This window comes from Williamsia sp., assembly GCF_036566845.1.
Taxonomy (GTDB): domain Bacteria; phylum Actinomycetota; class Actinomycetes; order Mycobacteriales; family Mycobacteriaceae; genus Williamsia.
Genome location: NZ_DATCVM010000122.1, coordinates 1 through 49,257, shown reverse-complemented (window position 1 = coordinate 49,257; position 49,257 = coordinate 1). Strand labels below are relative to the sequence as shown.

At 65.0% G+C, this 49,257-nt stretch carries 45 protein-coding genes and 1 pseudogene; 18 read left to right on the top strand and 28 right to left on the bottom strand.

The features are described 5' to 3' along the window. The 11 genes from VIQ49_RS11520 to VIQ49_RS11470 all read right to left on the bottom strand — a co-directional run. Positions 1 to 356, bottom strand: a 356-nt coding sequence (locus tag VIQ49_RS11520) for an FAD-binding protein (protein WP_331884596.1), incomplete at its 3' end; no start/stop codon positions are given. Continuing rightward, a complete protein-coding gene (locus tag VIQ49_RS11515; RefSeq protein ID WP_331884604.1) occupies positions 353 to 1,582 on the bottom strand; it encodes an alanine racemase in 1,230 nt (409 codons plus the stop codon). The genes VIQ49_RS11520 and VIQ49_RS11515, both read right to left, overlap by 4 nt. A gap of 44 nt (positions 1,583 to 1,626) precedes the next feature. Beyond that, positions 1,627 to 2,253 (bottom strand): TetR/AcrR family transcriptional regulator, encoded by a 627-nt coding sequence (locus VIQ49_RS11510; RefSeq protein WP_331884594.1) that lies wholly within the window; start codon positions 2,251 to 2,253, stop codon positions 1,627 to 1,629. Positions 2,254 to 2,446: 193 nt separating this feature from the next. After that, a complete protein-coding gene (locus VIQ49_RS11505) occupies positions 2,447 to 3,085 on the bottom strand; it encodes a transglycosylase SLT domain-containing protein (protein WP_331884592.1) in 639 nt (212 codons plus the stop codon). Positions 3,086 to 3,729: 644 nt separating this feature from the next. Continuing rightward, a complete protein-coding gene (locus VIQ49_RS11500; protein WP_331884590.1) occupies positions 3,730 to 4,731 on the bottom strand; it encodes an enoyl-CoA hydratase/isomerase family protein in 1,002 nt (333 codons plus the stop codon). Between the two features lie 15 nt (positions 4,732 to 4,746). Then, positions 4,747 to 6,561, bottom strand: a complete 1,815-nt coding sequence (locus tag VIQ49_RS11495) for an ABC-F family ATP-binding cassette domain-containing protein (RefSeq protein WP_331884588.1) — start codon at positions 6,559 to 6,561, stop codon at positions 4,747 to 4,749. After that, positions 6,558 to 7,496, bottom strand: coding sequence for a 4-(cytidine 5'-diphospho)-2-C-methyl-D-erythritol kinase (locus VIQ49_RS11490; RefSeq protein WP_331884586.1), 939 nt, complete (start codon positions 7,494 to 7,496; stop codon positions 6,558 to 6,560). The genes VIQ49_RS11495 and VIQ49_RS11490 overlap by 4 nt, the downstream gene beginning before the upstream one ends. Before the next feature lie 24 nt (positions 7,497 to 7,520). Then, entirely contained in the window at positions 7,521 to 8,375 is an 855-nt protein-coding gene (gene rsmA / locus VIQ49_RS11485) for a 16S rRNA (adenine(1518)-N(6)/adenine(1519)-N(6))-dimethyltransferase RsmA (protein ID WP_331884584.1), read from the bottom strand. A 48-nt stretch (positions 8,376 to 8,423) separates the two neighbouring features. Continuing rightward, the gene (locus tag VIQ49_RS11480) at positions 8,424 to 9,545 is read right to left on the bottom strand and encodes a transglycosylase family protein (RefSeq protein ID WP_331884582.1); all 1,122 of its coding nucleotides are present in this window, start codon (positions 9,543 to 9,545) and stop codon (positions 8,424 to 8,426) included. Between the two features lie 46 nt (positions 9,546 to 9,591). After that, complete coding sequence (locus tag VIQ49_RS11475) at positions 9,592 to 10,491, bottom strand: TatD family hydrolase (RefSeq protein WP_331884580.1); 900 nt, start codon at positions 10,489 to 10,491, stop codon at positions 9,592 to 9,594. A 1-nt stretch (position 10,492) separates the two neighbouring features. Beyond that, on the bottom strand, positions 10,493 to 11,338 hold the full coding sequence (locus tag VIQ49_RS11470) for a PhzF family phenazine biosynthesis protein (protein WP_331884578.1): 846 nt from the start codon (positions 11,336 to 11,338) through the stop codon (positions 10,493 to 10,495). Positions 11,339 to 11,423: 85 nt separating this feature from the next. On the opposite strand from VIQ49_RS11470, the gene VIQ49_RS11465 reads away from it, so the two are divergent. Beyond that, complete coding sequence (locus VIQ49_RS11465; protein ID WP_331884576.1) at positions 11,424 to 12,347, top strand: alpha/beta hydrolase; 924 nt, start codon at positions 11,424 to 11,426, stop codon at positions 12,345 to 12,347. Positions 12,348 to 12,371: 24 nt separating this feature from the next. Here the strand turns inward: VIQ49_RS11465 and VIQ49_RS11460 are convergent, their stop codons facing one another. Continuing rightward, complete coding sequence (locus tag VIQ49_RS11460) at positions 12,372 to 12,809, bottom strand: TIGR03668 family PPOX class F420-dependent oxidoreductase (protein WP_331884574.1); 438 nt, start codon at positions 12,807 to 12,809, stop codon at positions 12,372 to 12,374. 60 nt (positions 12,810 to 12,869) lie between these two features. Between VIQ49_RS11460 and VIQ49_RS11455 the strand changes: the two genes are divergently transcribed. The 4 genes from VIQ49_RS11455 to VIQ49_RS11440 are packed head-to-tail and all read left to right on the top strand — an operon-like array spanning position 12,870 to position 16,909. Further along, positions 12,870 to 13,526 carry a hypothetical protein gene (locus VIQ49_RS11455; RefSeq protein WP_331884572.1) on the top strand — a complete coding sequence of 219 codons (657 nt, stop codon included), beginning with the start codon at positions 12,870 to 12,872 and terminating at the stop codon, positions 13,524 to 13,526. 55 nt (positions 13,527 to 13,581) lie between these two features. Further along, positions 13,582 to 15,135, top strand: a complete 1,554-nt coding sequence (metG, locus tag VIQ49_RS11450) for a methionine--tRNA ligase (RefSeq protein WP_331884570.1) — start codon at positions 13,582 to 13,584, stop codon at positions 15,133 to 15,135. 6 nt (positions 15,136 to 15,141) lie between these two features. Beyond that, positions 15,142 to 15,723, top strand: coding sequence for a class I SAM-dependent methyltransferase (locus VIQ49_RS11445; RefSeq protein ID WP_331884568.1), 582 nt, complete (start codon positions 15,142 to 15,144; stop codon positions 15,721 to 15,723). Beyond that, positions 15,710 to 16,909 carry an aminodeoxychorismate synthase component I gene (locus VIQ49_RS11440; protein WP_331884566.1) on the top strand — a complete coding sequence of 400 codons (1,200 nt, stop codon included), beginning with the start codon at positions 15,710 to 15,712 and terminating at the stop codon, positions 16,907 to 16,909. Before VIQ49_RS11445 ends, VIQ49_RS11440 begins: the two co-directional genes overlap by 14 nt. Here the strand turns inward: VIQ49_RS11440 and rsmI are convergent, their stop codons facing one another. Then, the gene (gene rsmI, locus VIQ49_RS11435; protein WP_331884564.1) at positions 16,910 to 17,761 is read right to left on the bottom strand and encodes a 16S rRNA (cytidine(1402)-2'-O)-methyltransferase; all 852 of its coding nucleotides are present in this window, start codon (positions 17,759 to 17,761) and stop codon (positions 16,910 to 16,912) included. A 148-nt stretch (positions 17,762 to 17,909) separates the two neighbouring features. On the opposite strand from rsmI, the gene VIQ49_RS11430 reads away from it, so the two are divergent. After that, entirely contained in the window at positions 17,910 to 19,409 is a 1,500-nt protein-coding gene (locus VIQ49_RS11430; RefSeq protein ID WP_331884602.1) for a dolichyl-phosphate-mannose--protein mannosyltransferase, read from the top strand. Between the two features lie 269 nt (positions 19,410 to 19,678). Here VIQ49_RS11430 and VIQ49_RS11425 read toward each other — a convergent pair whose 3' ends face one another. The 4 genes from VIQ49_RS11425 to VIQ49_RS11410 all read right to left on the bottom strand — a co-directional run bounded on the left by VIQ49_RS11425 (position 19,679) and on the right by VIQ49_RS11410 (position 24,306). Next, a complete protein-coding gene (locus tag VIQ49_RS11425; protein WP_331884562.1) occupies positions 19,679 to 21,361 on the bottom strand; it encodes a BCCT family transporter in 1,683 nt (560 codons plus the stop codon). Positions 21,362 to 21,467: 106 nt separating this feature from the next. Continuing rightward, on the bottom strand, positions 21,468 to 21,842 hold the full coding sequence (locus VIQ49_RS11420; protein ID WP_331884560.1) for a GntR family transcriptional regulator: 375 nt from the start codon (positions 21,840 to 21,842) through the stop codon (positions 21,468 to 21,470). A gap of 2 nt (positions 21,843 to 21,844) precedes the next feature. Then, on the bottom strand, positions 21,845 to 23,065 hold the full coding sequence (locus VIQ49_RS11415; protein ID WP_331884600.1) for an arginine deiminase: 1,221 nt from the start codon (positions 23,063 to 23,065) through the stop codon (positions 21,845 to 21,847). Between the two features lie 44 nt (positions 23,066 to 23,109). Beyond that, a complete protein-coding gene (locus tag VIQ49_RS11410; RefSeq protein WP_331884558.1) occupies positions 23,110 to 24,306 on the bottom strand; it encodes an MFS transporter in 1,197 nt (398 codons plus the stop codon). 157 nt (positions 24,307 to 24,463) lie between these two features. Here VIQ49_RS11410 and VIQ49_RS11405 point away from each other — a divergent pair, with 157 nt between their 5' ends. Together VIQ49_RS11405 and VIQ49_RS11400 are read left to right on the top strand one after the other, a co-directional pair. Beyond that, positions 24,464 to 25,297, top strand: coding sequence for an oxygenase MpaB family protein (locus VIQ49_RS11405; protein WP_331884556.1), 834 nt, complete (start codon positions 24,464 to 24,466; stop codon positions 25,295 to 25,297). A 29-nt stretch (positions 25,298 to 25,326) separates the two neighbouring features. Next, entirely contained in the window at positions 25,327 to 27,480 is a 2,154-nt protein-coding gene (locus VIQ49_RS11400; protein WP_331884554.1) for a molybdopterin-dependent oxidoreductase, read from the top strand. 14 nt (positions 27,481 to 27,494) lie between these two features. Here the strand turns inward: VIQ49_RS11400 and VIQ49_RS11395 are convergent, their stop codons facing one another. After that, positions 27,495 to 28,499 carry a TauD/TfdA family dioxygenase gene (locus VIQ49_RS11395; protein WP_331884552.1) on the bottom strand — a complete coding sequence of 335 codons (1,005 nt, stop codon included), beginning with the start codon at positions 28,497 to 28,499 and terminating at the stop codon, positions 27,495 to 27,497. Positions 28,500 to 28,731: 232 nt separating this feature from the next. Between VIQ49_RS11395 and VIQ49_RS11390 the strand changes: the two genes are divergently transcribed. Beyond that, positions 28,732 to 29,214 (top strand): VOC family protein, encoded by a 483-nt coding sequence (locus VIQ49_RS11390; protein WP_331884550.1) that lies wholly within the window; start codon positions 28,732 to 28,734, stop codon positions 29,212 to 29,214. Positions 29,215 to 29,274: 60 nt separating this feature from the next. Here VIQ49_RS11390 and soxR read toward each other — a convergent pair. Next, positions 29,275 to 29,718 (bottom strand): annotated as a pseudogene (gene soxR, locus VIQ49_RS11385) (redox-sensitive transcriptional activator SoxR); the annotation flags it as partial. Between the two features lie 50 nt (positions 29,719 to 29,768). On the opposite strand from soxR, the gene VIQ49_RS11380 reads away from it, so the two are divergent. Continuing rightward, complete coding sequence (locus VIQ49_RS11380; protein ID WP_331884547.1) at positions 29,769 to 30,302, top strand: NAD(P)H-dependent oxidoreductase; 534 nt, start codon at positions 29,769 to 29,771, stop codon at positions 30,300 to 30,302. A 3-nt stretch (positions 30,303 to 30,305) separates the two neighbouring features. Continuing rightward, positions 30,306 to 31,826, top strand: coding sequence for a DHA2 family efflux MFS transporter permease subunit (locus VIQ49_RS11375; RefSeq protein WP_331884545.1), 1,521 nt, complete (start codon positions 30,306 to 30,308; stop codon positions 31,824 to 31,826). A gap of 4 nt (positions 31,827 to 31,830) precedes the next feature. Here the strand turns inward: VIQ49_RS11375 and VIQ49_RS11370 are convergent, their stop codons facing one another. Then, positions 31,831 to 32,703, bottom strand: coding sequence for a universal stress protein (locus VIQ49_RS11370; RefSeq protein ID WP_331884543.1), 873 nt, complete (start codon positions 32,701 to 32,703; stop codon positions 31,831 to 31,833). Positions 32,704 to 33,109: 406 nt separating this feature from the next. Between VIQ49_RS11370 and VIQ49_RS11365 the strand changes: the two genes are divergently transcribed. Next, positions 33,110 to 33,265, top strand: coding sequence for a hypothetical protein (locus tag VIQ49_RS11365; protein ID WP_331884541.1), 156 nt, complete (start codon positions 33,110 to 33,112; stop codon positions 33,263 to 33,265). Between the two features lie 64 nt (positions 33,266 to 33,329). Here the strand turns inward: VIQ49_RS11365 and VIQ49_RS11360 are convergent, their stop codons facing one another. After that, positions 33,330 to 34,958 carry an AMP-binding protein gene (locus tag VIQ49_RS11360; protein WP_331884539.1) on the bottom strand — a complete coding sequence of 543 codons (1,629 nt, stop codon included), beginning with the start codon at positions 34,956 to 34,958 and terminating at the stop codon, positions 33,330 to 33,332. Positions 34,959 to 35,101: 143 nt separating this feature from the next. On the opposite strand from VIQ49_RS11360, the gene VIQ49_RS11355 reads away from it, so the two are divergent. From VIQ49_RS11355 to VIQ49_RS11345, 3 genes are all read left to right on the top strand, one after another. Further along, the gene (locus VIQ49_RS11355; protein WP_331884537.1) at positions 35,102 to 35,965 is read left to right on the top strand and encodes a helix-turn-helix transcriptional regulator; all 864 of its coding nucleotides are present in this window, start codon (positions 35,102 to 35,104) and stop codon (positions 35,963 to 35,965) included. A gap of 138 nt (positions 35,966 to 36,103) precedes the next feature. Beyond that, complete coding sequence (locus VIQ49_RS11350) at positions 36,104 to 36,763, top strand: GAP family protein (protein WP_331884535.1); 660 nt, start codon at positions 36,104 to 36,106, stop codon at positions 36,761 to 36,763. A 58-nt stretch (positions 36,764 to 36,821) separates the two neighbouring features. Further along, positions 36,822 to 38,513, top strand: a complete 1,692-nt coding sequence (locus VIQ49_RS11345; RefSeq protein WP_331884533.1) for a SulP family inorganic anion transporter — start codon at positions 36,822 to 36,824, stop codon at positions 38,511 to 38,513. On the opposite strand, the gene VIQ49_RS11340 is transcribed toward VIQ49_RS11345, so the two are convergent. Then, on the bottom strand, positions 38,510 to 39,439 hold the full coding sequence (locus VIQ49_RS11340; protein ID WP_331884531.1) for an NAD(P)H-binding protein: 930 nt from the start codon (positions 39,437 to 39,439) through the stop codon (positions 38,510 to 38,512). The two genes, VIQ49_RS11345 and VIQ49_RS11340, sit on opposite strands and share 4 nt — an antisense overlap. 164 nt (positions 39,440 to 39,603) lie before the next feature. Here VIQ49_RS11340 and VIQ49_RS11335 point away from each other — a divergent pair, with 164 nt between their 5' ends. Then, on the top strand, positions 39,604 to 40,806 hold the full coding sequence (locus tag VIQ49_RS11335; RefSeq protein ID WP_331884529.1) for an aminotransferase class I/II-fold pyridoxal phosphate-dependent enzyme: 1,203 nt from the start codon (positions 39,604 to 39,606) through the stop codon (positions 40,804 to 40,806). A 70-nt stretch (positions 40,807 to 40,876) separates the two neighbouring features. Here the strand turns inward: VIQ49_RS11335 and VIQ49_RS11330 are convergent, their stop codons facing one another. The 5 genes from VIQ49_RS11330 to VIQ49_RS11310 form a co-directional block, all read right to left on the bottom strand. Further along, positions 40,877 to 42,121, bottom strand: a complete 1,245-nt coding sequence (locus tag VIQ49_RS11330) for a cytosine deaminase (protein ID WP_331884527.1) — start codon at positions 42,119 to 42,121, stop codon at positions 40,877 to 40,879. Between the two features lie 46 nt (positions 42,122 to 42,167). Then, complete coding sequence (locus VIQ49_RS11325; protein ID WP_331884525.1) at positions 42,168 to 42,812, bottom strand: GntR family transcriptional regulator; 645 nt, start codon at positions 42,810 to 42,812, stop codon at positions 42,168 to 42,170. 15 nt (positions 42,813 to 42,827) lie between these two features. Continuing rightward, a complete protein-coding gene (locus tag VIQ49_RS11320) occupies positions 42,828 to 43,880 on the bottom strand; it encodes an isopenicillin N synthase family dioxygenase (protein WP_331884523.1) in 1,053 nt (350 codons plus the stop codon). Positions 43,881 to 43,886: 6 nt separating this feature from the next. Beyond that, entirely contained in the window at positions 43,887 to 44,648 is a 762-nt protein-coding gene (locus VIQ49_RS11315; RefSeq protein WP_331884598.1) for an ABC transporter permease, read from the bottom strand. Between the two features lie 116 nt (positions 44,649 to 44,764). Continuing rightward, positions 44,765 to 45,547: an ABC transporter ATP-binding protein gene (locus VIQ49_RS11310; RefSeq protein ID WP_331884521.1), complete on the bottom strand. Its 783-nt coding sequence runs from the start codon at positions 45,545 to 45,547 to the stop codon at positions 44,765 to 44,767. A 349-nt stretch (positions 45,548 to 45,896) separates the two neighbouring features. On the opposite strand from VIQ49_RS11310, the gene VIQ49_RS11305 reads away from it, so the two are divergent. Together VIQ49_RS11305 and VIQ49_RS11300 are read left to right on the top strand one after the other, a co-directional pair. Then, on the top strand, positions 45,897 to 47,066 hold the full coding sequence (locus tag VIQ49_RS11305) for a nitrate ABC transporter substrate-binding protein (RefSeq protein WP_331884519.1): 1,170 nt from the start codon (positions 45,897 to 45,899) through the stop codon (positions 47,064 to 47,066). Positions 47,067 to 47,094: 28 nt separating this feature from the next. Next, the gene (locus tag VIQ49_RS11300) at positions 47,095 to 48,066 is read left to right on the top strand and encodes an isopenicillin N synthase family dioxygenase (protein ID WP_331884517.1); all 972 of its coding nucleotides are present in this window, start codon (positions 47,095 to 47,097) and stop codon (positions 48,064 to 48,066) included. A gap of 88 nt (positions 48,067 to 48,154) precedes the next feature. Here VIQ49_RS11300 and VIQ49_RS11295 read toward each other — a convergent pair. Further along, the coding region (locus VIQ49_RS11295) for a lipase family protein (RefSeq protein ID WP_331884515.1) at positions 48,155 to 49,257 on the bottom strand (1,103 nt) is incomplete at its 5' end.

Sequence of the window (49,257 nt, the reverse complement as noted above, 5' to 3'; positions counted from 1 at the left end):
GTCGCTCCGGAGATCGTCTGCGCATCGACATCTCCGAGGTTCGGCATCGCCAAACCATGCGGCGCAAGGAGGTCCGGGATCTGATGCAGTGTGGTTCCGGCTCGAAGCGTCACCTGTCCGGCGGTCGCGTCGACGCAGACCAACCCGCGCATCGCGGTCATGTCGAGCTGGACACCCGGGGCCACGGCAACCGCGCTGAAGCTGTGACCCGACCCGACCGGCTTGACCGTCACCCCGCTCGCTCGCGCCTCGGTCACCACCGCCGCCACCTCGTGCGCATCGCGCGGCCGGACCACTCGCTGCGGTGCCACCGATTCCGTACGGCCCCAATTGCGCCACACCTGCGGGCCGCTCACAGAAACTGCTTCCCTTCACCGCGGTAGCTCGGCAGTTCGCCGACGACAACTCCATGATCGACCACCAGGATCGTGTTCACGTGTTCGCTCAACTCACCGGACTTCGTGTGGCGCAACCACACCCGGTCGCCCACCGACAGCGTGTGGGCGGACTTTCCGCGCAGCGGCGTCTGGACCTCACCGGCGGCCTCGCGGCTGAGGTAGCTCAGACCCGGCGGCCAGGTCGGCAGCGGTAGCCGATCGTCACCGGGCGGACCCGACGCGATCCATCCACCGCCCAGGCACGTGACCATCCCGCGGGCCGGAATCCGAACCACCGCCAGTCCGAAGGCCATCGCCGGGGCCGGTTTGAAGTGCGCGTAACTGTCGAAGAGGTGGCCGCCGAAGAACCCACTGCCCGCCGCGATGTCGGTCACCGACGGATCGGCGGCCGTGGCCTCGATCGACCCGGTGCCCCCGGCGTTGACGAACTCGAGGTCGGCGATCTGCCCGAGCGCGGCGACGACACCTGCCCTGCGTCCGATCAGTTCGTCCATCGACCGTCGCTGGATATCGTTGATGACATTGTTCCGCAGCCGTTTTCCATCGACCTCGTTGCCGACTCCGGCCACCTGCGCCTCGTAGGACATCAAACCGACCAGTGTCATCCCGGGTCGGTTGACGATCTCGGTGGCCAGGCCGACCGCTTCGGCCACGGTCCGGATCGGAGATCTGCGAACACCGACATGCCCGAGTATCGGCGACTTGTACGAGGCATCGAGGTCGATGGCGATCCGCACCGGCCCGCACGCCCCGGCAACCGCCGCCTCGATGAGGTCGACCTGCTCCACCGAATCGACGAGGTGCGTGACCCGCTGCGCGGCAACAGGATCGGCTGCCAGGGCTGCAATCGCATGGCGGCTGGTACTGGGATAGCCGACCAGCACATCACGGACGTCGCCGGCCATGGCGAGCCAATGCGCTTCTGCCACATCGTAGGCGAGCACCCCGGCGAATCCCTCCACGGCGAGGATCTGCTCGATGACCGACCTGACCCGCAGCGACTTCGAGGCCACCCGGATCGGCACCCCGCCGGCCCTGGACCGGAGATCGGCCAGATTGTGCCGCAACGCGGTCAGCTCCAGGACCGCCACCGGGCCATCGGGGTCACCGTGGTCCCGGACCGCGTTGTCTATTGCACCCCAATATGATTCGGGATCCGCCGCCCAGGGCCAATCCGGGCGCATCGACGATGCGGCCAGGGCGAGATCGGTCACGTTGAGGTCAGAGATCATGGCTCGTCCTTCAGATGGCCGAGGAGCGCGGCGACCGTGGCATCAATGATTCGCTCGGCGATCACCCGGTCACCGGTGTTGAGGTAAGCCAGAGTCAGACCGTCGGTCGCTGCGACCACCAGCGGCGCCAGGTACTCCGGATCTGTCGACCAGGTGGCACCCATCGCGGTGGCAGCCACCTCCAGCGATGTCTGCGCGATTTCGTAGTAGCGGGTGTACAGACGGGTCGCGAAGTGTTCGAGGCCTTCGGTGCGTCGGGCGTATTGGGCAAGCGTGATCATCGCCGCCTCCCGTTTGGGGTCGGCGACCACACTCTCCAGGTATGACATCAGACCCGCCTTGATCAGCGTGGCGATGTCGTCGGGGAGCTTCCACTCGGTGTCGACGTCCGTCGGATCCGGGGGCGCCAGGGGCGCGATGATCGACGCCTGTTCGTCGGAGGTGCCCCGGGCGACGAGTTCGGCCAGCAGTTCGTCCCTGGATTCGAAGGCGTAGTGGAAGCTCGCGAGGGACATGTCGGCCTCGGCGCAGATCCTGCGTGTGGTCGCCGCTTCCACCCCGTGGTCGGCGATGACCCGGAATGCAGCGCGAACCAGCAGATCACGCCGTACGTCCACCGGCATCCGCGCCACCACAGCCCCCGACCCGCTCAGATGTGGGTCAAACGACCCACTGCTTTCCCGCGAGGCTAGGCCAATTCGACCGAACTGGCCACCTCAACGCCGAAAACGCTCCGCCTATACAAAGACGCTCCACATGTTTGTGGAGCGTCTTTGCAAAAGCGGAGCGTTTGTTGTCGTCCCGCGGCGGGCAACCTCAGTAGGCAGAGTTCACGTTGTCCATGGAGCCGTACCGATGCGCCGCATAGTTGCAGGCGGCGACGATGTTGGAGACCGGGTTCCAGATGTCGAACGCGGTGCCTTCCACGTGGTACGCGGCAAAGGTCGGGTCGATGACCTGGAGGAGACCCTTGGAGGGGATGCCGGCAGCGGCATTCGAGTCATACAGATTGATGGCCTGCGGGTTGCCGGTCGACTCCCGCATGATGTTGCGCATGATCCCGTCGTAGCTCGCCGGGATGTTCTTCGAGGCCAGGATGTCCAGCGACTGACGAATCCAGCCGTCGAGGTTGTCCGCGTACACCGGGGCCGGCGGTGGCGCCGGAGCCACGACAGGCTCTTGCGCGGCCATCTGGACCGGCGCCGGAGCGGGCTCCGCGGGTGTCGTGGGTGCCGGAGCAGGCGCTTGACTCTGAGTCGTTTCCGCCTGGGTCGACTCGACGGCAGGCGTCGAGACGGCGGCCGGCGACTCGGCGTTGGCAGGATCGACGGTGCTGATCGCCCCGGCGGTGATCGTGGCAGCAACCGCCAGCGTGGCGGCGCCCGCGACGTAGCGGACGTGCGTGCGTGATGCGCCGGTCCGGGCATCGTGGAGCAATTTCGAGAGAACGAACATATAACTGGTTCCTGATGTGATCGGTCCGCCTGTCGGCGGGCAGCAGACAACCACCGAGGTGCACGTGCATTCCCCGGCCGAATTCGGTCATCGCTGACAATGAACTTGTAAAACAAGGACGTTGCCGTCCCGGCGCATGCTCCAACCGACCCAGCTGATTCAGGTCCACGCGAGAATCGCTCAGGCGGCCACGGTGGCGATGTCAGCCCCGGTAGCCGCAGCGAAATCCGCGGATTGCGCATGCGGGTGGAATCCGCATAACCACTCCACATTTCTCGTGCCGCAAACATCACGTCTGCGTAAGCGGTTGATAACAGATTGATATACGTAGCTGAGAAAAGTCCAATGACAACGGCCCAAATCTGGCCGGCTCAGCAATTTCCGCAACCAGCTGTCAAGCCAAAAAGGCGGCGTGCGCTGCAGATTCGCCGCAACTACGCAACGTGATCCGTTTCACACGATTCGTCGGCGAAAAGTGCGCAGAAGGCCCCGAAACGGGGTGAACCGGTTCAATCGGACACCTTCCCACCCCGGAACTCCGGACGCGGGGCGACGCGGTTTCAGCCGACGACCAGCCGTCGCAATGCCTGATCAGAGTGTCGAAACTCACAGTGCGTGACGGAGTTTCGACGGTGCTGACGCTTTCAGCCGATGATGCGGGTCACGAGCTCCAGGTCGACGTCGGCGAGCTCGGCCGGGCTGAACGCGGGATTGCGGTCTTTGTCCACCAGAACGGCCCGCACCCCTTCGGCGAAGTCCGGGGTCCGGGTGATCTGCTCGGCAGCGTGGAGCTCACGCTCGAGGCATTCGTCCAGCGTGGAGCGCGCCCCGAGTTCGATCAGTGCGGCGGTCACCACGAGGCTGGTCGGCGAAGCCGCATCGAGCTGGGCCACGGTCTGCGCCGCCCAGTCGTCGCCGACAGCACCGCGCAGTCCGCCGACGATCGCCGCCACCGGGTCGTCACTGAAGTACTCGGCGATCTTCGCCAGCGGCAACGACGTCCCCGACACCGTTTCGGTCCGCCCGGACAACGCCTGCGCGAGCGGCATCCCCGACCGGATGTCATCGGCGAGGCCACCGAACTCGGCGCTGGGCACATGGTGGGTGGCCAGACCGATGGCCACCGCGTCGCTGCCGTGCACCCGGGCACCTGTCAGGCCGAGCCACAGGCCCACGCCGGCAGGCAGCCGAGGGAGGAAATATGTGGAGCCGACGTCCGGCATGAAGCCGATGGCCGTTTCCGGCATCGCGATCATCGCCTTCTCACTGACCACCCGGACCTCACCGTGCACGCTGATCCCGAGACCGCCGCCGAGTGCGGGACCGTCGATCAACGCGATGTACGGCTTCGGGAAGTCGGCGACCAGCTGATCGAGTTCGTACTCCGCACTGAAGTATCGGGTCACCGATGCGTGGTCCCCGGCGAGCGCGGCATCGCGGATGGCCCGGATGTCGCCGCCCGCACAGAAAGCACGGTCGCTCGCCGACGTGACGAGCACCGACTGCACCTGCGGATCGCCGACCCAGTCCTTGAGGACGACAAACATGTCATCGACCATCGTCTGGTCGAGCGCGTTGAGCGCCTTGGGACGATCGAGGATGATCTCACCGACACCATTGGCGACCCTGGTCCGAATGAACGACACCGCTTTACCTCCTGGTCAGCCGAGCTCTTCGGCTAGTTCCATCCACGACTCTTCAGCCGCTTCACGTTGCGCTACAACAGATTTCAGTTCCACACCCAAGGCGATGAGCTGATCGGGCGAGGTTGCCGCATCAGCGAGCTTCGTGTGGATGTCGGCCTCTTGCGCGACGAGGCGCTGCACCTGGCGTTCGACCTTCTTGAGCGCCTTCTCCATGTCCCGCAGTGCGCCTGAACCTTTGGCGGGTCCACCGGCAGATGCGGCAGGCTTGGCCGAACCTGTCGACGGGACGGCCGACGCCGCGGCCGGCCCGTTTGCCAGCTTCGTGAGGTATTGCTCGATGCCTCCGGGCAGATTGGTGAGTTTGCCGTCACCGAACAGCGCCCACGTGCTCTCACAGATCCGCTCGATCAGGAACCGGTCGTGACTGATGACCACCAGCGTGCCGGCCCAGTTGTCGAGGAGATCCTCGAGCTGTTGCAGCGTGTCGATGTCGAGGTCGTTGGTGGGCTCATCGAGCAGCAGCACGTTCGGCTGCGCCATCAGCACCCGCGTCAGCTGCAGCCGACGACGCTCACCGCCGGAGAGGTCACCCACCGGTGTGCGCTGCCGGGCCGGGCTGAAGCCGAGGCGTTCGGCCAGTTGTCCGGCCGACATGTCCTTGCCGCCCAATTCGATATGTCCGGCAACATCTTCCACGGCCTCGATCACCCGCATGCCGACCGGCAGATCGTCGAGTTCCTGACGCAGCCAACCGATCGCAACCGTCTGGCCTTCGATGCGACGACCCGAGGCCGGCGGCAATTCGCCGGCCAGGGTTCGCAGCATCGTCGACTTGCCCGAGCCGTTGACACCCACCAGACCGATACGTTCGCCCGGTGCCAGACGCCACGTCAGATCGTCGATCAGGACGCGGCCGTCGGGGGTGGTGAGCTTGGCATCCTCGAGTTCGATGACGACCTTGCCCAGGCGCCGTTTGGCAAAACTGGCCAGCGCCACCGAATCTCGTGGCGGGGGAACATCGGCGATCAGTTTTTCGGCGGCCTGGATCCGGTACTTCGGCTTGGAGGTGCGGGCCGGGGGCCCACGCCGCAGCCAGGCAAGTTCCTTGCGCGCCAGGTTCTGTCGGCGTTCTTCGGCTGCATCGGCGAGCCGGCCACGTTCGGCGCGGGCATACACCCAGTCGTTGTAGCCGCCCTCGTAGCTTTCGACCTTGCCGTTCTGCACTTCCCAGGTGGTGGTCGCGACCGTGTCGAGGAACCAGCGGTCGTGGGTGACGACCACCAGAGCGCTCCGTCGACCGACAAGATGCCGGCCGAGCCAGGCGATGCCCTCGAGATCAAGATGGTTGGTGGGCTCGTCGAGGATCAGCAGATCCAGTTCCTGCACGAGCGCCGCTGCCAAAGCGACCCGACGCCGCTGACCACCGGACAAATCCGTCACGAGAGTATCGAGACCCAATTCACCGATGCCGATACCCGCGAGCACCGAGCGGATGCGAGCGTCACCGGCCCATTCGTGTTCGGCAACACCGAGCGGGCCGAGGACGATCTGTCCGATCGTCTGGTCGGGAGGCAGGTGCCCACGCTGGGTCACCACCGCCATCCGCAGCCCGGTACCGCGCGCCACACGCCCGTCGTCGGGCGGTTCGATGCCGGCGAGGATCTCGAGCAACGTCGTCTTGCCGCCACCGTTGAGCCCGACAACACCGATGCGATCGCCCTCTTGCACACCCAGACTCACCGATTCGAGCAACGGCTTGATACCGAACGATTTGCTGATCTTCTCGACAGAGATGAGGTTGGCACCCTGACGTTTTCCGGGCGCGGTCACAGCGCGGCCTCGATCACTCGTGCGCCGCCGACCGGACCGGATGCGGTGCGGACACCGCGGCATACGCCCGCGCCCGACAACTCGGCCGCGGTGGACACCGCCGCCGCCTCGTCGGCGCACAAGAACGCAACCGTCGGCCCTGACCCGGAGACGATGCCGGAGAGGGCACCGGCATCGACGCCCGCCCGTAGTGTGCGGCGCAGTGCCGGGCGCATGGACAGCGCGGCCGGCTGCATGTCGTTGTGTAGCAAAGTTGCAACTCTCTGTGGGTCTCCCGAGGCGAGCGCCTGCAGGAGCTCGTCAGGAGATTCTGTGTAGGTACCGGTGTCGTCGGCGGACGAGTTCGTCTCGCGCAGCCGGTCGAGTTCGCGGTACACCTGCGCGGTACTCAGGCCTTCCCGGGCCACGGCCAGTACCCAGTGGTACTCGCCGCGGGACAGGACGGTGTTGAGTTTTTCCCCGCGACCGGTGCCGAGCGCGGTGCCGCCGCGCAGGGAAAACGGTACGTCGCTTCCCAATTCGGCGGCGAGGGTGAGCATGGTGTCGCGGTCCATGTCCAGACGCCAGAGCCGGGACAACGCCAGCAATGTGCCGGCGGCATCGGCCGAACCTCCGGCCATACCTCCGGCGACCGGGATCCCCTTGTTGATGGTGATCGTGACCTCTGGTGGCCGGCCGGCGACCCGCGACATCACTTCTGCCGCACGCCACGCCAGATTGCTCGAGTCGAGTGGCACCTCGTGAGCGCTGTCCCCCGTGACGACGATCGACAGCGAGTCTGCCGGGGCCACCGCGACGGTGTCGTGCAGGGACAACGCCTGGAAGACGGTGGTCAGCTCGTGAAAGCCGTCACGGCGGGGCAGGCCGACACCGAGGTGCAGATTCACCTTGGCGGGGACCCGAACCGTGACGGGGCGTGGGACAACAGACAACACGATCGCCAAGTCTATGCGGCCCGGCTAATCGAGCTGCGCGGCCAGCGCCACATAGTCCTCGATGGCCAGGCGCTCACCCCGGAGCCCGGGATCGATGCCGGCGGCGGTGAGCAGTTCCTCAGCGGCCGGGGCCGAACCGGCAAGACCCGACAGAGCGGCCCGTAACGTCTTGCGCCGCTGAGCAAATGCCGCGTCGATCACCGAGAAGACACGACGACGATGCGTGTCGTCCACCGGCCACGGCGGCTCGGCGTACCGACTGATCCGGACCAGACCGGATTCGACCTTGGGTTCGGGCCAGAACACGTGACGTCCCACCGAACCGGCCTGGGAGACCTCCCCGAAGAATCGCGCCTTGACGCTGGGCACCCCGTAGACGCGCCCACCTGGTCCGGCGGCGAGCCGCTGAGCGACCTCGAGCTGCACCATCACCAACGCCGTGCGAATGCTCGGGAACTCGGACATCAGGTGCAGCAACACCGGCACCGCGACGTTGTACGGCAGGTTCGCGACCAGCGCCGTCGGTGCGGTCGGCAGATCGTGCGCACCCACGCGCAACGCGTCCTTGGTGACCACGGTGAGCGAGTCGGCCTGGTCCGGGGCACGGTCGGCGACCGTGGTGGGCAACCGCCCGGCGAGCCGGGGATCGATCTCGACGGCGATCACCTCTTTGGCCACCGCGAGCAAACCCAGGGTCAACGACCCGAGCCCGGGCCCGACCTCGACCACAACATCGTCGCCGCCGATTCCCGAGGCGGTGACGATGCGCCGGACGGTGTTGGCGTCGTGAACGAAGTTCTGGCCGAGGGTCTTGGTGGGACGGATGTCGAGTTCGGCCGCGAGTTCGCGGATCTCCGCCGGGCCGAGCAGGGCGGGCACGTTACTCAGAACCGCGTCCCGCCCGAGAGGCAGTCGCGCTGCGGTCGATCAACGAAGTCCGAGTTTGGACGAGCAAGAGGGCCATGCGCCCCATCCTTGCGCGGCCTGGGTCTTGGTTGCAATCGCGATCTGTTCCTCGCGGGTCGCGAGGTCGGCGCGGGGTGCATATTCCTGGCCGCCCCAGCGGTCCCAGGTGTTCTGGTCGAATTGCACGCCACCGTAGAAACCGTTGCCGGTGTTGATGGCCCAGTTTCCGGTGGCCTCACACTGCGCGAGCTGGTCCCAGACCGAGCCCGGCGGGACATACGGCGCGCCCGGTTTGGTGCCCACAGACACCGTCGCGGGCTTCGGCTCGACCTGGACCGACGAGTCGAGCTTCTTCTTCTCGGTCTCTTGGCCGTTGACGGTGGTCACCTCGTAAGTGACCTCGGCGGAACCGGGCTGACCGGGATCCTTGACGATCGTGCGACCGGAGATCAGCTCCGGGTCGTCGACCTTGTTCTCCGGCGGTGCCACCGGTTCGGTGACGGTCACGGTCTCGGTGCGGATCCGCGTCACGGTGATGTCCATGTCGGCGGTCACCGGTGTGTCTGCGGCCGGTGTGACCTCGTCGGTCGGAGCCAGCGGTTTGCCGGTGTCGTCGAGCAGTTCGGCGACGGTCTTCGCCGCGATCTGCGGGGTGGACGTCTCTGATCCGTCGGTCAGTTTCACCTTCTTGGGGAGCACGACGTTCACGGTGCCGCCGGAGACCGGGAGTTGGTCGGTGGCGGGGCCCTCGATGTCGTTGGCCTCGGACGCCAGATCGACCTGTGCCAGCGCCTGCTCAACGGTGACCGCGGTGGTCTGGATCTGGCGGGGCGCTCCGTCGACGTTGACCGTCAGGGTCTTGAGGCGGTGCAGCGTGATGGTCTCGCCGTCATCCACGCCGTTGTCCGGAGCCGGCAGCACGAGGTCGCCCTCGGCCGGGTCGTAGCCCTGCTCGTCGAGGATGCTGTCGACAGAGCCGCGCATCGTGGAGACCTGGATCACCTTGCCGTCGACGTCGATCTTGACGTTTTTGTAGGCGGCGATCCCCATCACACCGCCGGCGACGAGTACTGCGAGCAGTAGCGCAATGGCGATGCGTGGGGTACGCGAGGTCGATTCGTTGATACGAGCAAGCACAGACATGATCACAACAAGATAACGACATGGTGTGGATTGCGCAAAGCAAACGCTAAAGCTGCAGGTCCAGGCCGTATGCGCGGATCGCGTTTTGGGTAACAGATTGGGCTAGGGCCGCTGGATCCTGCCCCCGCACTTCTGCCAGGGCGCGCGCCGTGTAGGGAAGGACGTACGACTGGTTCGGCCGGCCCCGGTACGGGTGCGGCGTCAGGAACGGCGCGTCGGTCTCGACCAGGAGCTGATCGTCGGGCACCAGACGGGCCGCAGCCTGCAGGACCGTGGAGTTCTTGAAGCTCACCGTCCCGGCGAAGCTGAGCAGGTAACCCCGCTCCACACACTCTGCGGCGACCTTTTCGTCCCCGGAGAAGCAGTGCATGATCACCGTCTGCGGCGCACCTTCCCGTTCGAGGACGTCGAGAAGATCTCGGTCGGCTTCGCGATTGTGGATCATCAACGGTTTGCCGATCCGCTTGGCGAGATCGATGTGCCAGGCGAAGGCCTCATGCTGTTGCGGGACGGTGGCGCAGTCGTTCGACTTTCCGGGCCAGTAGTAGTCGAGGCCGGTTTCCCCCACCGACACGACACGGGGGTCGGTGAGCATCTCTTCGAGTTCGGCCTTGGTCGCGTCGTCGAGTTGATGCGCGTGGGTGGGATGCAACGCCACGGCCGCGTACGCCCGGTGATCCCACCGCGCGGCATCGACGGCCCACCGCGCATCGACGATGTCGTCGGCCACGGTCACCACTGCCCGGACGCCCGCCGCCTCGGCGTGGTCGAGGATCTCCCGGACCGACTCCGCGTCGCGGCCACCGCAGGCGGCCAAATGCGTGTGGGAGTCGATCAACGGGATCAGTGGTTCGGGGTCCGGGGGCGGCGTCCGCCGACGCTCTTTCTTGAGTTCCTTGTTGCTCTTGTCTTCAGCGGCGATGACCGGGTCCGCTTGATCAGTCATGTCAGAGATCGACCTCACCGGCGATGACCGTCACGCTGCGGCCGCCTACCCAGATATCGGTGTTGTCGTCACTGACGAGGACGCGGCCGGCCCGGCCGAGTGCAGCTCCCTGCGCGGCGACATAGGTGGCGGGCGCGATCTTCTGCGCGCGCAACCAGCATGCGAGGCCGGCGTTGAGGCTGCCGGTCACCGGATCCTCCGGCACGCCGATACCGGGAGCGAATCCCCGGACCTCGTAGTCCGGATGATCGTCGGGTCCGGTGTCGCCGAGGTAGGGACCGATGAGACCGACCATGCGATCGCCGAGCGCGGCGAAGTCCGGTTCGATGTCGAGGACCTGCTGACCCGATGCCAGCAGCAGCCCGATCCAGCCGGGCCCGTTGTCCACCCAGCTCGCCGCGATGACGTCGGACGGCCGCAGGTCCAATGCGGCCCGGACCACATCGAGGTCCGAGGCATCGACCTCACCGGACCGGATCAGCGGCGGCGCCGCGAACGCGAGTGCCTCACCGTCCCGGCGGATGTTGACCAGACCGACACCGCATTCCTGAACGACCTTCTCCCCCTTCGGCACACCGCCTGCTGCCAGCCAGGCGTGCGCCGAACCGAGTGTCGGGTGGCCGGCAAAGGGCAATTCACCGCCCGGTGTGAAGATCCGGAGAAAGTAGTCCGCCGCCGGATCCTGCGGGGTGCACACAAACGTGGTCTCGGACAGGTTGGTCCACTGAGCGAACGTGCGCATCTGATCGTCACCGAGGTCGTCGGCGTCGAACACCACGGCGACGGGATTGCCGGTGAGTGGTCCGGACACGAACACATCGACTTGCTGGAATGGGCGCGGGGGCATGCGTGGATTGTGCCTGCCCACTTCAGCGGTTAGCCAATGGATTGGAGAAAAGGTCCTGCGCACACGTGCACTAGGGTTTCGGATTGTGACCGAGATCAATCACCGGGTGGGTACCGAGCAGGTCGGCGACATCACGATCGCCTACGAGGACTTGGGCAACCCCGATGACCCCGCTGTGCTCCTGATCATGGGGCTGAGCGCCCAGTTGACGTTCTGGCAGACCGCGTTCTGCATGAGCATCGTCGATCAGGGCTACCGGGTCATCCGGTTCGACAACCGGGACATCGGACTCTCGACACACCTCGACGGTGTCCGGGTCGGCGGTTCATTGCTCAAGCGACTGGCGAACTACGAACTCGGCAAGCCCAGTGATGTGCCGTACACCCTCGTCGACATGGCCGGAGACGCCGTTGGCCTGCTCGATGCCCTCGAGATCCGCGAGGCACACATCGTCGGCGGATCCATGGGCGGGATGATCGCGCAGATCGTCGCCGGCAAGTACACGGACCGTGTGATGTCGGTGGGGATCATGTTCTCGAGCACCAACCAGGCATTCCTGCCGCCGCCGGATCCCCGCAAGCTGAAGGCGTTGCTGTCGGGTCCGGGTCCGACGGCCACTCGCGAGCATTACATCGAGACCGCCGCCAAGGCCGCTCGCACCATCGGCAGCCCGAAGTTCGCGCTGCCGTGGGATGAGTCGATTCGTCGGGCGACCCTCGCGTACGACCGCGCGCACGACCCGGCGGGCATCGTGCGTCAGTCGGCCGCGGTGATGGGCACCGGCAGCCTCAAGCCGTATGCCGGCGCGATCACGGCGCCGACCGTCGTGATCCACGGCAGCGCCGACGGCCTGATGCGTCCTTCGGGTGGCAGAGCGATCGCCCGGGCGGTCAAGGGTTCGAAGTTCGTCCTGATCAAGGACATGGCCCATGACATCCCCGAACCGCTGTGGCCACAGATCATCTCCGAGCTGACCGGGAACTTCGCGCGCGCGGTCCACAAACCCTGACCCGACGGGCTGACAACTCAGGTATCACTCCCCGGCCGCACTCCAGGCCGTCCATCTGGTCACGGTCACCGCGATCACGGGACCATCGAGGGACACGCTGCGATACTGAAAGTACTTGGCCCGCAGGAGTTCACGAGCCCGATCCACCTCGGCGCCCGCGGCGTGGATCGTCGCACGGCCATCGGCGCGCACCCACCACAGCTGCTCCCAGCTCTCCGCGTACTCGTCGACCAGTAGGCAGACCCGAGGGTTCGCCTCGATGTTCCCCAGCCGCCGCAACCGCTGGGTCGACTTCGGCTTACCGTCCACGGCCGTGTAGATCGTCTCTCCGTCGACGGCGAACACCACCGGCACCTGGTGTGGTCGGAGGTCCGGTGTGACGGTGGCAAACCTGGCGACCGGCGCCATCGCGAACCGGCTCACGACGAAGTCGTCGACAGCACGAGGGACAATGTCGTTCACACCACGAGACTAGCGCCGCATCGAGTGGTCGACATCGGGCATTTCGGGCACCATCGTGGCGTGATCCGCGTCGACTTCCCGGCCCCCGTCGAACTTCGTCCGCGTTGGGCCGCATTTGCCGCCACGCTCGCAGGCATGGGACCGCGCTGGGCGCGTGGTGCATACGCCACCCCGACCACCTGGCACTACGACGACGGCGGCGGCAACTGGGCAGATCTGCAGTTGGTGGACGGCGGGCGGGCGGTCCTCGTAGGCCACGACCACGAGTACTCGGAGACGTATTTCGGTCATGCCGCCGAATACTTCGGTCAGACCCCCACCGATCTGCTCGCCGGTACCCCGCAGTGGTGGTCGCCGGTGATCACCGCCCACCTCGAGAGAATCGACACCGAGGGCATGTGGGTCGGCTTCATCTACGGATTCGACGGTCGCACGTGGAATCGTGCCGACTATGACGCCGATGACGGGTTCACGAGCCTGAACGTCCCCTTCGGATCCGATGCCCAGTGCGCCGAGCTGATCAACGAACACCTCACCGGAGCCGCAGAGAGTCCGCCTGTGGACACAGCCGCGGTCGCAGCGCTGGTGGCGGCAGGTCCGGCCGTGGCTCGGGCAACCCTCGAGTCGGTGTTCGACGGAGGGGCACTCGACGTCGACGCGGCTCTCGCGGCCGCGCGATCGTTTGCGCCCCGACTCGAAGGATCGCACCCCGCGTAGCCTGACCACACTCCGGATCCCGGCGCCAGATCAGTGCCGATAAGCTGTGGTCACCATGGCTTCTGCAACAAAACCGCCGTTCTACATCACAACGGCCATCGCATACCCCAACGGGGCACCGCACATCGGGCACGCCTACGAGTACATCTCCGCTGACACGTTGGCGCGGTTCAAGCGACTCGACGGTCACGAGGTGCTGTTTGTCACCGGTACCGACGAGCACGGCCAGAAAATGCAACAGACCGCCGAGAACGAGGGCATCGAGACCCGCGCGCTGGCCGATCGCAACGCGGCCGCCTTCCGCGGACTGCAGGAGATGCTGGGCAGCAGCTTCGACCGGTTCATCCGCACCACCGACGCCGATCACCACGTCGCATCCCGCGCCATCTGGGAGCGGATGAGGTCGAACGGCGACATCTACCTCGACACGTTCTCCGGCTGGTACTCCGTCCGCGACGAAGCTTTTTACGCCGATTCCGAACTGACCGTCCTCGACGACGGCAGCCGGATCGCGACCGAGTCGGGTACGCCCGTCGAGTGGACCGAGGAGGCCTCGTACTTCTTCCGGCTCTCCGCGTATCAGGACAAACTCCTCGCGCTCTACGAGGAGCATCCCGAGTTCATCGGCCCGGCCACCCGCCGCAACGAGGTCTCCAGTTTTGTGCGCGGCGGCCTCCGTGATCTGTCGATCTCACGCACCACCTTCGACTGGGGTGTGAAGGTGCCCGGCGACGACGACCACGTCATGTACGTCTGGGTCGATGCGCTCACGAATTACCTCACCGCCACCGGCTTCCCCGACACCGACTCGGAGAAGTTCAAGAAGTTCTGGCCGGCAGATCTCCACATCATCGGCAAGGACATCATCCGGTTCCACTGCGTCTACTGGCCCGCATTTCTGATGAGCGCCGGGATCGAACTGCCCAAACGTGTCTTCGCACACGGCTTCCTGCTCAACAGCGGCGAGAAGATGAGCAAGTCGGTGGGCAACGTCGTCGACCCCGCCGTCCTGATCGGCGAATTCGGACTCGATCCGATCCGGTTCTTCTGTTTGCGTGAGGTGCCCTACGGGCAGGACGGCTCGTACAGCCACAACGCCATCGTCGCGCGCGTCAACGCCGACCTGTCCAACGAACTCGGCAACCTCGCCCAGCGCACCCTGTCGATGGTGGGCAAGTATTTCGACGGTGTGCTCCCGGCCCCGGTGAACCTCACCGACACTGACAACGAATTGCTCGCGAAAGCCGATGGACTGCTCGACCGTGTCCGGACCGACTTCGACCAGCAGGCAATGCATTCGGCTCTCGAGAAGATCTGGGAAGTCCTCGGCGACACCAACAAGTACATCTCGGTCGAAGAGCCGTGGAAGCTGGCGAAGACCGACCTCGAACGCACCGGCACCGTGCTGTATATCTGCGCCGAGGTAGTCCGCATCGCGGCGTTGCTCACGCAGCCGGCCATGCCGGAATCGACGTCGCGCCTGCTCGATCAGCTTGTGGTCAAGCCGGATTCGCGCAACTTCGATGCCATCGCGCAGCGCCTCACCGCCGGCACCACCCTTCCCAAGCCGACACCGATCTTCCCGCGTTACGAAGCTCCGAAGGACTGAGGCCTGATGCCGGCCATGTCGCGAATCGAGCGGATCTTCTGCCAGAGCGCGATATGGCGACCGGTGGCAACGGCTCTGGTGGGCTGGAGCAGCTCGGATCAGCAACTGGGTGCCGACGTCTTGGAGATCGGATCGGGCAGCGGCGTGATGGCCGCCCGGCTCCTGAAGGAGCATCCGGGCATCACCGTGACGGCCACCGACATCGATCCGGTGATGGTCGACGACGCCCGGACCCGGCTATCCGAGTTCGGTGACCGTGCTCATACGCAGGTCGCCGATGTCACGGCACTTCCCTTTGAGGACAACAGCTTCGACACCGTGCTGAGCTTCCTGATGCTCCATCATGTTGTCGAATGGCCGGCGGCCCTGAGCGAGATCGCGCGCGTGTTGCGTCCCGGCGGCAGCCTGGTCGGGTACGACCTGGTGCGCGCGCCGGTGACGTCGTTCATCCACCGCTACGACGGATCTCCCCACCGGCTGATCACCATCGACGAGCTCCGCGACGGATTCACCGACGCCGGACTGGTCCGGGTGACCATCTCGCCGGCGATCCTCGGGCAAGGAATGCGATTCGTTGCGCAGCGTTGAGCTGGGTCCGGCGCCGGCACCGGATGTGTTGCGGGCGCTGGACTTCCACACCCGCCGACTGGGTCTGCCCGGACCGGCGGCACTGATCGGGGATTGGCTCGGCGCCGACGCCGTCATCGCACCGTCGATCACGCTGACCGAGGGCAACACCCTTCCCGACCACCCGCAACAGTTCTGGTTCGGCTACCTGGGATTTCCTGATCGCGCCGACGACGGGCCGCTGCCCGCGACGGCGGGTGGATCGACCGACGCCATCCTGCACCAGGATCGATCGGGTACCTGGTGGTGGTCGTCGGTCACCGACCGCCCCTGCCCCGAGTGGGTTCGGGCAGCTCTGGTCGAGCAGCACCGGAGCGACTGGTCGGTGCACTGGTCGCCGCCCGATCGAGCGCCACACGTGGCCGCGATCGAGGACTGCCTCGACGCGATCCGGGCGGGTGAGGTGTACCAGGCCTGCATCTGCACTCGGTTCACCGGTCAGGTCGATGGTTCGGTGGCGCATTTCTTCGCGGACGGGGCCGACGTCACCCGGCCGAGGAAATCTGCTTTCCTGCAGGGCGATTGGGGCGCGGTGGCGTCATTCTCGCCCGAGACATTTCTGACCAGGCACGCTTCGGTGGTCCGGTCGAGCCCCATCAAGGGCACACTTCCCATCGACCTCGACCCACGTCAACTACTCGACTCCGCCAAAGACGTGGCGGAGAACATCATGATCGTCGACCTGGTCCGTAACGACCTGGGCCGCGTCGCCGTCCCGGGTACGGTCACCGTCACCGAGCTGTTGAAGGTCCATCCCGCACCGGGTGTCTGGCACCTGGTGTCGACGGTGCAGGCCACGCTCGGCCAGGCTGTCACCCACAGCGAACTCATCGACGCGACCTTTCCGCCCGCGTCGGTCACCGGGACACCCAAGATCCGGGCCCGCGAACTGCTTACCGGATGGGAGCAGTTCCCACGCGGTGTGTACTGCGGCGCCATCGGTGTCGCCGCACCCGACGGCGACCTCGACCTCAACGTCGCGATCCGGACGGTCCAGGTGTCGCCGGACGGATCAGCCCACCTCGGCGTCGGCGGCGGCATCACCATCGACTCCGACCCGGCGAGCGAGTGGCAGGAGTGCCTCGACAAGGCCGCCGCGATCATCGGTCTTCATCGGCATGCCGATCGCGTCGGTATCGACGACTGATCACTCGGCTGACCGCGCGGCCAGCACCGCCTCGTACAGTTCGCGTTTCGACGCACCGGAGCGTAGCGCCAACTGCGCGCAGGCCTCCTTCAGCCGGGTCCCCGAGGCAACCAGCTCCTCGGCCTGCGCCACCAGATCGTCGATGTCGGGGGCACCGGCGACAGCACCCTCGAGTACCACGGTGATCTCCCCTCGTACGCCGTCGGCGGCCCACGACGCCAGCTCGGCCAGCGTCCCCCGTCGCACTTCCTCGTAGGTCTTGGTCAGTTCCCGGCACACCGCTGCCCGACGATCGGGTCCGAGGATCTCCACGGCGTCGCCGAGGCATTCGGCGAGCCGGTGTGGCGCCTCGAAGAACACCGCGGTCCGCGGCTCCTCGATGTAGGCAGACAACCAGGTCTTGCGTTGTCCGGGCTTACGCGGAGCAAAGCCGTCGAAGCAGAACCGTTCGACGGGAAGGCCCGACACCGCGAGTGCGGTGGTGACCGCCGACGGGCCCGGCAGACATGTGATCGGCAGGTGCGCCTCGGCGCAGGCCACCACCAGCCGGTAACCGGGGTCGGACACCGACGGCATCCCCGCGTCGGTGATCACCAGCACGGTCGCCCCGGACCGCACCTCCTCGACCAGAGCGGGCGTGCGCTGCGCCTCCACCTGGTCGTAGTAGCTCACGATCCTGCCGGTGATCGTCACACCCAATCCCGCTGCCAGGGCCCGCGCCCGGCGGGTGTCTTCGGCTGCGACCACATCGGCACTGGCCATCGCCGCCTTCAATCGGGTCGAGGCGTCGTCGAGATGACCCATCGGGGTCGCTGCGAGTACCAGTTGGCCGTGCGGTTCCGGAGAGTTCATCACCACACAGCCTACGATTGGCCCCGTGACGTTCTCCCCGCCGCTCGAGATCTCCACGCCGGAGGACTCGGTCAACACCCGCCGGATCCGGGGAGAGCTCCCCGGAACCCATGCCGAAGACCTCGGAAACACCCCCGACGAGGCCCGCATCATCCCGGCCCCGGTGTTCGGTGCCACCGACCGCAGGCGCGGCTGGATCGTCACGCTGGTCCTCACCTTCATCGGTGCGCTGACCCGGTTCATCAATCTCGGTTCGCCCACCGACAACGGCACCCCTGTCTTCGACGAGAAGCATTACGTCCCGCAGGCCTGGCAGGTCCTCACCGGCGACAACTGGCTCGAGGACAACCCCGCCTACGGGTTGGTGGTGCATCCGCCGGTCGGCAAGTGGATGATCGCGATCGGCGAGTGGATCTTCGGCTACGACGCGTGGGGCTGGCGTTTCATGTCCGCCGTCTGCGGGACGCTGATGATCCTCATCGTCATCCGGCTGGTCCGCCGGCTCACCCGGTCGACGCTGGTCGGCGCGATCGCCGGGGTACTGCTCATCTGCGACGGCGTCACTTTTGTCGCATCCCGCACCGGGCTGCTCGACATCTTCCAGATCTTCTTTGTGGTCGCGGCGTTGTCGTGCATCGTGTGCGACCGCGATCAGATGCGTGCGCGGATGCACCGGGTCCACCTCGAGGGACGGATGGCCGACTCGGTCTACGGTCCGCGGCTGGGCTTTCGATGGTGGCGTTTCGGCGCGGCGATCCTGCTCGGCCTGGCCTGCGGCACGAAGTGGTCGGGCATCTATTTCGTCGTGTTCTTCGTTGTGCTGTCGCTCGGATTCGATGTCGCGACGCGGCGCGCATACGGGGTCCGGCGTCCGTGGCGCGGCGTACTGATCCGAGACCTGATCCCCACCGGGTTCTCCCTCGGCGTCACACCGATCCTGGTGTACCTCGCCACTTTTGCCCCGTGGTTCGCCTCCGAGACGGCCGTCTACCGCTATGAGGTCGGCAGGCAGATCAGCACCGATGGGCCGTTCGCCTGGGTGCCCGACGCCCTGCGCTCGCTCTGGTATTACGAGTCCGGCGTACTCGATTTCCACTCGCATCTGACCAACTCCGCGGGCAATCATCACCCCTGGGAGTCCAAGCCGTGGACGTGGCCGATGAGTCTGCGCCCGATGTTGTACTACATCGAGTACGGCCCCGACCAGTGCGGCGAGTCGGACTGCGTGCGCGCGATGATGTTCATCGGCACCCCCATCCTGTGGTGGCTGGCGCTGCCGATGCTGGCGTGGGGTCTGTGGCGGATGTTCGTCCGGCGGGACTGGCGGTACGCGGTGGTCCTGACCGGATACGGCGCGGCATACCTCCCCTGGTTCGCCAACCTCGATCGCCAGATGTACTTCTTCTACGGCACCGCCATGGCACCGTTCCTGATCATGGGGCTGGCATTGATCGTCGGCGATGTCCTGGCGGCGAGCCGAAAGGCGCGCAAGAACCCCTATGAATGGCGACTCGTCGGTGCGGTCGGTGTCAGCATCTACATCGGACTCGTGGTCCTGAATTTCATGTGGATGTGGCCGATCCTCACCGGATCCCCTATCAGCCGGGAGATCTGGAACCTGCAGATCTGGCTACCGAGCTGGGCCTGACCCGCCGGCCCGCCCACCGGCCACCGTCGAACGTGCCCTTTCAGCCGTCGATCGGGCCGTTTCACCCGCCCACCGTGCGGGTAGCAGCTGCCGATCGGGCCGCTGGACCCGTCGACCGTGCCGGTACTGCCGACGCCCGCGAATCACGGGCACGTTCGACGACGGAAAGAGCCCGGTCGGCGGGTAACAACAGCCCGGTCGGCGGGTAACAACAGCCCGGTCAGCGCGTGCGAGAGCCCGGTCGACAGGAAAAAGAGCCCGGTCGAGGGCTACTTGTCGAGGTGCTCAGGCATCACGGTAGGAAAGTCCTCGGAAGGCAGCACATCGTTTGAATCATCTTCGGTGGCAATGATGTTCGCATGGGTTCGCAGGTCGTGGTCGAGGTGGCCCTCATAGGTGCGTTGCGCCACGATCAGCGGGTCTTTTCGCAGGTCGATCATTAGGGACACACACATACCCACCATCACGATCACGAAGGGCAATGCCGCGATGATGGCCATCGTCTTGATGCCTTCGAGTGCGTTGTCGCCGCTGAGCCACAACAGCAGTGCCGCGACCGCACCGGTCAGGGTTCCCCAGAAGATCGTGACGGCTCGGGTCGGATGTTCGGCGCCCCGCTCCGACAACGTCCCCATCACGAGGGACGCGGCATCGGCGCCCGAGACGAAGAAGATGGCCACCAGAATCATCACCAGAACCGAGGCGATACCGGTGAGCGGCATGTTCCCGAGCAGGTCGAACAGCTGGCTTTCGGCAGACCCCGCTTCGGCGAGACCCTCGCCGTCGATCTGTTGTTTGATCGCTGTCCCGCCGAAGATGGCGAACCACACCAACGACACGATTGTGGGCACCACCAACACCCCGACCACGAACTGCCGAATCGTCCTACCGCGGCTGATCTTTGCCAGGAACATGCCGACGAACGGCGTCCAGGAGACCCACCATGCCCAGTAGAAGATCGTCCAGCCGGCGAGCCATTCCTCGCCGGCGCTGTCGACCGTGGCACCCGAACGCGCGGAGAACGAGGTGATGTCGTTGAGGTAGGTACCGATGGTTGTCGGAAGCACATTGAGGATGAACACCGTGGGTCCGACCACGAACACGAATACCGCGAGAATCAGCGCGAGCACCATGTTGGTGTTCGACAACCACTGAATTCCCTTCGCCACACCGGACACCGCCGACGCCACAAACGCCGCGGTCAATATCGCGATGATCGCCACCAGTAACAGTTTCGACGGTTCGTTCAGCCAACCCAGCTCGACAAAGCCCGAGCCGATCTGTGCCGCACCGAGACCCAGCGATGCAACGGTGCCGAAGAGTGTGGCGAAGATGGCAAGGATGTCGATGACCCGGCCGCCCATGCCGTTCGCGCGATGACCGAGGATCGGAGCGAACACGGCGCTCACCAGCTGGCTGCGGCCACATCGATAGGTGCTGTAGGCAATCGCCAGTCCCACAACGGCATACATCGCCCAGGGATGAAATCCCCAGTGGAACATCGTGGTTGCCATCGCGACCCCGACGTTTTCCTGGTCGGTGCCGGGCGGGGCGTCGACGTAGTGGGTCAAAGGCTCGTTGGCACCGAAGAACATCAGCCCGATTCCCATGCCGGCACTGAACATCATCGCGATCCAGCTGACCGTGCGGTACTCCGGCTTCTCACCGTCGCGCCCGAGCGGGATCTTGCCGTATTTACTGATCGCCAGATAGAGCGCGAACAGTACGAAGAACGTGGAGGACAGGATGAACACCCAGCCCAGGTTGTCGGTGATCCAGGCGAGGACGTCATCGGTGACCGTCCGCAGATTCGATCCGTCGATCAGACCCCAAGCCACGAATGCGACCACAACAACCGCAGTGACACCGAAAACCACAGGATCGAGTCGTGGTCTTCCGCTTCCGGAGTCGGGTGTCGGAACTGCGTCAGAGATTTCAGTCGTCAGTGCCATGGCTCCACCAAAGCAGTATCAACCCTGATTGATCAACTTTCGCGATACATTTGCTATCTGCCTGTAACAATGCAAGCGTTCGACGCAATCAGCAACACCAACGCCCTCACCTGCGCAAAGCCTTGTCCAGCAAGGTTTTGATCCGGTCATCGTCCACGCCCAGCTGCCGCAATGCCGAAACATGCTCCACAGTCAGTTCTCCCGCACGCTGCAGAGTTGATTCCGCGTGTGCCTTCACAAAAGATCCCTTCCGGCCGCGTGTTTCGATGATGTCCTCTGTCTCTAGCTCGCGATACGAACGGGCCACCGTGTTGGGTGCCAGGTCGAGCGCCGATGCCAGGGCCCGGACCGTGGGAATCCGGCTACCGGCCAGGAGCTCACCGGAATTGACCAGTTCGATGACACCGCGACGAACCTGTTCGTACGGCGGCACATCAGAGTTCGGGTCGATGACGAGCGCGATGTCGATATCGGCAGCCATGACTACATCCGATCCCGCGACACGGGGCACGACATACATCGGGGACCACCACGGCCCGAACCCAGCTCGCTACCGGCGATGGTGAGAACCTCGATGCCCGAATCCTCCAGCCGCCGATTGGTTTCGACATTGCGGTCGTAGGCCACCACCACGCCGGGCGAGAGTGCGAGTGTGTTGTTCCCGTCGTCCCACTGTTCACGTTCGGCGGTCACCGCATCGAGCCCGGTGTCGATCACCCGGAGTTTGTCGATGCCCATCGCCGCGGCCGCCGCGTCCACAAACGGGTCGGGACCGGTGATCGACACCGTCTCTCCCCGCCGGATGGTGAACGCGGACAGTGAGTCCCCGATGGCCGCGTACATCACCACCGCGTCGGTGTCGACCATGGTGCACACGGTGTCGAGATGCATGGATGCGCGTCGCTGCTCGATCGGCACCGCCAGCACCGTATGCGCGAGGTCATCGTCGAACAGGCTGCGCGCCAAGGCTTCCGCACCAGCCGGGGTGGTCCGTTCACCCACCCCGACCGCGACCACACCCGGGGCGAGCAGCAACACGTCGCCGCCCTCGACCGGAGCGGTGTGTGACTCGTATGCCCGGCGCACGCCGAGGAACCGGGGATGGTGTGCGTAGATCAGGTCGGTCAAGGAGGTCTCACGCACCCGGGCCGGCAGCGCGAGGGAGGTGATCGCGAATCGGTCACCGATCCAGAACGAACTGTCCCGGGTGAACAGCAGATTCGGTAACGGCTCGATCGCGAACTCGGATCCGTGGTGCATCCGCCACACCAGGGACGACCGCACGGTGGCCGCAGATTCGGGCAATTCGTCGAACGTCATCCCCGCCATCAGGACCCGGGCCAGGTCGACGGCCGGCAGGCGACGCAATTCGGCCGACAGATCTTGCGCCAGATGATGGCCGAGCCGCCGCGGACTGACCGCCGCCGCGATCCCCTGCATCCGGGCCGCGCCACTGATCTGGACGGTCTCGGTCAGCAGATCACCGAGCAGCAGTACCTCGACGCCGCGATCGCGCAGCACGTCGGCAAAGGCATCGTGTTCCTCCTGCGCCCGGTCCACCCAGGGCAGACCGTCGAACAACAGCTGGTCACTGTTACGCGGCGTGAGTCGTCGCAATTCGTCACCCGGCCGGTGCAGCATCACAGCCCGCAATCGACCGACCTCGGAGTCGGAACCCAGAACCGGTTGCTCAGAACGTGCCATCTGCGACATGCGTCAACGGTAGTGCTGTCAGGCCTGGTACCGCACTAATTCGCCTGCAGGTTGTCCGTGATGCGCGCGGGCAGCGTCTCGCGGGCCAGTATCCAGAAGATCGCCGCGACAAACGCCACCCCGCCGGTCACGAGGAAACCCAGACCGAATCCCCACTGCTGCGCAATGAAACCGGCGATGACCGGACCGCTGATCGCCCCGACATCCGCGGTCATCTGATACGTCGCCAACGCCGGTCCGCCCTGCCCGCGGCCGGCGAGCACGTCGGCGAGCGCGGCCTGATGGGTGGGCGCGAAGAGTCCCGACCCGATACCCGCGACAAAGGTCAGGGCACCGGCGATCCAGATGTTGCCGCAGTATCCGAGCACCGCCGTCGACGTGCCCATCAGCAGCAGTCCGGGGAGCATGATGGGTCGCCGTCCGAGCGTGTCCGACAGTCGCCCGGCGACGATGATCGCCAGAACGTTGCCCGCCGCATACACGGCCAGCACCACACCGGTCACAGCTTCGGGTTCACCGAGTCCGTCGACGATGAACAACGGGACCAAAGCGACACGGACACCCATCGATGCCCAGCCCTGCGTGAAACTGGAGGCCAGAATCGCGCGATACGCGCTGTCGCGCAGCGCTTCGGCCAGCGGCATGGCCACGTGCTCATCGCCGCCAGGCAACGGCCGGCCGCCTACCGATCGGAGCTGGGTGGCAACAACAGCCGACGCGACGATCAGGGCGATGGAATACACCACGAACGGCATCCGCAACCCGAATCCGATCAGCGCACTGCCGAGCAATGGACCGGTGATGTTGCCGACGAGGAATCCGGCGCTGAAGAATCCCGAGACCCGTCCACGGATGTCCGGCGGCGCCAGCCGGATCATCAGGGCAGTCGCCGAGATCGAGAACATCGTCGAACCGATGCCACCGAGCCCGCGGAAGATGAGCAACTGCCAGTAGTTCTGGGCGAAGGCGCACGCCAGTGTCGAGGCCGCGACGATCAGCAGACCGGTCAGGTAGATCCGGCGTTCGCCCAGCAATCGCACGAGCCGTCCACTGACGGGTGCGAACAACAGTCGCATGACCGAGAAGGCCGAGATGACCACAGCCGCCGCGGTGATGCCGACGTTGAAGCTGCGCGCGAACATCGGCAGCGCCGGGGCGATCAGGCCGAAACCGAGGGCGATGACGAAGTTGGCGCTGAGCAGAACCCATATCTCGCGGGGTATCTGCTTCACGGCACAAAAACTACCGCCTCGCGCAGGCAGTGGTCACACCGGACCCCGCGGATCACCAACCACAATCGACCAAGTCCACCGGCTCCCTACCGATTTGAGTTATCATCTGATAGCCGATGTGTGCACATTGTGGTGTGCCCGGGCCCAGGAGCACGTCATGCGGAAGAAGCCCCGAAAAACGCTGGATCTCATAACCTCACTGGGCAGCACGATGGCCGCCGCCAACGTCATCATGCAACTCGCCTCGCCGGGTGTGGGGCACGGCGTTCTCGAGAGTCCGGTCGAACGCGGCAACACGTTCAAACATCCCATCAAGCGAGCGCGCACCACCGGCCAGTACCTGGCCGTGGCGATCAGCGGCACCGACGACGACGTCGCCTATATCCGCGAACAACTCCATCACGTCCACAGCCAGGTCACGTCCAAGCCGGGGGCCGACGTCTCCTACAGCGCCAACAGCCCGGAGCTCCAACTATGGGTGGCCGCCTGCCTGTACCGCTACTACGTCGACCAGTACGAGTTCTTGTACGGACCACTCGACGCGGAGACCGCCGACGCCATCTACGCCGACGCCGCGCGCCTGGGCACCACGCTGAACGTACGCCCGGCGATGTGGCCTGCCGACCGGGTCGCCTTCGAGACGTACTGGGACGAACAGGTCCGGGGCATCCACATCGACCCGGCGGTGCGCGAGATGCTGACCTCGCTCGCCGACCTCAGCTTCCTCACCGGCCCGCTCGGACTCAGCGGCAAGGCCCTCCACAAGGCCCTGGGCAGACCGCAACTGTTCATGACCAAGGGCGCACTCCCCCCTCCGTTCCGCGAGGCGATGGGGTGGACGTGGTCCGCCAGAGACGATCAGCTCTACCACCAGGTGCTCACGGTCTACCGCCACACCGATTGGGTCATGGCCCGCCTGCTCAAAGGCCTCAACGACGTCATGCTCGCCGACGTCCGGATCCGGCGCAGGTTCGGAATTGCAGTCTTCTGACACCCCCACCAGGAATACACTCGGGAAGCATGACCTCCACCAGCCACAGTGTCTGCAACCTTTGTGAGGCCATCTGCGGTCTGAACGTGACCGTCGACGGCAACCGCGTCATCGAGATCCGCGGCGACCGCCACGATCCCCTGTCCCGGGGTCACATCTGCCCCAAGGCCACCGCCCTGGCCGATCTGCACGCCGACCCCGACCGGCTGAGGACGCCCATCCGCAAGACCGCCACCGGCGGGTGGGAGCCGATCAGCTGGAAAGCCGCCATCGAACTCGTGGCCGGCAAGATCGCCTCGACCCAGAAACAACACGGCCGCAACGCGGTTGGCCTCTACCTGGGCAACCCCAACGTGCACAGTCTGGGATTTGTCACTCACGGGCTTCCCTTTGTGAAGGCGGTCGGCACCCGCAACACCTTTTCGGCGACGTCGGCCGACCAACTGCCGATACAGCTGGTCGCCCACCTGATGTACGGCCACCAGTTGCAGATCCCGATACCCGACCTCGACCACACAGACCACCTGCTGATCATCGGGGCCAATCCCGTGGTGTCGAACGGCTCGATGATGACCTCGCCCGACTTCCGCAGCCGGATGCGCGAATTGCGCCGCCGCGGTGGACAACTCATCGTCATCGACCCACGCCGCACCGAGACCGCGGCCATCGCCGATACCCACCATTTCATCCGTCCCGGCACCGATGCCGCATTCCTCATGGCCATGCTGCACGTACTCGTCCACGAGCGCGGGGTGTCGCCCGAGCGGATCGAGCACCTGCCCCTGTCCGGGCTCGATGAGCTACGGACACTGTGCGCAACCACCACACCGGAGTGGGCTGGGCCCGTCACCGGAATCGATGCCACCGACATCCGTTCGATGGCAACCTATTTCGGAACGTCCCCGCGCGCCGTGATCTACGGACGCATGGGGGTCTCGACACAACGATTCGGCACGCTGTGCCAGTGGGCGATCCAGGTGATCAACGCCGTCACCGGTAACCTCGACCGGGTGGGCGGCGCACTGCTCACGGATCCCGAGATCAACCTGGTCGACCGGAAGCTCAGCGGTCGAGGCCATTTCGACAAGTGGCGCAGCCGGGTCAGGGATCTGCCCGAGTTCGCTGGTGAACTCCCGGTCGCCACACTGATCGACGAGATCGTGACCGAAGGTGCGGGACAGATCCGGACCCTGATCACGGTCGCCGGCAACCCGGTGTCATCGTCGCCCGGTGGCGGTCATCTGGGGCCGGCACTCGACGGACTCGACTTCATGGTGTCGATCGACTTCTACGTCAACGAGACGACCCGTCACGCCGATGTCATCCTGCCTCCGACGATGATCCTCGAACGCGACCACTATGATCTCATCTTCCACCAACTCGCCGTCCGCAACACAGCCAGATTTTCACGGGCCGTGGTCAAGAAATCCACTGATGCCAAACATGATTGGCAGATCTTTGCCGACCTGACCCGTGGCCTCGCGCGGGCCCGTTCCGCCGACACCGGGCTCCTTCAGCGCCTGCGCCGGCTTCCGAAGCAGGTGGTCCCGACCATCCGGGCGAAGGCGAGCCCGCGGGTGCTGCTGGACGTGTTGTTACACACCGGTCCGGGCGATCTGACGATTCGCAAGCTCCTCGCGACCCCATCAGGACACGATCTCGGACCGCTTCGGCCCGGATTGGCTCGCAAGATCGTTGCGGCCTCGGGCACAGTCGATCTCGTGCCGTCGCTGGTGACCGCGGATCTGGCTCGCATGCACACAGATCTGGTGGCGACCGCCGACCACGAACTGTTGCTGATCGGTCGCCGTCACCTGCGGTCGAACAATTCGTGGATGAACAACTCAACGCGCCTGACCAAGGGGAATCCGCGCCATCATCTGTTGATGCACCCGAAAGACCTCGCCGCGGGCGGACTGTGCTCCGGCGACCAGGCGATGCTGAAATCAGCCGCGGGCAGTGTGGAGGTGACCGTCGCCGAAAGCGACAGCATCATGCCGGGTGTGGTGAGTCTTCCGCACGGCTTCGGGCAAAATCAGGCCGGTGTTCGTCTCGCCGTGGCCGGTCTCATCGAGGCCCCGAGCGTCAACGATGTCACCGATCCCCTTCGCCTCGACGAGATCTCGGGCAATGCGGCGCTCAATGGTGTCCCCGTGACGGTGAGTGCCACCGTCACCGGTTGAGTCAGGCGCGAGGCTCAGCAGCCCTCGATCTCGATCACCGGCGACCGGTCACCGCGGGCGAACCGGGACACCGCCAGGTTGCACAGGCCCTGCAGCCGACACAACCAGCGGTCGTTGCCGTCCCACCGCGGGGAGAATGAGCTGCGGCCGTGGATGGCACGACTGTTGTCGATGATGAACAGATCGCCTGGGCGCAAGACGATTTCGGTGTGATGCGCCTGCCACACCGATTTCACCGCAGCCAGTGCGGCGGCATGTGCGGCGCTGTCCGTCGACATCAGATCTTCGTCATAGGTGATCACCGGGTCTTCCCACGAACCGCTGAGCACCGGGATCGGCCCACGGACCTCGTCCGGAACGCCGCCGTCGATGAACGATCCGTCCACCCGGGTGTAGAACACGGGGTCACGCAGCAGCGCGACGGTCTGGATCGGTAGCAATTCCTGCAACTGCCGCGCCGACAGCAGATATGTCGCCGCGTTCGGGTCGCCCCGCAAGCAACCCAGCGCGATGAAATCCGGGCGGGTCCGCAGGTTGTGACACTGCTCGGTGTGGCTTTCGAGGTTCACTGCGCTACCGGTCGACATCTGACGCCGCTGATGACTCCGGATGGGCACCAGGGTCTGGACGAGTTCTCCACGACACTCCGGGCGGTACCCGACCAGATGCACGATGCTCGAGAGCAGAAGTGCCGATTGCCGCGCGATGCTGGTGTGCCGGGTGGGTGCACCCACTGCGGCAGCGGGGGTTTCACCGATCTCTCCGACCTCCAGCCCTCGCAGGAGCAGCCCGCCGTTGCCCTCGACCAGGAAATCGAGCAGCAGTTCGCGAATCGGTGCCGGCAGCAACGCCGCGGCCAAGCGGGCCTGGCGGCTGAAATCCTGCGGATCCGACAACGAATCGGCCGCAACGTTGTCGGCCAGCATGCCAATGACCTGCGCATACTCGTTGATCATCGCCGTCTGAACTGTCGGCCAGCAGACGTGCTCTTGCGGTCCGGGAAGCGATTGTGCACTCATTTTGCTCACCCTCCGATCCAATGCCGATGCGGTATCACACAGCGTAATGCGCGACACCGGATCCCACAGTGCGAGAAGCACCAAGAATCGGGGCCAAGACGATCACAATTCGGGCCATACCGCCACGCGGGCCGATCAGCCATGCCGCAGCTCCGTGTCACCGATGACTTTCCGCGCACCGCGCAGTCGATACGAATACCAGTCCGTCCGCCACGAACCCGAAGGAACCGACATGCCTGCCATCATCCCGTCACTCTGGTTCAACCAGAACATCGAAGCAGCGATGAAGCTGTACACCGAGACATTCCCCGACTCCACCATCGACAACATCATGTACGTCGGCGAGGACGGACCCGGACCGGCCGGGAACATCCTCGCCGCCACGTTCACGTTGTCCGGCCACACATTCGAGGGCATCAATGCCGGTCCGGAGTTCACGTTTTCCGAGGCGGTCTCGTTCTCGGTCCGGTGCCGATCCCAGGACGAAGTCGACTACTACTGGAACGCACTGACCGCCAACGGCGGCGTCGAATCAGAGTGCGGGTGGCTGAAAGATCCGTTCGGCCTGAGCTGGCAGATCGTGCCCGATCGGCTGTATGAACTGCTGGCGGATCCGAACCCCGAACGCGCCCGCGGCGCCCAACAGGCGATGATGAAAACCCACGGCAAACTGATCATCGCCGATCTCGAGGCCGGGGCCGACTCAGCCGGCTGAACCCGGAGACGCGGTCGAGCACCCGGCGGGCTCGCCGCCCTCCAGCTTTGCCTCGCATTCCTGCGTCAGCAACCGGTTGGTGCCGATGCCCTGCTGGGCGAAGATGTCGCCGGGATTGAGGAGCTGACAGGCCCGCATCGACAGGCAGCCGCACCCGACGCAGCCGTCCATCAGGTCGCGCATCCGTTGCAGCAGCGCGATCCGCTCATCGAGGTCTTCCACCCATCGCACCGATGCCTTGTGCCACATCGCCTTGGTGGGTGACTCGTGTTCACCGAGCACTTCCAGGACCGACCCGATGGTCGCCAGCGGGATCCCGGCGGCCTGGGAGGCTCGGATGAATGCCACTCTGCGCAGCATTGCCCGGTGATAGCGACGCTGGTTGCCCGCTGTGCGACGGCTGAAGATCAGCCCGCGGTCCTCGTAATACCGGACGGCCGATGGTGCCACGCCGGCCCTGATGGCCAGCTCCCCCACGCTCAACTCCAACTTTTTCAGTGCCATTTTCACATCGTACTTGACTTCAAGTTGCCTTTAACTTGAAGACTTGGTTCATGAGAGCAACTCAACTCAAGTTCATCCTGATCATCGCGAGTGTCCGGCCGGGTCGCATCGGGCCCACGGTGGCCGATTGGTTTGTCGACCAAGTGGTTCCGCACGGACTCGATATCGAGATCCTCGACCTCGCCGAGCCCACCGGTCCGCGAACCACCGAATCTCTGGCGTCCGCCGACGGATTCATCGTCGTCACACCGGAATACAATCACTCCTACCCCGGTGAACTGAAGATTCTCATCGATGCCCACCGAACCGAGTGGAAACACAAGCCGGTGACATTTGTGTCCTATGGCGGCATGTCCGGCGGACTGCGGGCGGTGGAACACCTACGGACGGTCTTCGCCGAGGTGTATTCGGTCGGCACCCGAAATGGTGTGGTGATCCATGCTCCCTGGGACCACATCACCGACGGACTGCTCAGCCTCGACGATGACGCTGTCGCATCCACCCGGGGTGCGATGGACGAATTGGTCTGGTGGGCCGAACTACTCAAACCCGAACGCCCCGAGCGCGACCGTGGAGCTGCCTGAGAGATGGATCCGGTCACCAAGAAAGTAGCGGCAGTCCTGGCACTGGGCACCCTGATGGTGATGCTCGACGTCACCGTCACCGTGGTCGCGATCCCCTCGCTGGCCACGTCGTTCGATACCGATCTGTCCACCGTTCAATGGGTGACAACCGCATACGCACTCGCCCTGGTCGCGGTGATGCCCACCGCGGCGTGGGCAATACGCCGATTCGGGGCCAAACAGGTCTATCTCACCGCACTCGTCCTCTTCGTGAGCGGCTCGGCTCTGGCCGGGCTGGCCTGGAACATCCAGAGCCTGATCGCCTTTCGAGCGGTCCAAGGTCTCGGCGGCGGGTACCTGCAACCGGTCGGGATGACCATCGCCCTGCAGATGGTCGACGAGCGTCATCGCGGCAAGATGATGGGATGGCTGGGACTGCCACTGCTGATCGGCCCCGTCCTGGGCCCGACAGCCGGTGGGCTGCTGGTGGACAACGTCGGCTGGCGCTCCCTCTTCCTGATCAACGTGCCGATCGGAATCGCGGCCATCACGCTGGCCGCCAAGCTCTTTCCCCGCCAGTCGGGTACCGATCGTGATCGACTCGACTGGCCGGCGCTGGTCGCGCTGGCTCCGGGCGGCGCGCACCTGGTCTTCGGATTGGCGCAGGCCGGCGATCACGGCGATCCGACATCGGCTCAGGTCGTGATCCCGGTGGTGTGCGGCCTCGGACTCCTGGCCCTGTTCTGGGTCCGGACGCTTCGATCGTCTCGCCCGCTGCTCGACCTCCGGTTGTTGAGGCAACGCAGCATGGCTGTCGGATCGGGTAGCCTGTTCCTGGTCGCCGGGGCCTACTTCGGGTCAATGATGATCGGCCCCATCTACATTCAGGCAGTCCGCGGCGACAGTGCAACAACGGCCGGTCTGATCGTGATCGGCCAGGCGATCACAACCGGCCTGGTGGTCCAGATCGCCAGTCGGCTCACCGACCGCATCGATCCGCGCCGGGTGGTCTGGTTCGGGCTCGGCGCGACGGTGGTCGCCATGATCCTGATGACCACGACCCTCGACGAGGACACCTCGTACCTCGCACTCATCGGCATCGGCGTGATCATGGGAATGGGCATCGGCGCCACGCTCATGCCCTTGATGACCGCATCCCTGCGTGGGATCCAGGGTCCGGCGATCGCCTCGGGTACAACCATTCTCACCACCGGCAATCAATTCGCGGCGGCCATCGGTGCTGCCCTGAGCGCCACCGTACTGACCACACTGTTCAACAGTCGGACAGAATCGCTCGACAACACCGGTATGGCCGGCGCCCTGCGGCTCGGACCCGACGAACAGGTCACGGCGGCACCGGATCTGGCGAGCGCGGTCGCCGACACCTACCTCTTGACGCTGGGTTTGCTGATCACCGCCTTGGTGATCTCTGTGTTCCTGCCGAAACTGCCGCGGCCACCCCGAATGGCACCGCCTGCGCCCGCCGAGCGGACACCGGCATACCTCGGGCGCAAACAAGGCCTTTCGGCGAGGCGCGGCCGATGAGCGATCAGCCCTCGGGCGCGGGCTTCACGACCAGTACCGGGCACGTGGCCCGATGCAGAACTGCCTGGCTGGTGGAACCGAGCAGCAGACCCGCGAATCCGCCACGACCACGGCTCCCGACCACCAGCATCTGGGCATCTTTCGCGTGTTCGATCAGTTGATGCGCCGGACCGTCGGGCACGATCACCCGCGTGACCTCGACATCTGGATAGTCGGCGCCGAAACCGGCGATCCGCTCGGCAACGACCTCACGCGCATCGTCGGCCAGTTCCTGGAGCTGGTCGGGTTCGAGACCGTATCCGTGGAGTGAGTCCGAGGCCAGGTCGGTCCAGGTGTGGACCACCACCAGGCCGGTGTCCAGGAATGATGCCTGCTCAAAGGCCGCCGCCACCGCCCCCTCGCTGAGCGCCGAACCGTCCAAACCGACCACCACCGGCCCGGTTCCACCCGCACCCGCGTAGACAACAACCGGACATGAGGCATGTGCGACGAGATTGACGCCCACAGAACCGAGAAAAAGGCCCTTCACCCCACCGAGCCCACGGCTGCCGACCACCACGAGGGAGGCGTGCTGTGATTCGGAGACCAGCACGGTCCCGGCGCGCCCTTCGGCGACTTTGGTTTTCACGGAGACCCCGGGAGCCACGTCCCGGGCCTTCGCAGCCGCTGTGTCGACGTGATCGTGTGCCTCTTGGCGGATGATGTCGATGACGTCCTGGGGAATCACCAGGGCCGGTGCGTACAGCGCGCCCTGGGTTTCGTATGCACTCACTATCGAGACGGATTTTCCCTGTCGCTCAGCAGCTTTCGCTGCCCAGGCGACTGCCTCGAGAGCTGAATCCGAACCGTCTACTCCGACGACAATCGTGGTGCTCATGGCAGAATCTCCTTGTTCACGTCGCGTTCAATGCAATCAAGCCGGGCATCACCGGACAACACACAGGCCGTGTCTACTGCACCACATTTCAACCCGACGCTGTAGGGCACTTGTGCCCAATGCAGCCGGATGTACCGCGCAGGCCGTACACTGGGGTTCGTCGGATACATCCACCACCGGCAACCTTCGTCGAACTTCCTCGAATCCGACATCTCGGAACCTTGTGAATCGCCGATAGCCGGATGACGTTTGATCATCATTTTTCCCGGCACCGTGGGGAGTCTCGAAGAGATTCTCGAGTGAGTCTGAAGACCGCGGTCGCCGGCGACACCCGGCAGCTCTTGCGCAGATCCCGTGCTCTGCACGACACCGCCAGAGCTGCACCAACGCGAAGAAAGTAGTACAAATGCCCGAATCCGAACTGTTCTCGCACCGCGAGACGATCCGTTCCGAACCCACCGCACCGAGTTCGAAGGACGCGCCGCGGATCCCGCAGCCGGTCTTCTCCGACCGAGTGGTCGATCCCGCTGTGCAACGTGCGCAGGAGCGCACCCCACGCTGAGTCACGGACGCCAATGGCCCGCCGGAAACAGCGGGCCATTGTTGTCTGCGCAGGGTCACAGGCCTCAACTCTTACGGAGCAGGAAGCGCTGGACCTTGCCACTCGGTGTCTTGGGCAGTGACTCGATGAAATGCACCTTGCGCGGGAAGGCGTGAGCGGCAAACTTCGTCTTGACCAGCTGCTGGAGCTCCTTTTCGAGTTCGTTGCCGGCCGCTGACGCGTCCCGGAGCACCACGTACGCCTCGAGCACCTCACCGCGCAGTTCATCGGGCTTGCCGACCACCGCGGCCTCGGACACCGCCTCGTGCATGACAAGAACGCTTTCCACGTCGAAGGGGCCGATGCGGTAGCCGGCCATGATGATCACATCGTCGTCGCGGGCCGAGAAGGTGAAGAAGCCGTTCTCGTCGACCGATCCGCAGTCCCCCGTGACGTACCAGCGTCCGTCTGCGGTATACCGGCCGGCGGTCTTCTCCGGTGCATTCACATACGCGGTGAACCAAAGCAGGTCGCTGGCAGTGGTGTCGATCACAACCCGTCCGACAGTCCCTGCTGGGGCGAGCGTGTCGGAGTTGTCGTCGAGCACGGCGCAGGACCAACCCGGCAGCGACCGGCCCATCGAACCCGCGGGCACGTCTGTACGCAAGTTGTCGTGCCAGGCGTTGACGATGAACATGCCGTGTTCGGTCTGGCCGTAGTGATCACGCACCGTGACTCCGAGAACATCGTTCGACCATGCGACGACGTCGGGGGTCAGCGGCTCCCCTGCCGACGACGCGCGGCGCAGTTTGATGGCCGGGACCACGCCGTCATCGGCCCGCAGAGCGCGGTACACCGTCGGGGCCGCAGCGAAGTTGGTGACGCCTGACTCCTCGAGCACCTTCCAGGTCAGGGCGGGTGAGAATCCGGCGTGCAGCAAGATGCTGCGGGTGCCGCTCGCCAGCGGTCCGAGGATCGCGTAGTAGAGGCCGTAGGCCCACCCCGGATCTGCGGCATTCCAGAACACGTCGTCGGGACGCACGTCGAGCCCGAATTCCTGATAGGCATGGAACGAGGCCAGCGCGCGGACGGGAATCGGGACACCCTTTGGTGTTCCGGTGGTGCCGCTGGTGAACAGTTCGACAAGCGGTCCGTCGCCACCCACCGCGACTGCCTGTGCGCCGGGCTCGCCGACGTCGTGGGCGGCGATCAAGGTCGCCAACTGCAGCTCGTGGTCTCCGGACTCGCCGGCCGCGATCACCCGCCATGGCGCATCCGACGGGATGTCATCGCCCGGGGCCACCTTGTGCAGCTGATCGAGATCGGAGATCACGACCTTGGCGCCACTGCTGGTCAGGCGGAAAGCGATCGCCGGTGAGGCGAACGCAGTGAAGAGCGGAACGTACACAGCTCCTCGCCGCCAGACGCCCAGTGCGACGATCACGAGATCGGCCGACTTACCCATCAGGCTCGCGACACGGTCACCCGGGTCGACGCCGAGAGCCGCGAGGGCGGCAGCAAACCTCGACGACTGCTCACGTAGGTGGCCGTATGTGAGGTCCTCGGAAACCAGGTTTCCGGCGTCGTCGGTCTCGACAACCGTGAACGCCACGGCGTCCGCCGGATGCCGATCACAAAGCAGGTCTGCGGCGCTGGCGTCCGGGCCGTCGTACTGGGCCAGCAATTCGCTCACCCGATCGGTTGTGGCAATCATTCTTCTCGAATCCTCACTGGTCACGACACTGGTCCGAGGCCGGAGCCCGCCGCAGATCGCTGCGAGCAATGTCCGGATCCTTCTCGCGAGTAGGATCCACGTCACAGTAATCCTCCCGCTACCCCCGAAAGGGGTGGACCCCGATGACCCGCCGGCATCCGTTGATGCGACCTCGCGATACCGACGCGCTGCGCGAAGCGATGCGGACATTGGCGACGACGTCGGAGACCCCCGTCCTGTTCGCCGGTGAGGTGCACGAAGGCGCCCTTCTGCTCACCGAGTTCGTCGGCGTACGCACCAACGGACTGCGTGGACTGACCGTGGTCCCGGCGTCCGGGCTCGGTGGCCGAGTAGTCGAGCAACGCCGCGCGGCGGCCGTGTCCGACTACGGCAGGGCGTCGGCGATCACCCACGACTACGACGGACCGGTGTTGGGTGAAGGCCTGAGGTCGGTGCTGGCGGTCCCCGTCGTGGTCGACGCGACAACCCGGGCCGTGCTGTACGCGGCCAGACGCGACGCGTCACCCATCGGCGGCCGGACCGCCGATTCGGTGATCGCCGCGAGCCGGCGCCTGGCGATGGAGATCTCCGTCCGTGACGAGGTGGATCGCCGGACCCGTATGTTGGCCTCTGCGGCCGGGAACACCGCGACGATCACCGATTCGGCCACGGTCGAAGAGCTTCGCAGCATCCACGCCCAATTGCGGGACCTCGCCGCCCGGATCGGGGACACCGAGGGCGGGCGGGCCCGGGACCTGTCCGACCGGCTCGCCCGCGTGCTCGGCGGCGGCGCATCCGAACCGGTACCAGAGGTCAATCTGTCCCGTCGGGAAATCGATGTCCTGGCCGTCGTGTCGCTCGGTTCCACCAATGCCGAAGCCGCCAAGACACTTTCACTGCGTCCCGAGACCGTGAAGAGCTACCTGCGCAGCGCGATGCAGAAAATGGGCGTGCACAACCGGCACGAAGCAGTGGTGATGGCGCGGCGGATGAACCTGCTCCCCTGACTCGGTGGGCGCACAGCCCGGACACGCACGGCGGGATCGGTGCAATAGTCGGCTTGATCAAGCATGATGTGAAGGCTGCCAATCCACCAGAAGGAAACCCCATGCCCGCGATTGACGCCGTTCCGAGGTATCGCTGACATGGGTGCGGTCATCGGCGATCTCCTGCCTTTGGCGATCGGTGTCGCGGTGTCGCCGATCCCGATCATCGCCGCCATTCTGATGCTGCTCGGTAAACATGCCCGCACCACCAGCCTGGGTTTTGCCGCTGGATGGCTGGCCGGGATCGTCCTGGCCACCACGATTTTCGTGTTCCTCGGCGGCGCGATGGACACCGACAGCGGACCGTCGACCACGGCGTCGTGGATCAAGGTGGCGCTCGGTGTGTTGTTGCTCGCCGAAGGTGTCCGCGAATGGCGTGCCCGCACCGCCTCGGCCGCCGCACCGAAGTGGATGGGCGCGATCGACGAGATGAATCCCCTCACCGGGCTCGGTATCGGTTTCGCACTCGCCGCCGTCAACCCCAAGAACCTCATCATGTGCATCGCCGCCGGGGTCACCGTGGGGTCCGGCGTGCTGGACGCCACGGGCGAGGTGGTGGCCGTTGCGGTGTTCTCACTGCTGGCAGCCACCACCGTGCTGATCCCCGTACTGGGTTACCAGATTGCTTCCCACCGCCTTTCCGGACCGCTCGAGCGACTCAAGGTATGGCTGGAGGCGAACAACAAGACCGTCATGGCCGTCTTGATCCTCGTCATCGGAGTGGCGTTGATCGGCAAAGGTGTCGGCGGACTGGGCTGACCGCGCATCGTCACCGCTGCGCCTGCCACACTGACCGACCACAACGGAAAGCGTGTCGATGACCAACCGACAATTCGGATCCGTGGTGTTCGGATCGCTGGCCGGTTATCGCCGGTCCTACTTTCGCCCGGATGTGGTTGCCGGACTGACGGTGTGGGCGGTGATGGTTCCAGAGGCCCTGGCGTACGCCGCGATAGCCGGCGTGCCGGCGGTGGTGGGGCTGTACGCCGCGATCCCCGCGCTGATCCTCTATGCGGCCGCCGGTAGTTCACGTCATCTGGTGGTGGGGCCGATGTCGGCCACCGCCGCATTGTCCGCGGCGATGGTCGCCCCGCTCGCCGGTGGCGACCCGCAGCGTTACATAGCCCTTACGACCGCGCTGGCCCTGGTTGTCGGTGTTGTCGGAATCCTGGCCGGCGCATGCCGGTTCGGGTTCATCGCCTCGTTCATCTCCGAGCCCGTCCTCAAAGGCTTCATCGTCGGGCTGGCACTGACCATCATCGTCGGCCAGGTCCCGAAGTTGCTCGGCATCTCCAAGGGTTCCGGCGATTTCTTCGAACAGAGCTGGTCGGTGGTCGAGAACCTCGGTGACACTGATTGGCGCACCGCGCTGGTCGGTGGCGCCAGTCTGGCCTTGGTCCTCATCCTCAAGCGATGGCTACCCATCGTCCCGGGCTCCCTCGTTGTCGTGCTGCTGGGAATCCTGGCGGTGTGGGCACTCGATCTCGACAATCGCGGAGTCGAGATCGTCGGGCACATCGACTCGGGTCTACCCGCGGTGGGTCTTCCCGCCGGGATGCCCGTCGGTGAATACCTCGACCTCGTGGGTCCCGCCGCCGGAGTTCTTCTCATCGGCTTTGCCGAAGGTCTGGGCGCAGCAAAGACCTACGCTGCCAAGGCCGGCTACACGATCAACGCCAACCGCGAGCTCATCGGCCTGGGCGCGGCCAATGTGGGATCGGGTTTCTTTTCCGGGATGGTTGTCAACGGCAGCCTGTCGAAGACCGCCGTCAACGGCAGTGCCGGCGCCAAGACACAGGTCAGCGGACTCGTGGTCGCGGCCCTGACCGTTGTCACGTTGCTGTTCCTCACCGGCCTGTTCCAGGAACTTCCCGAAGCCACCCTCGCAGCGGTTGTCATCGCGGCGGTCATCGAGCTCGTCGACATCAATGCCCTGCGCCGCTACTACAGAGTCTGGACCTCGCGGCTGGGCACCATCTACGGTCCCGCGGCGCGCGCCGACTTCCTCGCAGCGCTCGCCGCAATGATCGGCGTACTCGTCTTCGACACACTTCCCGGTCTGGTCATCGGTATCGCGGTCTCCATGCTGCTCCTGCTCTATCGGGTGTCACGACCGCACGTCGTCACTTTGGCGAAGCGCGGGAGCCAGTGGATCGATGCCACCGAACACCCGGAATTGCCGACCATCGAAGGGGTGCGGGTGGTCCGGGTCGAAGCGGGCTTGTTCTTCGCCAACTCCGACCACGTCCGGGACCAGGTCACGGCATTGGCCACCAAGGGGATACACACGATCGTCCTCGACGCCGAAACCTCGCCGTTCATCGACGTGACCGCGGTGTCGATGCTGACCGATCTGCATCGGACGCTGCAGCGCAGCGGTGTGGACCTACGAATCGCACGGGAAATCGGTCAGTTTCGCGACGTGATCCACGCAGACGCACCGGACTCGACACTGGGGATATTCCCGACCGTGACCGACGCGCTCGCCGGTCCCGAACCCAAATCTTAGCGTCCTGATCGGATCATGATGTCCCAGTGCAGGTGCAGGGCGTTGGTGTCGAGGACGTCGCAACTGAGCAACACCGGATCGATGCGCCCCTGCGCCGCTTCGATGGCGGCAACGGTGATGGTCGCCGTCGCCGCGGACTGATTGTGCCCCGAGGTGTACAACCACCGGCCGGTGTTGCGGTTGCGCACCAGAACCGACCATTCGTCACTCCCACCCGGGTGAATCTTTCGCATCAGCGGCCGGCCCACACTCGGGACCAGTGCGGCCATCCGCAGCGCCAGCGTCGCCGACACCGAACTCATCGTGAGGTAGTTGGCCACGTGCGGTCCGTCGGCACCGATCGCCAGGTGGTCGGGAAAGTCGGTGCGCATGTAGCGCTTTCGACTGCCGTGAGGACCTTCCAGGACTCTGGACCCGACCAGGTTCCGGATCTTGACCCCCGTCGCGTAGTCGGTGAACGTCGCACCGAGAAGACCGGCCGTCCACTCCACGGCCGCCCGGCCGTGACGTTCGCCGGCTCCGAGCATCAACCCGATGTCGACGCCGTCGGACGAGTCGGCAGCCAGTGCGGTGGCCATGATCGTCGTCAGGCCGGGGGCCAGCCCCACACAGGTCAGCACACCTCCCGCGGCGGGCGCGGCCATGATCTTCTCGAGATATCTGGGAGTGGCGCTGATGTCGACAAATCGTGCTGTCCCGGCCTCTTTCGCGAGGGCGGGATCTTCGATACCCGATGCGTTGACCACCACATCCATACCGTCGATCGCCTCGCGGTACGCCGCACCGCCGGACGCACCGAGATCCACCACGACGTCGTTCGAAGCGGGATTGCGTCCGACTCGGACCACCTCATGCCCGCGACCACTCAACTTCTCGACAATTCTTGCCCCGACAGCACCGTTCGCGCCGAGCACCGCGATTTTCATTGTGACAACTCCGCCCATGGCATTCGTGAATGTTCCAGCGATCCTCGTACACAATCTTCACCTACAACGTCTCCGGAGTCGTCATCTGTTCCGGGTTGGATCGTCGGACGCCGATGGGCGCGTCGCGACGCCCGGCGACCTCGACCGCCTCCTACCCTGTGGACATGGCACGCCCGGACAACCACGATCCCTCCACACTCGGCTTCTCGAGCCGAGCCGTTCACGCCGGCAACAGCATCGACAAGGGGTCCGGTGCGATTCGGACACCGATCGTGATGGCCAATTCGTATGCGCTGCCCGACGACCCGTCGCAGGTCAGTTGGTCGGGTACCGAGATTCCGCTCTACACCCGCAATTCGGGCGCCAATCAGATTGCGCTGCAACACAAATTGTCGGCGCTCGAAGGAGCCGACGACGCAGTGGTACTGGCGTCCGGGGTGGCCGCGCTCCATGCGGTGTTCTTCACCCACCTCTCCTCCGGGGATCATGTACTGATCGCCGATGTCACCTATGAGGCGACGTTTCGACTGTTCACCGAGCTCCTGCCGCGTAAGTACGGCATCGAGGCCACCTTTGTCGACGCATCCGATCTCGAGTCGGTGCGCGCGGCGTTGCGCCCCAACACCCGTCTGGTCCACATCGAGGCCATCGCCAATCCGACCACCAAAGTCACCGATATCGGTGCGGTCGCCGACATCGCTCACGCCGCGGGCGCTCTGGTGGTTGTCGACTCGACGTTCACTCCGCCGCCGCTGTACCGGCCGCTGTCCGAGGGCGCCGATCTGGTGGTGCACTCGCTGACGAAGTACTACAACGGCCACGGTGATGCCATGGGCGGTGCGGTACTCGGCTCCAAGGCTCTGATCGATCCCATCAAGACCGACGCCATGGTGGATGTCGGTGGGGTGATCTCGCCGTTCAACGCGTGGCTGATCAGCCGCGGATCCATCACCCTGCCGCTACGGATGACCCGACACCTCGAGTCGGCCGCACAGGTCGCAGAGTTCCTGGATCACGATGAACGCGTTGCGTACGTCGCGTATCCCGGTCTTCCCTCTCATCCCCAGCACAAGCTGGCCACCAGGCAGTTCGGCGGACGCGGCTACGGCGCGATGATGGCGTTCGCGGTCAAGGGTGATCCGGACACCCAGAACCGTTTCGTCTCGAATCTGCGGATGATCACATCAGCCGTCTCACTCGGTCACGACGAATCGCTGATCGTCCACGTCGGGACGAGCGGTCCACGGGTGCAGCACTATCCGGACGAATTCCGTACCTGGGGACATCTCCGGTTCTCCATCGGCCTGGAAGATCCCGCCGACATCGTCGCCGATCTCGCAGCGGCCCTCGACGCCACCTTCGAGTGAGCACCCGGTTTTGGTGGGTTTTGGTGAGGCCGACCTGCGGTTTCTCTCGCCAGAACTCACCAGAATCGGCTCAGTGCAGTGCGGTCCAGTTCCGGGTCTCGCTGATCGACACAACACGCCCGTCGTGGATGACCACGCGATCGGCGGGTGCGGTGGCCATGACGTCGAGGACCCCGGTCCCGCGAACCGCCAGGAACTCCGCCCGGGCGCCGACCCTCGCGCCGGCAACCGGCAGCCCCATCACCCGACGGGCATCGTCGGTGACCATCGCGAGCGCGACCTCCGGATGGACGTGTGCAGCGGCGACGGTGAGCGCGGCAGTTTCCAATGCGTCGCTGCGGCCGAGTGGATTGAACGGGTCACGCACGTTGTCCGCACCCGCCGCGACACAGACACCGGCCGCGCGGAGTGGCCCGATCGCGGTGAGCCCGCGAGGTGTGGCGACGGGATGGTTGCGGCCCTGCAAATAGAGATTGGTGATCGGGTTCGCGACCACACCGATCCCACTCGAAGCGATCAGAGGCAGTAGTTCGCCCAGTTCGTCTGCTCCCATCGTTCCCAATCGCGTGCAGTGTCCGGCCGTGCGGATCCGGTCCGCGGGCCAGTCGCTGACCCGCCCGGCGAACGCTGCGATCGTGTGGTGGTCGCCTTCCAGGAACTCGTCCGTATGCAGATCGACCCCGACACCGCGAAGCTCTGCGATGTCGAGCAGACGATGAAGGTCCGCCATCGGGTCCGGTGCACTGTGCGGTGAGCCTCCGACCAGATCGGCGCCCGCGTCGAGGGCGGCGTGCACAAGATCGTCGGTTGCGTATTCCTTGGCCAGCGCGGCGATCTCGATCTCGATGACACCCCGCAACTCGCGACGTACCTCGTCGACCGCGCGGATGCCGCGCAGCGGGTCGTCCCCGGGCAGTATGTCGACATGAGAACGAACGGCGGTGGTTCCGTTGCGTACCAGCGCAAGTGCGGCGGCGCGGGCGCGGGTGCGGAACGACTCCTGGTCGAACCCCGCACTGCCTGCTTTCCAGTGCGCGATGGCATCGTGCAGATCGCCGAGCGGAGGCTGCAGTACATCCCACGACAACGCCTTGTCCAGATGTGCGTGTGGCTCGGCGGGTGCGGTCATCAGCAGATATCCGCGAAGGTCGATCACATCCGGCGAACCGACGTCCACGTCCGAGAGGTCTGCGGTGCGCACCGACGCGACCACTGCACGGTCACCGTCGCGCACCACATCGATGTCGACGATGTGCCCGTCCGGGAGGGTCGCCCCCCGAATGGACGACACCATCTGCGGCAGTTCATGTTTCACAGTTGAGCTTTCTTCGATCGATGGAATTGCCGAGTCTGGCGGCAGGTCAGAGCCGTTGCGCCCGGACATAGATGCCCGCCACATGGGCGCTTGCGGCCTCTCTGGCCTCAGCCGCATTGCCTGCTTCGATGGCTGCGACTATCCGGTCGTGTTCGCAGACCGCGAGCCGACGGTTCAGCTCGGTGACCCACATGTCCGAGCGGAACAGGTGGGACTGGCCATCCAGGCGAGACAACGCCTCACTCAATGGCCGATTGGCCGCGTTGTCACGGATCAAGGTGTGGAACTGGAGATCCAGCAGGGCGTCCCGACGCTGGTCGGGAGGCTCGGACAGCAGTTCCCGCTGCACCTGCACCATCTTGCGCATCTGGGCGACGGCCGCGTTGTCCGACCCGAGCGCGGCGTTGAACGCGGCAAGTCCGTCGAGGACCTCCCGCACCTGAAACACCGACTTCAGGGTGTCGGCATCCAGCGACGCCACGCGGGCGCCGGCATTGCGGGTGTGGGACGCGAGACCTTCGTAGATCAGCTGCTGCACGGCTTCGCGCACCGGTGTGCGACTGACGTTCAGCCGTGCGGCCAACGCCGGAACACTCAGCGGGCTATCGGGTTCGAGTTCACCGTTGAAGATCATCTCGCGCAGTGCGTCATGCACCGAATCAGTGAGAAGCGCACGTTCAGATGCGGTCATCGCGATTGTCCCCTCTCAGTTTCCGGCGGCCGCCACACGTGCGGTCTCCCTCAGGTCGGCGGCCGGTGCCACACCCGTTCTCAGGCCCGCGACCTTCATCGCGATGTTCTCGGCGATCGTGATGGGAGCGTATCCCTTTTCGCCCTCTGCCAAGGTCCCCGGCAACACCTCGATGACCGCGTCATGGTTCCCGTCGAAGAAGAAGGCCGCCGAGCGGCGGCGGCGGATCTGCCCGTCGATCACCGGCGGGTCGACGCGATGAATCGTCGAGCGCCACCGGTCTGCGGTCCACCGGGCCATGGCGTCGCCGAGGTTGATGAGCAGCGCACCATCGGCCGGCTGCACGTCATGCCACTGTCCGTCCAGGTCGAGAACCTGCAACCCGGGCACCTGATCAGCCCACAGGATCGTGAGGATTCCGAAATCGGTGTGCGCGCCCATGCCGGTGAGTTCACCGGTGAACTCGGTATCGCCTTCGGGCAGGGCGTAATTGTTCATCTTCATGGCCTCGATCGAGTGGTCGATGAGTGTGTCGAAGTAGCCCGGGTCCAGGCCCAGCGCGTCGGTGAACGCGGTCATCAGCGTGCGGGCCAGTTCCTGGGCCTGCCCGAAATACCGCCGCACCGCAGGCTCGAAACCCGGTGCGGCACCGGGCCAGTTGTTCGAGGCGTAGCTGGTTTCGGGCAGGTCGAGTTCAGCGAAATCTGCGGCCTCCACACCGACCGTGAACGCCTCGTAGAAGTCGTTCATCTGGTTGGCGCTGGGAATCCCCAAGCTCATGCTCAGGGATTCCGACTTCGGTGCCGAATAGCCCCGATTCGTCCACGCCTCGCGGCGATACTCCTTCTTCACCGCCAGGGGCAAGGCGAAGAACTCATCGAGGGCGTCGCCCAGATCCGAGAGGACAGCATCGTCGATCCCGTGCCCGACCACCTGCACGAACCCGACCTCCCGGCATATCCGGTCGAGCTCCGTCGCCACCGCCGCACGTACGGAATCCGAATACGCGTCCGCGCTTCGATAGCAGCTGATGTCGATGGTCGGAACCTCAAACTTATTGTCATTCATGGTTTCTCACTTTCCGGACTCGTGCCAGCGACCGACGGCCAGGCGCGCCGCGAATCCGGTGAGCGCGAAGACTGCGACCCCGAACAGCGAGGCCAGTACGATGGCCGCGATCAGATCGTCGGACTGCAGGCGGCCGCGATACACATCGAGCAGGGTGCCGATCCCCGGCTGACCTTTGGCAAAGAACATGTCGCCGATGATGGCGCCGACCACCACCAGGCCCGACGCCGTGCGGACACCGGTCATGATGGACGGCATGGCTGCCCGTATCTCGAGTTTGACGAGGCGGTCCCACCGTGACGCTCGCGACAAGGTGAAGAGTTCGTGCATGCCCCGGTCCACCGAGGCGATACCGAAGTGGGTGTTCGTGATGATCGGGAAGGCGGCGATCAGGACACAGACCAGTGTCCGGGACATCATGCCGTATCCGAACCACAAACCGATCAGGGGAACGATGGCAAGGATTGGGATGACCTGCAGCACAACGGCATAAGGATAGACAATCCGTTCGATCCACTTGGCCTGACTCATCAGCACGCCAGTCCCGACACCAACGACCACAGCCACGACGAAACCGACGAGTGCAACCTGGGCTGTGACCGCCAGCGCTTCGAGCATCGGTTGTAGGTGCGATCGCTGCATCAGTGAGTCCCGGAGCACGTCCACCGGCGGAGGCAACAAGAAGCGTCTCTCCGGGGCCAGCATCCAGTAGCTGACCGCCGACCAGGCCGCGAGTGCCCCCAGCAACGAGAGCAGCGGGTAGACCATCACCCCGGCAAAGCGCCGGAGGTGGCGCCGCCTCTCTGGGCGGGTCACGGCGCCGGCCTGACGAGAGTGGGTGGCCCGCATCCCTCGGGAAAGGTCCAGTGTGGCATTGATCTCGGTCATCGATTGCTCCTGTGCAACATCGCCGAGATCTCGGCGACGTGGTCGGTGAACGTGGGGTCGAACCGCAATTCGGGCTGCCTCGGGTAGGGCATGTTGATGTCGAAGACCGCCGCGATACGTCCCGGTCGCTGGGTCATCACAACAACACGATTCGCGAGGTAGACCGCTTCGGAGACCGAGTGCGTGATGAACATCGCCGTGAATTCCCGCTGCGTGTAGAGCCTTTGGAGCTCAACCTGCATCTCGAGTCGCGTCATCTCGTCCAGTGCGCCGAAGGGCTCGTCCAGCAACATCACATCCGGGGACAGCGTCAGCGCACGCGCCAGCGACACTCGCATCTTCATACCGCCGGACAGTGCATTCGGGAGTTGATCAGCGAACTGTTCGAGTCCGACGGCCCGAATGCTCTCTGCCGCACGCGCTTTGTACTCCGCCCTGTTCCCATGGCCGAGCTCGGCAGCGAGTTCGACATTGGCGCGCACGTTCCGCCACGGCAGCAGTGTGGGCTCCTGGAAGATGAAGCCCACCGAATCACCTTCCACAGCAACAGATCCCGAGGTCGGAACCTCCAACCCGGCGGCCATCCGCAGCAACGTCGATTTGCCACATCCCGACGGCCCCACCACTGCGACGAAGTCAGCCCGGCGCACCTCGAGATCGGCCTTCTCGATGGCAACGGTCCCGGTATCGAACTCCTTGACCACGTCGTCGAAAACCATCTGAATGCCTTTGGTGAGCCGGCGCGCATCGACGCCCTGCATCGTATCGGCGAGTTCCATCTGCTACCCCACACCTTCCAACCAACATGCAACAAGTGACTTCTCCTGGCCTCCACATCATTAATTACATGCATGACTATCTCGTTGCGTTGCGTTACGAATTGATGACATGTTGCACGACTGCATCCGCGTGAGCTGCCCAGAAGCTGGAACTCTCGTAGATTTCGGACCAGCGACCCAGGCCGTAACACAGACGCAATACTCTCTTGATTACATGCAATAGTGCTTCTCAGAGAGACCGAAGCAAATCCCCGTCACCGCGAGATCACACATCACCGCAACAGATCTCGTCCGTCATCTGGACATCACCCCCGCAGCATCCGGTTGACCTGACCGAATTAGGAGAATCATGAAGCGATCACCCGTCGGGCGACAGATCGGCATCGCCGTCATCGCCCTCACCACCATTGGTCTGACATCCTGCGCGTACGGCTCTGACGAGCCAACCGAGTCGGTGGCGATCGAACCCGCGGCCGCAGAGCAGAGCCTCGCCGATGTCTGTCCTGCAGATGTCGGCATCCAGCTGCAATGGCAGCCGCAGTCCGACATGGGAGCACTGTTCGAGATGCTCGGACCCGGATATGTCGTCGACACCGACAACAAGTCGGTGACCGGCCCACTGGTGGCAGGCGGTAAGGACACCGGCGTGGACATCACCCTCAAATCGGGTGGTCCGGCCATCGGATTCCAGTCCGTCACCTCACAGCTCTACGTCGACGACTCGGTCATGCTCGGTGTCGTCCACGGCGATCAATTGGTCTCGGCCGCAGCCGATCAGCCGGTGGTCGGTGTGACGCCCCTGCTGAAGTACAGTCCCGCGATCGTGATGTGGGATCCCGCAACACACCCGGAATGGCAGACGGCCGGCGACATCGGCACCAGCGATGCGACGGTGGTGGTGTCCAAGGACCAGATCTTCCCGCAATGGATGGTGGCCAAGGGCCTGCTGAAGCAGTCGCAGATCGACACCAGTTACGACGGCGCACCTGCACGGTTTGTCGGCGACCCCTCCATCGCACAGCAGGGCTTTGCGAACTCGGAGCCGTACACCTACTCCGAAGAGACCCCGGCCTGGAACAAACCGGTCGGATACGGGCTGATCAAGGACGCCGGCTACAACATCTATGCCTCGAACATGTCGGTGCGTTCCGACAAGCTCGAGGAGTTCTCGCCCTGCCTACAAAAGCTCGTCCCGATCATCCAGCAGTCGGGAGTCGACTACATCAGCTCTCCCGGCGCGACCAATTCGGTGATCGTCGACATCGTCTCGCAGGACCAGACATATTCGCCTTACAGTGAAGGTGAAGCGACGTTCAGTGCCGATCTGCTCCGGGACCAGGGCTTGCTGGCCAACGAGGACAACGGCTCGTTTGGTGTCTACGACGAGGCCCGCACGGCCGCCAACGTCGCAGACCTCGGTCCGGTGCTGGCATCGGGCGGCAACCAGGTTCCGGCGAACATGACGGCGGAGCAGATGTTCACCAACCGGTTCATCGATCCCACGATCTCGATTCCCTGACGCGCAGAGCATCACGAAAGGAACGGCAATGACGTACGACATGACCGAGCTGCAGCGCGAACGACGCATGGGCGCAATGGGTACCGAAAGTGACCGAGAAGTCCGGCGGATCTCGATGGCCGATCTTGCCGATCGCCGCACCGAGGTCGCCGACGAGTTGTGGTCCGCGGCGACCGATATCGGGTTCTTCCAGGTCGTCGACCATGGGATCGACCTGGCTGAGGTCCGCCGGGCGTTCGAGATGGCAGAGGCCTTCTTCGCACTCCCCACCCAGACCAAGGCCCGCTTCCCCAAACGGTTCAACTCGGGCTGGGAAAGCCTGACCCAGGTACGACCGTCTGTGGGCACTCCGGATCAGAAGGAGTCGTACCAGGTCACGCTGTCGAACATGAATGGTCTCTGGCCCGATGACGACGTACTCGAGGGATTCACGTCGACGATCCTGGAGTTCGAGCACAAATGCTGGGCGCTGGCGATGGAGCTGTTGTCGATGTTCGCCGACAAGCTCGGGTTCGACCGCGAGTTCTTCACCCGTGCACACGATCCCACGTCGTCGGGATATCAGAGCACACTGCGGTTGCTGCATTACTTCGCAGTCGCGCCGGATGCCGACGTAGACGGTATGTGGCGAGCCGGTGCTCATACCGATTTCGATTGTCTGACACTGCTTTTCCAGCGGGACGGCCAGGGCGGGCTGCAGGTCTGTCCGGGCCGGGAGATGGAGAGCCAGTTGTGGACGTCGGTGCAACCCTCCGACGACGCGATCACCTGCAACATCGGCGACATGCTGATGCGATGGAGCGATGACGACCTGCCGTCGAACTTTCATCGCGTCCGCAGCCCCGGCCCGAACGACCACCGGGGGTCGCGGTACTCCATCGCGTTCTTCGCCCAGGCCAACAAGGACGTCCTGATCGAGGGTCCTCGGACCAAGTACCCCCCGATCACCGCCGAGGACTACCTGCAGCAGCGCATCGCGGCGAACTTCGGGAAGAAGTAGCCCACCCGCAACCCGATCTTGGTGGGTTTTGGTGAGGCTGACCTGCGGTTTCGCTCGCCAGGACCCACCACTTTCGGGGTTCGGGGGTTCAGCGACGGCAGTCGTTCCTGACCGGAAGCCCGGCGATCCGATCGAGGAGGTACTGCTCGACATCTCCGGTGCTCACGTCGGTGTGTCCGGCCGCAGGCTGGAAGTCGACGGTGATCGGTCCGCCGAGTTCACAGGCCCGGCCGACCGCGTCGGTGGTCCACCGCGCATCGTTGAATCGGTCGCCGCCGCCGTAGAGGACGTACAGCGGGGCGCTGAGACCCGCTCTCGGCAAGGCCATCTCCTGCAGCAGCGACTTCAGCTTGTCGCCGGCTGCAGGGGTGGCCGGCCGGAAGTCCTGGGCACTGACCCTCCGCAATGCGGCATCTCGGCCGGCGGTCTGACCACAGTCGCTCATCGCCGCCCATTGCGCGGCAAGTGCCGGGCTGCGGAGTGCGTTCAGATCGAGGTCGGGATTGCGGCGCGCGAGCGACTCCTCGAGCCACTGCAGCACGCCCTGCTGTTCCGGGGTCAGCGCACCCGCTGCCGCGAGGTCCACCATCGGCACCTTGGTTGTCGTGGGCACCTGGGCAACAGCTCCGGCCAAGTGGAGTTCCGGGGCGTACTGTCCGGCGATCTCGTCGGCGGCCCACGTCGCGCCGCCGCCCTGCGAGATCCCGTACGACACCCAGGTGTCCGAGATGTCGTGGTAGACCTCGCGAATGGCCCGCACCGAGTCGATCATCGTCCGGGCCGCCGCGTACGAATCGAGATAGGGGTGCGGCCCGCTGTTGGTGCCCATTCCGGAGAAGTCGGGGAAGGTCACCGCGAATCCGGCATCGAGGTAGCGCTTGACCAGCCGCGACAACCCGTACAGGTTGTCGGTCAGCGACGGCGCACAGTTCGCGTTGATGCCGGTGGACCCGTGCCCGACCGCCAGCACCGGCCAACCACCCACCGGCGCAACACCCTCCGGCTTGAACACCGTCCCGGAGACGATCACCGGTTCGTCCTCCACATCGGTGGAGCGGTAGAGGACCTTGCTCCCCGAAATCGACGACCCCGACGACGCCCAGTCCTCGACCTGCACCACCTCACCGGGCATCGGTAGCTTCACCTGCGGAAGCACCTGTGAGACCGACGGTGACTCATCCGGCATCGACG

What these genes read in the sequence shown, in the direction of transcription:
- VIQ49_RS11405 (WP_331884556.1), top strand. Translation starts at nt 24,464, where the DNA reads ATGCGGAAGAAGCCCCGAAAAACGCTGGATCTCATAACCTCACTGGGC.
- VIQ49_RS11340 (WP_331884531.1), bottom strand. Translation starts at nt 39,439, where the DNA reads ATGAAAATCGCGGTGCTCGGCGCGAACGGTGCTGTCGGGGCAAGAATT.
- VIQ49_RS11395 (WP_331884552.1), bottom strand. Translation starts at nt 28,499, where the DNA reads ATGAGTGCACAATCGCTTCCCGGACCGCAAGAGCACGTCTGCTGGCCG.
- VIQ49_RS11345 (WP_331884533.1), top strand. Translation starts at nt 36,822, where the DNA reads ATGACCAACCGACAATTCGGATCCGTGGTGTTCGGATCGCTGGCCGGT.
- rsmI (WP_331884564.1), bottom strand. Translation starts at nt 17,761, where the DNA reads ATGAACTCTCCGGAACCGCACGGCCAACTGGTACTCGCAGCGACCCCG.
- metG (WP_331884570.1), top strand. Translation starts at nt 13,582, where the DNA reads ATGGCTTCTGCAACAAAACCGCCGTTCTACATCACAACGGCCATCGCA.
- VIQ49_RS11505 (WP_331884592.1), bottom strand. Translation starts at nt 3,085, where the DNA reads ATGTTCGTTCTCTCGAAATTGCTCCACGATGCCCGGACCGGCGCATCA.
- VIQ49_RS11305 (WP_331884519.1), top strand. Translation starts at nt 45,897, where the DNA reads ATGAAGCGATCACCCGTCGGGCGACAGATCGGCATCGCCGTCATCGCC.
- VIQ49_RS11355 (WP_331884537.1), top strand. Translation starts at nt 35,102, where the DNA reads ATGACCCGCCGGCATCCGTTGATGCGACCTCGCGATACCGACGCGCTG.
- VIQ49_RS11300 (WP_331884517.1), top strand. Translation starts at nt 47,095, where the DNA reads ATGACGTACGACATGACCGAGCTGCAGCGCGAACGACGCATGGGCGCA.
- VIQ49_RS11390 (WP_331884550.1), top strand. Translation starts at nt 28,732, where the DNA reads ATGCCTGCCATCATCCCGTCACTCTGGTTCAACCAGAACATCGAAGCA.
- VIQ49_RS11365 (WP_331884541.1), top strand. Translation starts at nt 33,110, where the DNA reads ATGCCCGAATCCGAACTGTTCTCGCACCGCGAGACGATCCGTTCCGAA.
- VIQ49_RS11515 (WP_331884604.1), bottom strand. Translation starts at nt 1,582, where the DNA reads ATGCGCCCGGATTGGCCCTGGGCGGCGGATCCCGAATCATATTGGGGT.
- VIQ49_RS11475 (WP_331884580.1), bottom strand. Translation starts at nt 10,491, where the DNA reads ATGACTGATCAAGCGGACCCGGTCATCGCCGCTGAAGACAAGAGCAAC.
- VIQ49_RS11370 (WP_331884543.1), bottom strand. Translation starts at nt 32,703, where the DNA reads ATGAGCACCACGATTGTCGTCGGAGTAGACGGTTCGGATTCAGCTCTC.
- VIQ49_RS11510 (WP_331884594.1), bottom strand. Translation starts at nt 2,253, where the DNA reads ATGCCGGTGGACGTACGGCGTGATCTGCTGGTTCGCGCTGCATTCCGG.
- VIQ49_RS11380 (WP_331884547.1), top strand. Translation starts at nt 29,769, where the DNA reads ATGAGAGCAACTCAACTCAAGTTCATCCTGATCATCGCGAGTGTCCGG.
- VIQ49_RS11310 (WP_331884521.1), bottom strand. Translation starts at nt 45,547, where the DNA reads ATGGAACTCGCCGATACGATGCAGGGCGTCGATGCGCGCCGGCTCACC.
- VIQ49_RS11425 (WP_331884562.1), bottom strand. Translation starts at nt 21,361, where the DNA reads ATGGCACTGACGACTGAAATCTCTGACGCAGTTCCGACACCCGACTCC.
- VIQ49_RS11415 (WP_331884600.1), bottom strand. Translation starts at nt 23,065, where the DNA reads ATGGCACGTTCTGAGCAACCGGTTCTGGGTTCCGACTCCGAGGTCGGT.
- VIQ49_RS11375 (WP_331884545.1), top strand. Translation starts at nt 30,306, where the DNA reads ATGGATCCGGTCACCAAGAAAGTAGCGGCAGTCCTGGCACTGGGCACC.
- VIQ49_RS11420 (WP_331884560.1), bottom strand. Translation starts at nt 21,842, where the DNA reads ATGGCTGCCGATATCGACATCGCGCTCGTCATCGACCCGAACTCTGAT.
- VIQ49_RS11445 (WP_331884568.1), top strand. Translation starts at nt 15,142, where the DNA reads ATGCCGGCCATGTCGCGAATCGAGCGGATCTTCTGCCAGAGCGCGATA.
- VIQ49_RS11320 (WP_331884523.1), bottom strand. Translation starts at nt 43,880, where the DNA reads ATGAATGACAATAAGTTTGAGGTTCCGACCATCGACATCAGCTGCTAT.
- VIQ49_RS11335 (WP_331884529.1), top strand. Translation starts at nt 39,604, where the DNA reads ATGGCACGCCCGGACAACCACGATCCCTCCACACTCGGCTTCTCGAGC.
- VIQ49_RS11325 (WP_331884525.1), bottom strand. Translation starts at nt 42,812, where the DNA reads ATGACCGCATCTGAACGTGCGCTTCTCACTGATTCGGTGCATGACGCA.
- VIQ49_RS11360 (WP_331884539.1), bottom strand. Translation starts at nt 34,958, where the DNA reads ATGATTGCCACAACCGATCGGGTGAGCGAATTGCTGGCCCAGTACGAC.
- VIQ49_RS11315 (WP_331884598.1), bottom strand. Translation starts at nt 44,648, where the DNA reads ATGGTCTACCCGCTGCTCTCGTTGCTGGGGGCACTCGCGGCCTGGTCG.
- VIQ49_RS11470 (WP_331884578.1), bottom strand. Translation starts at nt 11,338, where the DNA reads ATGCCCCCGCGCCCATTCCAGCAAGTCGATGTGTTCGTGTCCGGACCA.
- VIQ49_RS11400 (WP_331884554.1), top strand. Translation starts at nt 25,327, where the DNA reads ATGACCTCCACCAGCCACAGTGTCTGCAACCTTTGTGAGGCCATCTGC.
- VIQ49_RS11350 (WP_331884535.1), top strand. Translation starts at nt 36,104, where the DNA reads ATGGGTGCGGTCATCGGCGATCTCCTGCCTTTGGCGATCGGTGTCGCG.
- VIQ49_RS11480 (WP_331884582.1), bottom strand. Translation starts at nt 9,545, where the DNA reads ATGTCTGTGCTTGCTCGTATCAACGAATCGACCTCGCGTACCCCACGC.